Annotated in this window: 56 protein-coding genes, 3 tRNA genes, 1 pseudogene and 1 riboswitch (1 of these 61 running past the window's edge); of the genes and pseudogenes, 14 read left to right on the top strand and 46 right to left on the bottom strand. The window is 37.7% G+C overall.

The annotated features are described in order from the left end of the window. A protein-coding gene (locus ACO1DI_RS24740) for an FUSC family protein (protein ID WP_423145677.1) crosses the window boundary here: on the bottom strand, positions 1–320 show its 5' end (the start). It extends 1,858 nt beyond the left edge of the window; 320 of the gene's 2,178 nt are visible here — the first part of the coding sequence; the start codon lies at positions 318–320; its stop codon lies off the left edge, out of view. Between the two features lie 187 nt (positions 321–507). Continuing rightward, complete coding sequence (locus ACO1DI_RS24735; RefSeq protein WP_014460202.1) at positions 508–1,323, bottom strand: hypothetical protein; 816 nt, start codon at positions 1,321–1,323, stop codon at positions 508–510. Between the two features lie 178 nt (positions 1,324–1,501). Between ACO1DI_RS24735 and ACO1DI_RS24730 the strand changes: the two genes are divergently transcribed. Next, positions 1,502–2,440, top strand: coding sequence for a VanW family protein (locus ACO1DI_RS24730; protein WP_014460203.1), 939 nt, complete (start codon positions 1,502–1,504; stop codon positions 2,438–2,440). A 73-nt stretch (positions 2,441–2,513) separates the two neighbouring features. On the opposite strand, the gene ACO1DI_RS24725 is transcribed toward ACO1DI_RS24730, so the two are convergent. The 3 genes from ACO1DI_RS24725 to ACO1DI_RS24715 all read right to left on the bottom strand — a co-directional run bounded on the left by ACO1DI_RS24725 (position 2,514) and on the right by ACO1DI_RS24715 (position 3,644). Then, positions 2,514–2,636: a YjcZ family sporulation protein gene (locus ACO1DI_RS24725; RefSeq protein ID WP_013083059.1), complete on the bottom strand. Its 123-nt coding sequence runs from the start codon at positions 2,634–2,636 to the stop codon at positions 2,514–2,516. A gap of 188 nt (positions 2,637–2,824) precedes the next feature. Beyond that, positions 2,825–3,337, bottom strand: a complete 513-nt coding sequence (locus ACO1DI_RS24720; protein WP_423145676.1) for a GNAT family N-acetyltransferase — start codon at positions 3,335–3,337, stop codon at positions 2,825–2,827. A gap of 79 nt (positions 3,338–3,416) precedes the next feature. Then, positions 3,417–3,644, bottom strand: coding sequence for a hypothetical protein (locus ACO1DI_RS24715; RefSeq protein ID WP_115653823.1), 228 nt, complete (start codon positions 3,642–3,644; stop codon positions 3,417–3,419). Positions 3,645–3,790: 146 nt separating this feature from the next. On the opposite strand from ACO1DI_RS24715, the gene ACO1DI_RS24710 reads away from it, so the two are divergent. Genes ACO1DI_RS24710 through ACO1DI_RS24700 form a run of 3 tightly spaced genes read left to right on the top strand, consistent with a single transcriptional unit; the run spans position 3,791 to position 7,747 of the window. Beyond that, positions 3,791–5,413, top strand: a complete 1,623-nt coding sequence (locus ACO1DI_RS24710) for a spore germination protein (protein WP_014460207.1) — start codon at positions 3,791–3,793, stop codon at positions 5,411–5,413. Beyond that, on the top strand, positions 5,403–6,626 hold the full coding sequence (locus ACO1DI_RS24705; RefSeq protein WP_042992521.1) for a Ger(x)C family spore germination protein: 1,224 nt from the start codon (positions 5,403–5,405) through the stop codon (positions 6,624–6,626). Before ACO1DI_RS24710 ends, ACO1DI_RS24705 begins: the two co-directional genes overlap by 11 nt. Before the next feature lie 20 nt (positions 6,627–6,646). Further along, positions 6,647–7,747 (top strand): GerAB/ArcD/ProY family transporter, encoded by a 1,101-nt coding sequence (locus ACO1DI_RS24700; RefSeq protein ID WP_423145675.1) that lies wholly within the window; start codon positions 6,647–6,649, stop codon positions 7,745–7,747. A gap of 198 nt (positions 7,748–7,945) precedes the next feature. Here ACO1DI_RS24700 and ACO1DI_RS24695 read toward each other — a convergent pair whose 3' ends face one another. The 6 genes from ACO1DI_RS24695 to ACO1DI_RS24670 form a co-directional block, all read right to left on the bottom strand. Then, the gene (locus ACO1DI_RS24695; RefSeq protein ID WP_014460210.1) at positions 7,946–9,346 is read right to left on the bottom strand and encodes a Na+/H+ antiporter NhaC family protein; all 1,401 of its coding nucleotides are present in this window, start codon (positions 9,344–9,346) and stop codon (positions 7,946–7,948) included. A 215-nt stretch (positions 9,347–9,561) separates the two neighbouring features. Continuing rightward, positions 9,562–9,633: transfer RNA gene (locus tag ACO1DI_RS24690), tRNA-Gly, on the bottom strand. Between the two features lie 20 nt (positions 9,634–9,653). Further along, positions 9,654–9,735: transfer RNA gene (locus ACO1DI_RS24685), tRNA-Leu, on the bottom strand. Between the two features lie 26 nt (positions 9,736–9,761). After that, positions 9,762–9,835, bottom strand: a tRNA-Trp gene (locus ACO1DI_RS24680). Positions 9,836–10,055: 220 nt separating this feature from the next. Further along, on the bottom strand, positions 10,056–11,450 hold the full coding sequence (locus tag ACO1DI_RS24675; RefSeq protein ID WP_423145674.1) for a phospholipase D-like domain-containing protein: 1,395 nt from the start codon (positions 11,448–11,450) through the stop codon (positions 10,056–10,058). Positions 11,451–11,811: 361 nt separating this feature from the next. Further along, positions 11,812–12,081 carry a hypothetical protein gene (locus ACO1DI_RS24670; RefSeq protein ID WP_014460213.1) on the bottom strand — a complete coding sequence of 90 codons (270 nt, stop codon included), beginning with the start codon at positions 12,079–12,081 and terminating at the stop codon, positions 11,812–11,814. Positions 12,082–12,440: 359 nt separating this feature from the next. Between ACO1DI_RS24670 and ACO1DI_RS24665 the strand changes: the two genes are divergently transcribed. The 4 genes from ACO1DI_RS24665 (at position 12,441) to ACO1DI_RS24650 (ending at position 15,190) form a co-directional block, all read left to right on the top strand. Beyond that, positions 12,441–12,563: a hypothetical protein gene (locus tag ACO1DI_RS24665; protein ID WP_258873802.1), complete on the top strand. Its 123-nt coding sequence runs from the start codon at positions 12,441–12,443 to the stop codon at positions 12,561–12,563. A 22-nt stretch (positions 12,564–12,585) separates the two neighbouring features. After that, complete coding sequence (locus ACO1DI_RS24660) at positions 12,586–13,707, top strand: GerAB/ArcD/ProY family transporter (RefSeq protein ID WP_423145673.1); 1,122 nt, start codon at positions 12,586–12,588, stop codon at positions 13,705–13,707. Positions 13,708–13,803: 96 nt separating this feature from the next. Then, positions 13,804–14,037 carry a hypothetical protein gene (locus tag ACO1DI_RS24655; protein WP_014460215.1) on the top strand — a complete coding sequence of 78 codons (234 nt, stop codon included), beginning with the start codon at positions 13,804–13,806 and terminating at the stop codon, positions 14,035–14,037. Positions 14,038–14,062: 25 nt separating this feature from the next. Continuing rightward, positions 14,063–15,190 carry a GerAB/ArcD/ProY family transporter gene (locus ACO1DI_RS24650; RefSeq protein ID WP_182420629.1) on the top strand — a complete coding sequence of 376 codons (1,128 nt, stop codon included), beginning with the start codon at positions 14,063–14,065 and terminating at the stop codon, positions 15,188–15,190. A gap of 26 nt (positions 15,191–15,216) precedes the next feature. Here ACO1DI_RS24650 and ACO1DI_RS24645 read toward each other — a convergent pair whose 3' ends face one another. The 9 genes from ACO1DI_RS24645 to ACO1DI_RS24605 form a co-directional block, all read right to left on the bottom strand. Further along, the gene (locus ACO1DI_RS24645; protein WP_014460217.1) at positions 15,217–16,551 is read right to left on the bottom strand and encodes an FAD-dependent oxidoreductase; all 1,335 of its coding nucleotides are present in this window, start codon (positions 16,549–16,551) and stop codon (positions 15,217–15,219) included. 240 nt (positions 16,552–16,791) lie between these two features. Next, positions 16,792–17,229 (bottom strand): YrvL family regulatory protein, encoded by a 438-nt coding sequence (locus ACO1DI_RS24640; protein ID WP_226556250.1) that lies wholly within the window; start codon positions 17,227–17,229, stop codon positions 16,792–16,794. 83 nt (positions 17,230–17,312) lie between these two features. After that, positions 17,313–19,394: a DNA topoisomerase III gene (locus tag ACO1DI_RS24635; RefSeq protein ID WP_115653815.1), complete on the bottom strand. Its 2,082-nt coding sequence runs from the start codon at positions 19,392–19,394 to the stop codon at positions 17,313–17,315. Positions 19,395–19,521: 127 nt separating this feature from the next. After that, entirely contained in the window at positions 19,522–21,177 is a 1,656-nt protein-coding gene (locus ACO1DI_RS24630) for a DUF2339 domain-containing protein (RefSeq protein WP_423145672.1), read from the bottom strand. Between the two features lie 173 nt (positions 21,178–21,350). After that, complete coding sequence (locus tag ACO1DI_RS24625) at positions 21,351–21,587, bottom strand: hypothetical protein (protein WP_013056931.1); 237 nt, start codon at positions 21,585–21,587, stop codon at positions 21,351–21,353. A 101-nt stretch (positions 21,588–21,688) separates the two neighbouring features. Continuing rightward, on the bottom strand, positions 21,689–22,132 hold the full coding sequence (locus ACO1DI_RS24620; RefSeq protein WP_423145671.1) for a hypothetical protein: 444 nt from the start codon (positions 22,130–22,132) through the stop codon (positions 21,689–21,691). A gap of 153 nt (positions 22,133–22,285) precedes the next feature. Beyond that, positions 22,286–23,314, bottom strand: a complete 1,029-nt coding sequence (splB, locus tag ACO1DI_RS24615) for a spore photoproduct lyase (protein WP_025752275.1) — start codon at positions 23,312–23,314, stop codon at positions 22,286–22,288. A gap of 110 nt (positions 23,315–23,424) precedes the next feature. After that, positions 23,425–23,673, bottom strand: a complete 249-nt coding sequence (locus tag ACO1DI_RS24610) for a transcriptional regulator SplA domain-containing protein (RefSeq protein ID WP_042992131.1) — start codon at positions 23,671–23,673, stop codon at positions 23,425–23,427. Between the two features lie 85 nt (positions 23,674–23,758). Next, positions 23,759–24,718, bottom strand: a complete 960-nt coding sequence (locus ACO1DI_RS24605; RefSeq protein ID WP_182420632.1) for a LacI family DNA-binding transcriptional regulator — start codon at positions 24,716–24,718, stop codon at positions 23,759–23,761. 124 nt (positions 24,719–24,842) lie between these two features. On the opposite strand from ACO1DI_RS24605, the gene ACO1DI_RS24600 reads away from it, so the two are divergent. Further along, positions 24,843–24,971 carry a hypothetical protein gene (locus tag ACO1DI_RS24600; RefSeq protein WP_014460225.1) on the top strand — a complete coding sequence of 43 codons (129 nt, stop codon included), beginning with the start codon at positions 24,843–24,845 and terminating at the stop codon, positions 24,969–24,971. Between the two features lie 275 nt (positions 24,972–25,246). Here the strand turns inward: ACO1DI_RS24600 and ACO1DI_RS24595 are convergent, their stop codons facing one another. The 3 genes from ACO1DI_RS24595 to ACO1DI_RS24585 form a co-directional block, all read right to left on the bottom strand. Further along, positions 25,247–26,557 (bottom strand): Na+/H+ antiporter NhaC family protein, encoded by a 1,311-nt coding sequence (locus ACO1DI_RS24595; RefSeq protein ID WP_028413457.1) that lies wholly within the window; start codon positions 26,555–26,557, stop codon positions 25,247–25,249. 85 nt (positions 26,558–26,642) lie between these two features. Further along, positions 26,643–26,749, bottom strand: a riboswitch (SAM riboswitch). Positions 26,750–26,850: 101 nt separating this feature from the next. Beyond that, a complete protein-coding gene (locus ACO1DI_RS24590) occupies positions 26,851–27,618 on the bottom strand; it encodes an ABC transporter permease (protein WP_140450810.1) in 768 nt (255 codons plus the stop codon). Further along, positions 27,611–28,522, bottom strand: coding sequence for an ABC transporter ATP-binding protein (locus ACO1DI_RS24585; RefSeq protein ID WP_423145670.1), 912 nt, complete (start codon positions 28,520–28,522; stop codon positions 27,611–27,613). Before ACO1DI_RS24585 ends, ACO1DI_RS24590 begins: the two co-directional genes overlap by 8 nt. A gap of 170 nt (positions 28,523–28,692) precedes the next feature. On the opposite strand from ACO1DI_RS24585, the gene ACO1DI_RS24580 reads away from it, so the two are divergent. Next, a complete protein-coding gene (locus tag ACO1DI_RS24580; protein WP_025752263.1) occupies positions 28,693–29,133 on the top strand; it encodes a YtoQ family protein in 441 nt (146 codons plus the stop codon). Positions 29,134–29,288: 155 nt separating this feature from the next. Here ACO1DI_RS24580 and ACO1DI_RS24575 read toward each other — a convergent pair whose 3' ends face one another. Genes ACO1DI_RS24575 through ACO1DI_RS24565 form a run of 3 tightly spaced genes read right to left on the bottom strand, consistent with a single transcriptional unit; the run spans position 29,289 to position 33,195 of the window. After that, the gene (locus ACO1DI_RS24575) at positions 29,289–30,503 is read right to left on the bottom strand and encodes a Ger(x)C family spore germination protein (RefSeq protein WP_423145669.1); all 1,215 of its coding nucleotides are present in this window, start codon (positions 30,501–30,503) and stop codon (positions 29,289–29,291) included. After that, positions 30,487–31,614 carry a spore germination protein gene (locus tag ACO1DI_RS24570; protein WP_115653811.1) on the bottom strand — a complete coding sequence of 376 codons (1,128 nt, stop codon included), beginning with the start codon at positions 31,612–31,614 and terminating at the stop codon, positions 30,487–30,489. The genes ACO1DI_RS24575 and ACO1DI_RS24570 overlap by 17 nt, the downstream gene beginning before the upstream one ends. A gap of 3 nt (positions 31,615–31,617) precedes the next feature. After that, positions 31,618–33,195, bottom strand: a complete 1,578-nt coding sequence (locus tag ACO1DI_RS24565) for a spore germination protein (RefSeq protein WP_014460232.1) — start codon at positions 33,193–33,195, stop codon at positions 31,618–31,620. Between the two features lie 504 nt (positions 33,196–33,699). Here ACO1DI_RS24565 and ACO1DI_RS24560 point away from each other — a divergent pair. Then, positions 33,700–35,319: an ABC-F family ATP-binding cassette domain-containing protein gene (locus ACO1DI_RS24560; protein ID WP_013056918.1), complete on the top strand. Its 1,620-nt coding sequence runs from the start codon at positions 33,700–33,702 to the stop codon at positions 35,317–35,319. Between the two features lie 37 nt (positions 35,320–35,356). On the opposite strand, the gene ACO1DI_RS24555 is transcribed toward ACO1DI_RS24560, so the two are convergent. The 5 genes from ACO1DI_RS24555 to ACO1DI_RS24535 form a co-directional block, all read right to left on the bottom strand. Then, positions 35,357–36,241: a DMT family transporter gene (locus tag ACO1DI_RS24555; RefSeq protein WP_301858597.1), complete on the bottom strand. Its 885-nt coding sequence runs from the start codon at positions 36,239–36,241 to the stop codon at positions 35,357–35,359. Between the two features lie 64 nt (positions 36,242–36,305). Beyond that, positions 36,306–37,022, bottom strand: a complete 717-nt coding sequence (locus ACO1DI_RS24550) for a helix-turn-helix transcriptional regulator (RefSeq protein WP_014460235.1) — start codon at positions 37,020–37,022, stop codon at positions 36,306–36,308. A gap of 27 nt (positions 37,023–37,049) precedes the next feature. Next, the gene (locus ACO1DI_RS24545) at positions 37,050–37,679 is read right to left on the bottom strand and encodes an alpha/beta family hydrolase (RefSeq protein ID WP_301858600.1); all 630 of its coding nucleotides are present in this window, start codon (positions 37,677–37,679) and stop codon (positions 37,050–37,052) included. A gap of 60 nt (positions 37,680–37,739) precedes the next feature. After that, a complete protein-coding gene (locus ACO1DI_RS24540; protein ID WP_014460237.1) occupies positions 37,740–38,750 on the bottom strand; it encodes an LLM class flavin-dependent oxidoreductase in 1,011 nt (336 codons plus the stop codon). A 130-nt stretch (positions 38,751–38,880) separates the two neighbouring features. After that, a complete protein-coding gene (locus tag ACO1DI_RS24535; RefSeq protein WP_423145668.1) occupies positions 38,881–40,098 on the bottom strand; it encodes an MFS transporter in 1,218 nt (405 codons plus the stop codon). 141 nt (positions 40,099–40,239) lie between these two features. Here ACO1DI_RS24535 and ACO1DI_RS24530 point away from each other — a divergent pair, with 141 nt between their 5' ends. Next, positions 40,240–40,521 (top strand): acylphosphatase, encoded by a 282-nt coding sequence (locus ACO1DI_RS24530; RefSeq protein WP_042992138.1) that lies wholly within the window; start codon positions 40,240–40,242, stop codon positions 40,519–40,521. An 83-nt stretch (positions 40,522–40,604) separates the two neighbouring features. After that, positions 40,605–41,381, top strand: coding sequence for a 3-hydroxybutyrate dehydrogenase (locus ACO1DI_RS24525; RefSeq protein ID WP_013056911.1), 777 nt, complete (start codon positions 40,605–40,607; stop codon positions 41,379–41,381). A gap of 39 nt (positions 41,382–41,420) precedes the next feature. Here ACO1DI_RS24525 and ACO1DI_RS24520 read toward each other — a convergent pair whose 3' ends face one another. The 8 genes from ACO1DI_RS24520 to ACO1DI_RS24485 all read right to left on the bottom strand — a co-directional run bounded on the left by ACO1DI_RS24520 (position 41,421) and on the right by ACO1DI_RS24485 (position 50,251). Beyond that, positions 41,421–43,832 carry a S8 family serine peptidase gene (locus ACO1DI_RS24520; protein ID WP_423145667.1) on the bottom strand — a complete coding sequence of 804 codons (2,412 nt, stop codon included), beginning with the start codon at positions 43,830–43,832 and terminating at the stop codon, positions 41,421–41,423. 739 nt (positions 43,833–44,571) lie between these two features. Continuing rightward, the gene (locus ACO1DI_RS24515; protein WP_013056909.1) at positions 44,572–45,009 is read right to left on the bottom strand and encodes a S1 domain-containing RNA-binding protein; all 438 of its coding nucleotides are present in this window, start codon (positions 45,007–45,009) and stop codon (positions 44,572–44,574) included. Between the two features lie 181 nt (positions 45,010–45,190). Next, positions 45,191–46,012 carry an ammonia-dependent NAD(+) synthetase gene (gene nadE / locus ACO1DI_RS24510; RefSeq protein WP_014460241.1) on the bottom strand — a complete coding sequence of 274 codons (822 nt, stop codon included), beginning with the start codon at positions 46,010–46,012 and terminating at the stop codon, positions 45,191–45,193. 34 nt (positions 46,013–46,046) lie between these two features. Then, positions 46,047–46,727, bottom strand: a complete 681-nt coding sequence (gene nadD, locus ACO1DI_RS24505; RefSeq protein ID WP_423145666.1) for a nicotinate (nicotinamide) nucleotide adenylyltransferase — start codon at positions 46,725–46,727, stop codon at positions 46,047–46,049. A 15-nt stretch (positions 46,728–46,742) separates the two neighbouring features. Then, the gene (locus ACO1DI_RS24500) at positions 46,743–48,212 is read right to left on the bottom strand and encodes a nicotinate phosphoribosyltransferase (RefSeq protein ID WP_014460243.1); all 1,470 of its coding nucleotides are present in this window, start codon (positions 48,210–48,212) and stop codon (positions 46,743–46,745) included. Between the two features lie 23 nt (positions 48,213–48,235). Further along, entirely contained in the window at positions 48,236–48,784 is a 549-nt protein-coding gene (locus ACO1DI_RS24495; protein WP_014460244.1) for a cysteine hydrolase family protein, read from the bottom strand. 72 nt (positions 48,785–48,856) lie between these two features. Then, positions 48,857–49,633: an NUDIX domain-containing protein gene (locus tag ACO1DI_RS24490; protein WP_014460245.1), complete on the bottom strand. Its 777-nt coding sequence runs from the start codon at positions 49,631–49,633 to the stop codon at positions 48,857–48,859. Positions 49,634–49,855: 222 nt separating this feature from the next. After that, positions 49,856–50,251: a hypothetical protein gene (locus ACO1DI_RS24485; RefSeq protein WP_423145665.1), complete on the bottom strand. Its 396-nt coding sequence runs from the start codon at positions 50,249–50,251 to the stop codon at positions 49,856–49,858. Positions 50,252–50,582: 331 nt separating this feature from the next. On the opposite strand from ACO1DI_RS24485, the pseudogene ACO1DI_RS24480 reads away from it, so the two are divergent. Further along, a pseudogene (locus ACO1DI_RS24480) lies at positions 50,583–51,707 on the top strand (FAD-dependent monooxygenase). A 102-nt stretch (positions 51,708–51,809) separates the two neighbouring features. Here the strand turns inward: ACO1DI_RS24480 and ACO1DI_RS24475 are convergent. The 7 genes from ACO1DI_RS24475 to ACO1DI_RS24445 form a co-directional block, all read right to left on the bottom strand. Next, positions 51,810–52,736 carry a metallophosphoesterase gene (locus ACO1DI_RS24475; protein ID WP_423145679.1) on the bottom strand — a complete coding sequence of 309 codons (927 nt, stop codon included), beginning with the start codon at positions 52,734–52,736 and terminating at the stop codon, positions 51,810–51,812. An 87-nt stretch (positions 52,737–52,823) separates the two neighbouring features. Further along, positions 52,824–53,927, bottom strand: a complete 1,104-nt coding sequence (locus ACO1DI_RS24470) for a nucleotidyltransferase domain-containing protein (protein WP_080968661.1) — start codon at positions 53,925–53,927, stop codon at positions 52,824–52,826. Positions 53,928–53,945: 18 nt separating this feature from the next. After that, positions 53,946–55,757: an ABC transporter ATP-binding protein gene (locus tag ACO1DI_RS24465; protein WP_423145664.1), complete on the bottom strand. Its 1,812-nt coding sequence runs from the start codon at positions 55,755–55,757 to the stop codon at positions 53,946–53,948. A gap of 15 nt (positions 55,758–55,772) precedes the next feature. After that, entirely contained in the window at positions 55,773–56,231 is a 459-nt protein-coding gene (locus ACO1DI_RS24460) for a signal peptidase I (protein WP_048021487.1), read from the bottom strand. Further along, complete coding sequence (locus ACO1DI_RS24455; protein ID WP_115653802.1) at positions 56,221–56,490, bottom strand: PqqD family protein; 270 nt, start codon at positions 56,488–56,490, stop codon at positions 56,221–56,223. Before ACO1DI_RS24455 ends, ACO1DI_RS24460 begins: the two co-directional genes overlap by 11 nt. After that, entirely contained in the window at positions 56,487–57,272 is a 786-nt protein-coding gene (locus ACO1DI_RS24450) for a hypothetical protein (protein WP_245229147.1), read from the bottom strand. The genes ACO1DI_RS24455 and ACO1DI_RS24450 overlap by 4 nt, the downstream gene beginning before the upstream one ends. A 109-nt stretch (positions 57,273–57,381) precedes the next feature. Continuing rightward, on the bottom strand, positions 57,382–57,671 hold a 290-nt coding region (locus ACO1DI_RS24445), incomplete at its 5' end, for a hypothetical protein (RefSeq protein ID WP_423145663.1).

The raw sequence follows: 57,671 nt of genomic DNA, 5'->3' as shown, positions 1-57,671 counted from the left end.
AGAAAAACATTTTCTGCTTGTCCATATTGTGATAGAAATGAACCAATTCCAAGAGAAACGGCGCTAGAAAGTGCTACTAATCCTGTTGTCACTTTTTTTGCTTTTGTTGTTTCATCATTTACAACCAATATACCCATCAGGCCGATTACGCCCGATAAAATAGCAGCGGTAATTTGGGAGCTTCCCGCTGCTTTTAATACAATCAGCATAATAACGACCGCTGTAATGACACTGATCGTAGCTTTAGAAGCTGTTTTGAGCCTTTTTCGTCCAGGATCTGCAGCGACTAAGCGGCTACACCAATATGAAAAAATAAACACCCTCTCCTTTCGTGCTGTAAAGTTCTTTGTAGAAAGAGTAATATTATTACTTATACCCTTTTTAATTCTTTTCTATCGTATGTAAGTATGTTTTTCACTATAACATTGCAAACGGCTAAAGAACTAAACAAATGCTTAAAAACACATCTGTTTTCTGTCAGATGTGTTTTTAAAAAATAATGGCTCATTATAGTGTAAGTGAAGAAATTTCCCACCCGTTGGTTAACGGATTTCTTTTTAAAGTAAAGACCATCGTTGTCTTTTGAGCCCCTTTATCTTCGTAATAAATAAGACAATCTACGGCGATTTTCTCTTTTGTTTTATACTTTTTCGCATGAAATAAGTCCGTTTTATAATAAATGGTGGAGATCCTATGCAGTTTTGCCCATAGCTTATGCTCTTGCTTCACGCGCAAAACCGGCTGCATTAAGGCATCGTCATCTTGCTTTAATCCTGTTAAAAACATATTTACGACTTCTGCCGGCTCAGCTTTTAATGCATATTCATCAAGCTTTCCTCCTGCTTTTAATACCATTAACTGATGACCTGGATCTACATTTTGAGACTTGTGAGTCGTACTTCCTGCAAAATGAATGCAAAAATGACCAGGGAACCCATTGTCAAGCGCACCGGCTCCGTGAGGCATTCCGTTCATGGAAGCTGCAAGCATTTGGCCTTTAAACGGAATAAGAACAGCTCTTCGGTTCCAGCTCCATTTTCCATTATATAAGTGCTTCATTACTTTCGTATCTTGACGTGTAAGCGGCTGAACATCGGCATGGTGTGAGCCTGCTCTTCGCTGCACATAAAAGTAAAAACCGGTTTCTACATCAATAACTTTAAATTTTTTCCCCTTTGGCAGTAAACTTTCTACACGTTTCCATTTTAATACTTTTCCTGTGTCACTTACCGGAAAGTACGTAAGGTTTTCTTCTGCTTTCATCTTTTGGGGATGCACAAAAAAACTAATAAGCATAAAGACTAAAATCATTAATTTTGTCATTGTCTACCCTCATTACCTTGTAGTTTCTCTATGTAATATGCGAAAGTACACATACAATTATAAATAGAAATTTTTACACGCTCGACTCATGGAAAATAATACAAAAAAGAGCTTGTGAATCCTATACATTAAACGGTTCATTTTATTCATACTAACAGGTGAAAGCGAGGTATATGATATGAATTTCACTTGGATGGTTGGACTTTTAATGCTCATTCAACCTCTTTCTACACAAGACCACCTATCTATTACTCATGACGGTAAACCAATTGAACAGATTGAACGGGACAAAGTGGCCGTGCCTCTTCTTCCTGTACCTATGGTTGATCATGATCGATACAATCTTCTTCTAAAAGAATTGGATAAAAAAACATATAGAGAGCCCATAAATGCCCGCATTGATAAAAGCGGACAAATTGTTCCTGAGCAAGCGGGTGTCAAACTATATCATAAAGATTTTGTGGAGAAATTTTATACTTATTTTTTTAACGGCGGTACGTCAACATTAGAAGTTCCGACGCTGCCTGTTCCGCCCCGCGTGGATAAGGAGCTGCTTGCAACGATTAGAATTAAGCAAATCGGTCATTATCATACGGTATTTAACCCTCATAATAAAAATCGTTCTCACAATATTTCTCTTGCGGCTGAATCACTAGACAGCAGCGTCATATTTCCCGGAGAAGTTTTCTCTTTTAACCAAACCGTTGGAAAAAGAACGGCAGCAAAAGGGTATATGCGTGCGCCAATCATTGTAAAAGGAGAGTACTCTGAAGGAGTTGGAGGAGGAATTTGCCAAGTTTCTTCTACTTTATTTAATGCCGTCGATAACGCTGGCGTAACGATTACGCAGCGTTACTCACACAGCCGCAGTGTTTCCTACGTACCTCCTGGACGAGACGCTACCGTCAGCTGGTATGGACCTGACTTTCATTTTAAAAATACGTACAGCGACCCTTTATTGATTCGAGCGCAAGTACATGGCGGCGTCGTAAGCGTAGCTGTGTACTCTACTGATGCGATTGAATACAAGCCTCGCCGCGTGCCTTGGGCTTCTAATGAACCCTTGCCAAAAGAGAAAAAAATTGAATCGCATGTTGATACTGAGCCTGCTGATTAATCCTCTCTTCCAGCTTTTTATAATGAACACAAAAAAGCCTAAAGGGTATCCTTTAGGCTATTCAGTGATATAATTAGCAGCCGTAGTAGCCACCGTAACCACCGCTATAACAACTACATCCAATAATTACTAATAGAATAAATAATACAACTAATAAAGCGAAACCAGAACCGAATCCACATCCAGCATTAGACATACAAGCACTCCCTTTCAATGTGATTTTCTGTTGCTAAAACAAAGAAGGTTCAAACATGGGGTGTTTCTCATGGATAGCTTATTGTATGTCTGCCTAGACGTTTTGGTTTGCTGTTCTGCTCATTTTTTAAAAATTGGGCTTGTTTTCGTCTTTATAACTCGGAAAATGTAATTCCGTAAAAGTAAAGCTCATTTCCACTCTTCCTTTAAAATCGCGTAATAATATTCATCCCACCACCCTTTTTCAGTTGGAATACATTTTTTAAAATACCCTTCTCTTCTCATCCCGATCTTCTCCATAACACGATAAGAAGACGTATTCTCAGGTTGACAAGTAGCAATAATCCGATGCAGTTTCATTATGTTAAAGCCATAGTCCACTATTGCTTTTGCCGCTTCTGAAGCATATCCTTTCTGATGATAGAGAGAATTAAATACCCAGCCAATTTCATAAGTATGGTCCCCAAAATAGTCAAAAAAGATGATATGACCAATTAGGATTTTTTCGTTTTTTAATACAACTGGAAAATTTTTAACGTTTTCTTTCATATTTTCATTTACAAATTTCTTCGCATCATCCTTACTAAAAACACCTTCTGGTATGTACTTCATGACAGTAGCATCAGATGTATATGTGTAGACATCTTGCCAATCCTCATATTTAAATTTGCGTATTAGTAGCCTGCTAGTCTCAATGTTCATGTGGTTCTCTCCTATCTGAAAGCTATCTTTCTATACGCTTGTTTCGATAGTGAAGATATAAAAACCTCTTTGTACCAAGTTACTGTTGTTTTTGTTGACGCTTCTTTAAAACAAGGTAAAGTGACTCTGCGAAAAAGAAAAACAAAAGAGAAAAAAGGACAAATAATTCGGCCACTTCCATTACACGAAACGGGCTTAAAGCATTGTATAGTGCCTGCAGTACGTTCGTTCCTTGAAAAAGATCAATTCCTACAGAAAGAGCAATCACAGATCCAAATAGCAGCAGGCTAACTCCAATAATTTTCATTCCTTTCACTCCTTACCTAATCGTTACTTACCTCATAGGGTCGTCATTTTCATTTACCGTCATGCAAAAGATATTTTGTTAAAAATTACATAATTATACGGTTTTTGGTCAAATTAATAAAAACTATAGTAAGGGTGCTTTCATTTATGCCTTCGTTCTTTAAAAATCAAAAATCTAAAAATAAACTTCAACCTCAGGCAAATCAAACAAGCAGCGAACAAACAGTGTCTTCTCTTAAGAGTCTGCTGTCTGAGAACCTTACCCTCATTAAAGAGAAAACTGGAAACAGTTCAGATATTGTGATTCGTCATTTTAAAATAGGCGTGAATAACAGCTTGGCTGCTGCTATCGTCTACATAGAAGGGATTGTAGATAATCAAGCTATTCAAGATTACTTACTGCAGTCTCTTATGAAAGATAATCAAAAAAACGAACTAAACGATAAAAATGCATTAGAGTTAATTTCCGAAGACATCGTAACAATCGGCAACGTATCGTTTGCAGACAACTGGAATGATTTACTTTCTTCTTTGATGTCAGGAGACAGCCTTCTTATTGTCGATGGCATAAACCGCGTACTCAGCGTGAGTACACAAGGCGGTGAAAAGCGTGCCATTTCAGAATCTACTACCCAAATGGTAGTGCGGGGACCAAAAGGTGCCTTTACTGAGGCTATTGGCACAAACTTAGCCATGGTTCGCCGAATTATTAAAACACCTGACTTATGGCTAGAGTCGATGAAGATTGGCCGGGTAACTAAAACGGATGTCACTGTTATGTATATTCATGGCATCGCAAATGATAAAGTTGTAAAAGAAATTCGAAAGCGATTAAAAAACATTGATATTGATAGTATTTTGGAATCTGGTTATGTTGAACAGCTAATTGAAGATCAAACGGTCACTCCTTTTCCAACTATTTACAACACAGAAAGACCCGATGTCGTGGCAGGTAACCTTTTGGAAGGAAGAATTGCTATTTTTGTGGACGGAACTCCTTTTGTACTTATTGCTCCAGCGTTGTTCATTCAATTTTTCCAATCGGCTGAAGATTACTACGCACGCTTTGATATTGCGACGTCCATTCGTCTTTTGCGGGTGCTTATGTTTATGATTTCACTTATCGCTCCTGCTACATATGTAGCGGTTACGACATTTCATCAAGAGATGGTGCCTACAACGCTTATTGTAGCTCTTGCAGCACAGCGAGAATCCGTTCCATTTCCCGCGTTCGTGGAAGCTTTTTTTATGGAAGTCACCTTTGAAATTTTGCGTGAAGCAGGGATTCGTTTACCAAAAGCTATCGGCTCTGCTGTATCGATCGTCGGAGCCCTTGTTATTGGGCAAGCAGCAGTTCAAGCAGGGATCGTCTCACCAGCTATGGTTATTATTGTATCGATTACAGCCATTGCTAGCTTTGCCACACCGTCTTTCGATATGGCTATTTCAGCGCGTTTAATTCGCTTTTTATTCATACTGGGAGCGGCTACATTCGGTTTCTATGGCATTATCCTTATTCTTTTAATGGGGGTTGGACACCTATGCAGCTTACGTTCATTTGGTGTTCCTTACATGACGCCATTAGCACCCTTTATTCCTGCAAGCAATGAAGATACATTGCTGCGGTTACCTTGGTGGACGATGAGAAGAAGACCTAAATTAATTAGTGATAACAAAGTTCGTCAAAGCAAACATCAAAAGCCTGAGCCTCCTTCTTCAAGAGGTATGATTAACCAGGAAATGGAAGAAGATGATCAAAATGAAACGTAAAAGTTTATTTTTACTGGTAATGACCATAATGATGGTATTGCTTACTAGCTGCTGGAGTAAAAAAGAGTTAACGGATCTTGCATTTGTATCAGCAATGGGCATTGATAAAACGAAAGATGGGCGGTATGAGCTTACCTTTCAAATTATTAACCCGGGAAATGTAGCTGGCTTACAAGGGGGCGGCGGTACCCAAAGTCCGCCTGTTACGATCTATGCTGCTTCTGGCGATAATTTAGTTGAAGCAAGCAGACGCGCTTCGGCTAGAATTTCCCGAAGACTTTATTATGCCCATACCAACTTAGTCGTGATCGGAGAAAAACTAGCACGTGAAGAAGGAATTAACATTCTTATTGATTCTATTGATCGCGATCCTGAGTTTCGAATTACGACTTCCTTAGTGATCGCAAACCAGTCAAGTGCTGCTGATTTGGTAAAAGCACTAACACCTGTCGATAAAATTCCAGCAAACAAAATTATGAAAACGCTGGAGTTCACTCAAAGAAAATGGGGAGAAAATCTAAAGGTTTCCTTTCAAGAAGTGATGAGATCTCTCGAATCACCCGGAGGAGAAGCATTGGTCTCGGGTTTTCGTTTAGTTGGAAATCCTCAACAAGCAGAAAAATTAGCTAACCTCCAGCAAAGCGCACCAGAAGCTACCCTTCGTGCTTCTGGCATTGCTGTTTTTAAAAATGGAAAGTTAATCGACTGGTTGTACAATAGTCCAGCCAGAGGCAGCGTTTGGATTCTTGATAAAATACAAGGAACCGATATTAATATAGACTGGAAAGGAAAAAAAGAAGCGCTTGCCTATCAAACAGTTCGTCAAAAAACGGATGTATCTGTAAAAATGGTAAAAGGAAAACCCTATGCGTCCGTTCACACTCGCGTAGAAGGCGATCTTGGAGAAGTGGAAGTCCCTGTTGATACACGTCAACCTGCTGTAATCAAAAAAATGGAAAAAGCTGCAGGTAAAGAAATAAAAAAAGAATTACAAACGGCTATTAAACAAGCTCAGACAGACAAAGTTGACATCTTTGGATTTGGAGAAGCACTAGCACGCACGCGCCCCAATCAGTGGGAAAAACTCAAATCAGAATGGGATGACGTTTATTTTCCAAAATTAGATGTAGACGTTACGGTAGAAGCTTATATTCGCCGAACAGGTCTGCGCAATAAATCATTTCTTTCTAGCGTAAAAGAAAAACAGCACTAAGATAAGGAGGTACTGGGTATATGGAAAAAGCAAAAATTAGCGCCACTCAATTATTTATTCTCATGGTTTTATTTGAACTGGGAAGCGCTCTATTAGTCCCTCTTGCAATGGGAGCGAAGCAAGATGCGTGGCTAGCTATTTTAATTGGAATGCTGTGTAGCTTTCTTTTCTTTTTAGTCTATCATAAGCTCTATTCCTACTATCCGGACCTCCTGCCTACAGAATATATGCAGAAAATTTTAGGTAAGGTATTGGGAACACTTCTTGCATTTGTATACATTGTCTATTTTTTATACGATGCATCACGAGTTCTAAGAGATTTCGGAGAGATGCTTCTCACTTTTGCTTATCCCGATACGCCTTTATTTATTGCCAATGCCTTATCGATGCTGGTCATTATCTATATTACCCGAAAAGGAATTGAAGCAATAGCCCGGTCGGGAGAGCTTCTGTTTATTTTTATGTATTTTCTGGCTGTTGCAGGCTTCATCTTAATTATTAGCTCAGGGTTAATTGATTTCAAGAATTTACAGCCGGTATTAAAAGAAGGAGTACTCCCTGTTGCAAAAGTTGCTTTAACCGAAACGCTGTATTTTCCTTTCACAGAGGCTATTGTATTTACCATGCTTCTTCCTTATTTGAGCAATCCCAAAAAAGCGAGTGTCACCATGCTATGCGCAACGGGATTAAGCGGAATTAATCTAATTATTACAATGATCATTAACATTAGCGTGCTTGGAGTTGATCTGACGACAAGATCACAGTTCCCTCTTCTTAGTACTGTCCAAACGATCCAAGTAGCTGATTTTTTAGAGCGTCTAGATGTATTTTTTATGTTCGCGATGGTTATTGGGATTTATTTTAAAGTTAGCATCTTGTTTTATGCTTCTATAATAGGTACAGCTACTTTATTTAAAATTAAATCTCCTTCACGTCTAGCTTATCCTTTGGGCATCATTGTGTTATTTTTGTCGATTACAATCGCTAGCAATTTTCAAGAACACCTTTATGAAGGATTACACGTTGCGAGATATCTTTTACATATGCCGCTATTTTCTATCATACCCCTACTGCTTCTAATTATCGCATTTTTAAGGAATAGGAAGAAGCAGCACGGATAGTTGGATCTCTAGTAAATAGAAAGAATGGATTTAAAATGATTGAGGTGTTTTTTTTGTATATATGGTTTTATGACCACTTTGTTAATACTATCTTATTTCCGCTCACTTGCATCATGCTAGTCTGCCTTTCATTAGGACTGTATGCATACTTTAAATTAAAAAAATAAAAAATTGATAATAGACGGCTATTTTTCTCATTTAAAATAAGAAAGATACAACAAGGTAGAAAGCAACTGTTATTCCCGCTGCAATTAAAGCTGGCTTCAATTTATATTTGGCATATTCAATAACAGATAAATCTAATATTTTGGCGATGGTATTCGTATCGTCGCTTAAAGGTGAAGAAAACGCTCCAAATGAACCGCTCGCAAATACCGCACCGATAATCAACGGTAAAGAAAGATCTGCAGAACTTGCAAGCGATACGCCAAGCGGCATTAAAATCCCCCACGTTCCCCAAGCAGATCCGATAAAGTAAGAAATAGCGGCTCCAAAGATAAACATGAACGGAGTGACGAACATTTGAGGAATCCACTTAGAATGTGCCGTCACGAAATTTGAAAAACCTAAGTCTTCTGTAACAGCCGATAATCCCCATACTACCGATAACAGCAGAATAACGGACATCAAGTCATTGCCTCCTGTGATAAAACCATTAAGCAAATTCTGTAATGTAAAGCGCTGAAACAAGAAAAAAATAAGAGTAATTAACGTAGTCATAATTAAAGCTACTACCATCGCTTCTAGCACGTCTGCTTTAATGAATGCTTCAAAAAAGCTGTGGCTCTTATGATGTCCACTCCACCATGTTAACAGTAAGGTGAGTGAAATCACAACAAGTAAAGGTACTAACAAATTCCAAGGCTTAGAAGGCAAATCCTTCGATACACAAGGATGACAATCATGCCAATCTTTTTCGTCTTCTTCCTCCAGCTTCATAGGAGCGGTAGATGTTGAATGATGAAAAAAGCTCAAATAAATCCCTACTAAAATAATTACAATCGAAAAGAAATTATAAGGAATGCTTTGAATGAATAAAGAATAAGCGTCTTGTTTTATGCCTTGATGATCAATTGCCATTTGGATGATTGATACCATATATCCTACAAATGCAGTTGCTACGGGAATTAAGACGATAACAGGAGTAGCAGTTGTTTCAATAACAAACCCTAGCTCTGCTGTCGTCATTTTTACTTTCTTCAATAACGCTCTCATGATGGGCGCGATCGTCACAAAACGAAATGTGGGAGCACTAAATGTTCCAATGGTTGAAACATAGGTTAAAATAAGAGCTTTTTTTCTTGTATCAATTCTTTCTGCGGCTGTTTCCACAAAACCTTTAACTCCTCCAGCCATCTTAATCATTCCGATAAGCCCTGAAAACGCGTATAAAAAGACAACGATTTCTATATTACTTTTATTTCTAAGAGCTTGTACAACGTAGTGAAGTAACTTTTCAACACCTCCGACAATCGAATGATCAATCAAATAAGCGCCTACTAATAAGCCTAAAAACAACCCTGGCAGTACTTGCTTGGTGAAAATAGCTATGGGAATAACAATTAAAAACGGTATAACTGAAAACCAGCTAGATTCCATGGGACTCTCCCCTATCTTAAAAACCATATTAGATGTCTTTACGTATCGTTCATTAGCTTTTAATGTAACCCCAATAATATGTGTATATTCACGAAAACAACACGTATAAGCAGCACTGCTTTAATAAACTATTTCTAATTAAAAACAGCATGGTAAAAATCTTTATTTCTACAACAAAAAAAGCAGTTTGCACATGCAAACTGCTTTCGAAAAGAAGCGGAAGACGAGGTTCGAACTCGCGACCCCCACCTTGGCAAGGTGGTGTTCTACCACTGAACTACTTCCGCACAATATATAAAAGCAAAGATGCGGGTGAAGGGACTTGAACCCCCACGTCATAAGACACTAGATCCTAAGTCTAGCGCGTCTGCCAATTCCGCCACACCCGCGTGTGAATTAAAAGAAAACTCCAAAATGGCAGGGGCAGTAGGAATCGAACCCACACTGACGGTTTTGGAGACCGTAGTTCTACCTTTAAACTATGCCCCTAGAAATGATTTCTTCAAAAGAACCTCGTTTATTGACGACGCTATATTATAATAAAACATATATAAAGTTTCGTCAATAGGGCTTTTGATGAATCACGACTAGTACTAGCGGTTTCAAAAAAACTGTGAGGCATATCACAGCTTTTTACACATTCTCTTCACCAGCTGCAGTCCTCTTTAATCTCCGCTACTTGTTTTAGGGACTCTTCTGTAACACAGCATTATACAAAATGTCTCCAAAACCGCGTAAAGACCGAAAGAATATGGAGGAGTGCAGATTTTACAGGAGGCACGTTTTTTTGAGAATCCGCATTAAAATCCACAGGTTCTCCCTCATTCCCCACAAGCATACTGTGAGAAATTTTAGTTTCAATAGCTCCTGTTAACTCGGCTGCAAATTCTTCACTATCTACCATAACCATGGATTCAGTATTTAAAAATACAGAACGTGAATCTAAGTTAAAAGAACCAACTGCACTCAAACGCTGATCATAAACAACGGATTTTCCGTGAATTGAATAAGGCTTTTGATATTCATAAAGCTTTGAACCAGCTTTTATAACGCGATTCTTTACTCCCAAGTATGCAGAAAAAGCCATAGCATTTGGAGTGGATGTAATAGAATTCGTTAAAATAATTCTTTGCACTTTAGATTTTATTGACTTATCTATATACTGTTCCATCTCTTTTGTTGGCACGATATAAGGACTTTGAACAACAATGGATTTTTCAGCTTGCTGGGAAAGCTTAATAAACGTTTTCCATATAAAAGGGCTTTTATTCATTCGTTGAATAGGATTTGTAATAAAAGAAATCTTTCTTGTAGGCATCGTTGCCTCTCTCCATACAATATAAGGATGGACAAAAGGTTCGTTTGCTTTTTTGGCCTCTTCGTATTGATCTATCAACAATTTTTTTCCTGAAAGACCACGAAATTGTTTAGTTTTCTTGAGCTTTGGAAAAGCTTTGCGTGTATACGAATGATTCCATAATTTCTCTACATACTTCTCCATTGAAAGAATGACACTATTACTTTCTTGCTTTGTGTTATAAATCAGCACATCACGGTCATAGACAAAATTTTTATCTGGTTGACTGGCCAAGTATTTATCTCCAATATTTCGTCCTCCACTAATACCTAATTGACCATCCACTACTATTATTTTATCGTGAAGACGATTATGCCATGTCCAAGGTTTAAAAATAGTAAAGGGCTCATAGTACTTTAATTCAATATTATTGTGGAAAGCTAGAGCATAAAGAACGTTTTTTCGCTTACCTTTTAATCCATGAGAGATCCCGTCTAACAGGACTCGAATACGTATACCTCGATCCGCAGCTTCGAATAAAGCGCCCATAAGTAAATCCGAAGAACGACCTTTACCAATGGAAAAGTACGCAATATCGATTGTATGCCTCGCTTCTTGAATCATCTGCATCCGAACAAGCCCTGAAAAATAACCGTTTTCCAAAAGCATAACCCGGTCTGTGGACTCTTTCTTCCCGTAGAAACTTTCAGTATTCATTACTTTTAAGTCTTTTCCCTTGTGCAAAGGGAAGTAAAACAGCACCACTGCAGTTACGAATACATATATGAAGTACAATACGACAATCATTATTAGTATATTTATTAGCATGTTTCCTGTCACAATCCCTTTCCATTCTTATCGTTCTGTTTTTATTAGGATTCTTACTTTTTTAACTTCTATACCTTTTAAAATAAGAATGGAATGATGGATTATTTGTTACACTACTGTTGATTTCCATGCAAGACTTCACTTTCGCTCCTGCCGGGTCTCACCTATTCTGTTTTCCCTATAGGAGTCTTCGCCTTGCCCTCCAAACAACCGCTAGAAGCAATCATATACACGAAACCTACATTCACCCTACCAGTAAAAAAAAGCAGAAGTTCATTATCTTCTGCTTTTGCAATTTATCCCCTATTATGAACCTGCTCTAAGTAAAACAGCAGCTCTTTTATTGATTAAGGTCGTTTTCCATATCTTTTATATCTTGCTGAAACTCTGTTAAACGCTGACGCTGTGTTTCAGAAGCATTTTCAAGCGCATTCTCGATTTGCTGAGAGGCTTCGTTCACTTCACCTATGGCTTGCTTCGCTTCATGTCCATACGATGCATCATTTTTAGCTTCATTTGCCTGTTCATATGCATCTACTGCTTCTTTATGCCCCTGCTGTGCTGCTTGAAACGATTGTTGTTTATCTTTGTTATATGGGAATTTTTTCATCATAGTGCTCCTTTCCATTTGTTCACTCTATAGTGTGGCATTTTTCCACTTATTCATACGACGTTTCAATAGCTTGAAGCTGCGTAAATATTCTGCATAACGAATTCCTTTATTATTTAAGAGCATCCAATGATATCTTTTATCCCTTGAAATACTTTCTATATTTTACATAAATGTATAATCACTTTCTTTAGCGGACATCATACGAATAGCTTATTTGAACGTCAAAATATATTGGGGTTGACTGCATGCACTTGTTTCTTTCCTTTTTGATCATTTGTGCAGGGATTATATGGATGGAAATAAAAAGATTACCTCAACCCTCTCATAAAAAGGAACGGAAAATTTTTATTTTATTCATGACAATCAGTATGATGATCGCTCTTGCAAAAATCTTTCGACTGCCTCTACCGAACCCTTCTGATTGGGTAGAAGCAATGTTTCAACCTTTAAGTCACTTATTATTCCGTTGGATCACTTAATTAGTGTATATGGCAAAAGGATGTGCTCATTTTGCTTAATGAAATCAATATTTCGGCTACTCAATTTCGCAAGCTAGTAACTTTATATAGCATCGGAAGCACAATTATTGTTGTGCCTGCCGCTATTACGGCTGATGCTCATCAAGATGCCTGGATTACAGCACTTTTCGGTCTAGCATCAGGAATTGGCTTAGTTTTGCTTTTTACCTCACTAGGAAAAATGTTTCCAACGCTTACGCTGATGGAAATGAACGAAAAAATTTTAGGCAAACTGTTTGGAAAGATTGTTTCTGCTGTTTTTGTATTATCCAATTTATTTATCAGCAGTCAAGTTCTTTACTATGTAGGGAATTTTCTCACTACACAAATTCTTCCCTACACGCCGCTTACAGCCATCCACATTGCATTTATGGGTGTGGTTATCGTAGGAGTACGCCTAGGAATAGAAGTTATTGCACGAAGTGCCGAGATTTTATTTCCTTGGTTTGTCGGATTATTCGGACTTCTGATTTTGTCTATGATTCCGCAAATTAAAATAGAGCATATTCAGCCTGTGTTCGAAATACATCCAAAAGCTTTTATTCGTGCTGTTTTAACGTTTTTAAGCATGAGTTCTTTGACTTATACCATTCTGCTTATGATTTTTCCTTCCCATACACCAGACACGAAAAAGGCCACTCAATCTTTTTATATAGGGAATATAGCCGGTGGACTAGTGATGGTGACGTTAATCTTACTCGGAATTTTAGTACTTGGTCCTTATTACTCCCAAATCACCATGTTTCCAAGCTATGAATTAGGAAGAAGAATTGATGTAGGAAACTTTCTTCAAGGAATTGAAGTAGTCATTGCTATTTTGTGGTTTATTACTCTCTTTTTTAAGCTTTGCATTTACTTTTACGCTACTCTTTTGGGGTTTGCCAATGTATTTCACATAAAGGACTACAAGCTATTTTCTTTTCCAGTCGCACTCATCATGATTACACTTTCCCTTATTGTGTATCCGAGCGTTTCTTATCAAAAAGATTGGGATACAAAAACGTGGATTCCCTACAGCTTAGTTGTAGGCATCTTATATCCGCTTTTCCTTTTAATTGCAGGATTTATTCAAAACAAAAAGCAGCATTCTTCTAACAGCGACTAAAAAATCAAAAACCTTTAATAGAGAATGCACCTTCGGTATAAGTAATTATTTTTCTGGAAAATATAACATTAATTATTCATGTATAGGAGCTAGTCTATGCTAGGGGTATTGGGGTTACTTATTGTTTGCACGCTCGTCATTTGGTTTGAAGTACCTAACTTACGGCAAAAAAAAGCGAAGAAAGAATTATGGCTATTCTACACAGTTCTTGCAATTGGAATGTCCGTAAGCATCTGTAAAGCACTGGGTTTATATGTTCCAAATCCTTCTGATTTATCAGCTGCTATCTTCAGGCCAATCAGCATATTTTTACTTCATTTATTATCTTAATACGTAAGGCGAGGAAGTGAATACCGTGAAACCTGTAGTTAAAATTTCAACGATTCAATTTCGCATGCTCGTCATGCTTTATACAATTGGAAGCACAATTGTTATTGCTCCAGCGTCTATGACTATTGATTCTAAGCAAACTGCTTGGATTCCCGCTATCCTCGGAGTAGCATGCGGATTTGTATTAGTGAAAGTATATATTGCTCTCGGACTTTTATTTAAAGATAAAAATCTGGTAGAAATCAATGATGTAGTATTTGGAAAATATCTAGGAAAAGGTGTATCTTGTTTATTTGTCATATCTACTGTCATAACGTGCAGCCGTATTGTATACTACGTCGGGAGTTTTTTAAATACCCATATTATGATGGAAACGCCGCTGCTTGCTATTCACATTATTTTTATGCTTGTGGTTGTTTTCGGGGCAAGACTCGGGCTAGAAACAATTGCACGCTGCTGTGAAATCTTTTTCCCGTGGTTTGTTGGCCTTCTCGGGATTTTTATTTTTTCACTAACTCCTCAAATGAAACTTGAAAATCTTATGCCTTTAATGGACATTCACTTAAAGCCGCTGACTCATTCGGTTCTTATCTTTCTTAGCATTACTTATTTTACTTTTGCTCCTTTGATGATGATTTTCCCCCTTCATTTAAGAAAACCTGAAAAAGGAGCTAAAGCTTTAATGAGCGGCAGCCTGCTAGGTGGATTTATTATGGTAATTGTTATTCTCTCTTGTATAATCGTTATTGGTTCGTATCATTCTTCAACTACCATGTTTCCTGTATATGAAATGGCTAAGCGAATTGAGGTGGGAAATTTTTTGCAAGGAATCGAGGTAATTATTGCTATTATATGGTTTCTCACTCTTTTCTTTAAGGTTTCTCTTTATTTTCATGCTTCCATCGCTGGACTTTGTCATATTTTTAACATCAATGAAACTCGATTTCTAACGTTACCGATGGGATTAACTGTTACGACTTTTTCCATTATTGTGTACCCAACCATTACCTATCAAAAAACATGGTTAGCCGAAACGTGGATTCCCTATAGTTTTTTGCTAGGAGCTTTATATCCTTTTATTCTTCTTATCATAGGATGGATCCGCTTTAAACCTGCTAAAATAAAAATAAAAAAGATAATAAAATCCACATAAAAAAAAGCAGGTAGTCACCTGCTTTTTTATGCTTGAAGCGCTTGAAGCCCTGCTTGGTTTAAGAAATGCCAGGGCTTATTAAAGTGGGGTTGAAAGAAAAAGTCCATAAAGCCAAGCTCATCGATCGTCATTTCCTGCTGTACGCATACGGACAATGTATTGATTGCTTGAGTAGCATCAATTTTAGAAATAACCTGTGCTCCTACAATTCGTCTTGTTTCTTCTTCATATACTACTTTTAACGTAATATTTTCGTACGTTGGCATGAATTCAGGTCGGTTATTTTCTGATATTGTGATACTTTTCACATTCATATCAAAAAGAGAAGCCGCTGTTTCAGTTATGCCGGTAGATGCAACATTGTAATCATAAATATGCAAGCCTGATGTTCCTTGTGTTCCCATATACTTAATCGTCGGTTTAACAAGGTTTTGAGCAACTAATGTTCCCATTCTAACCGCATTTGTAGCAAGCGGAATATAGGCATGTTTCTTAATCGGATTATAGTAAATGGCACAACTATCTCCGGCCGCAAATATATCTTTTTTGCTTGTTTGCATATATTCATCGACCACAATTGCGCCGTTTGGAAGCATTTCTACCTGCCCTTTTACTAAGTCTGTGTTTGGACGGAAGCCAACACACAAAATCACAAGATCCGCTTCGTATTCACCTTCAGTTGTCACTACTTTTTCAACAGATCCATCGCTGCCTACAAATTTAGTAACCGCTTGGTTTAATGCTAATGTAACTCCGCGTTTTTTAAATTCCGTTTCCATCAAGCTTGTAAACTCTGGATCAAGATATTTATTTAAAATACGATCAGCACTATCAATAAATGTGACTTCTTTTCCATATACTTCAAATGCTTCTACTAATTCTGCACCGATATAACCAGCACCAATTACGGCGATTTTTTTTGCTTGTTTTGCTTTTTCAATAATGTGATTAGCATGCTGATAATTTTTACAAAGCACAACATTATTTAAATCGATGCCTTCAAGGTTTGGAATAATCGGCCATGATCCAGTTGTCATCACTAATTTATCAAATGTATCTTCAAATTCTTCGTTGGTTTCTAAATTTCGCACTGCTATTTTTTTGTCTTCTGTATCAATATTCGTAACTTCATGTTTCATTTTCATATTTACACCCATCTCTTGCAATTCAGACGGTGAAGAGTAAAATAAACCATTTGCATCTTTTACGACCCCGCCTACATAGAGCGCAATTCCACAAGACAAAAATGAAACATTATCATTTCGCTCATAAACTGTAATTTTAGCTTCTGGATAAAGTTCTGCCATATTTTTTACTGCTGCTGTTCCTGCATGTGTACACCCTACTACTGCAATTTTCATAGATGATATCCCCCTTAGGATTATAGAAAATATGATATTGCGAAGTTATTCACATATATTGTGAAATATTTCACATATCTTTTACAATTCTTATTATACAAACATGTTTGTCCTTTTTCAAGAGATATGTGAAAAAAATCACATACTTTTTTTAAAAAATATGTTACAGGGTTCTTTAAATAGCGTTGAAGCTTGATATGATGCGTTTTTTTGTTGATGCGCTGCTGATGAAAAACTTCATCATCTTGTTTTTTTACGTAGAAACTCACTATCCAATGCACTCTCCATCCAAAAAAATAAGACGGATAAAAGAGTCACCGCTAAAATAGATACACGGATTCCGCTCACAAGCAAGTCTGCTATATAAACTGATAGAAAAGTAAAAAATATATCCACAAAAGCTGCAGATGTTATAAATAGTACTCTGTTCATCCTAGCATTCTTCATTAAAAAAATAAGTGCCTTTGAAAAAAGCTCTGTGATAGAACCAAACACAAAAATAAAAAATAGAAATAAACATATGGCCCAGTAAGAGTCATATTCCACTTCCATCAATCTAAGGAAGCCTATAAAACCAAAAAAGTAGCTTCCCATTAAGATAGCTAAAGTGATTAGTACCATCGCTCCTGCTATAAAGAACGCAATTAAACGATCCATTCCCTTGTTTTTTCTTTTCATTGTTCCACGCCACCTTGCTTACTCATCACTTAATCCATATTATACTAAAAAAGTGCGATACCATGGTATCGCACTTTTCATCGTTACTTATCTTTTTTATCTTGAAGAGCTTGTTTTAAAGCATCCCCCAAGCTTGAACCAAATGCTCCGTCATCGTTATATTTGTTAAGAAGCTTTCGTTCTTCTCGTTTTGAAATCTTTTTCTTTTTGTCCTCAGCTTTTTCCACTACTTGACATGAACGGCATTGGAAGTACGTCCCGGCTTTTCCTGAATGAATTTCCATTCGTTTATGACACTGCGGACAGCGGCGGTTCGATAGTTTAGGGTCTTTTGCGCGTCTATAGCTGCACTCAAGGCTTGAACAAACGAGCACTCTGCCTTGCTTTGTTTTCTTTTCTTTTAAAAACGAACCGCATTCTGGACATTTAGAGCCCGTTAAATTATGGGGTTTGTACGTTTGATTACTTGTTTTTACTTGTTTAACCAGCTTTTCCGTTTGCTCACGAATATTTGTTAAAAACTCTTTTGCATTTCCTTTTCCTTTAGCAATTGCTTCTAACTCACGTTCCCACTTAGCCGTGAGTTCAGGCGACTTTAACTCATCCGCTACTAGGTCAATTAGCTGCTTTCCTTTTTTGGTTGCATGCAGACGATTGTTTTGGCGATCAATGGATTCGTTTTGCAGCAGCTTTTCAATAATATCTGCACGTGTTGCCGGCGTGCCTAAATTATGTTTTTCCATTTGTCCAAGAAGATCTGCTTCTGTATAGCGCTGCGGCGGCTCTGTAAATGCACTTTTCATCGTTACATCTTGAATGCTCAGCTTGCTGCCTTCTTTCATATCAGGTAGCTTCACCGTTGCTTCTGATTCTCCACCAGAAACTTTTTTAAAGCCTGCATTTACGACTTGCTTTCCGCTTGCTACTAACTGTTCCCCATTGACTTCAAGCTCGGCTTTGACCACTTCATACTCATATGCAGGATAAAATAACGAAATAAATCGCTTTGCAATTAAGTCATACAGCTTTCTTTCATCAGCTGATAAGTCCTGTAAAAACACAGGCTGATCTGTTACGATGATAGCATGGTGATCACTTACTTTCTCGTTATTCACCACTCGTTTTGGCAACTGTGCATTTCTTAAAATTGGGCGAACTTCTTCTTTATATACAGCAGAGATACTTTCCAAGCGCTCCTTCATAGTGGAAACCATATCTGTTGTTAAATAACGAGAATCTGTACGTGGATACGTGACTAACTTATGCTGTTCATATAACTTTTGAAGTACATTTAATGTCTTCTTAGCAGAGAAGTTAAAGCGTTTATTAGCATCTCGCTGCAGTTCGTTTAAGTCATAAGGAAGCGGCTGCGCTTCTTTATGCATTTTGCGCTTAATTGTTTTTACAACTGCCTCACCTGATAATTTTGAGTGCAGCTCTTTTGCGCGTTTTTCATCAAAAATGCGCTTTTCATTGCCTTTTTGCCAAGCTGCTTCAAAAGATGAAAACTGAGCTGTAAGCGTCCAATATTCACTAGGCTTAAATGTGTTAATTACTTGTTCACGCTCAATTATCATCGCAAGCGTCGGTGTTTGTACCCGCCCTGCCGATAACGGTTCTTCGTATTTAGTCGTTAACGCTCTCGTTACGTTTAAACCGATAAGCCAATCGGCTTCTGAACGGCAAACCGCTGAATCATACAAGCGATTAAATTCTTTTCCTGGTTTTAACTGTTTAAACCCGTCACGAATTGCTTTATCCGTTTGAGACGAAATCCAAAGGCGTTTAAACGGCTTGTTCCAGCGTACCTTTTCCATAATCCAACGTGCTACAAGCTCTCCTTCACGCCCTGCATCAGTCGCAATAATTAACTCTCCAATATCCTTTCTTTTTGCTAAATCAGATACTGTGCGAAACTGAGAGCTTACTTTACGAATTACTTTTAGTTTCATTTTCTCAGGCATGATTGGCAGATCTTCTAATCTCCATGTTTTATATTGGTTATCATAATCCTCTGGTGTTTGTAATTCAACTAAATGACCGAGTGCCCATGTTACGACGTACTTTGGCCCTTCAATATACCCTTTTTTTGTTTGTGTGCTGCCAAGTACACGTGCAAGATCACGTGCTACACTTGGCTTTTCTGCTAATACAAGTGATTTCATTTTATGTATACCTCCAATTCACTTGTTCCATTATACATGATTGGATACCTTTTGTACGACTTCAAGGCTAAGTTTACATAATCATATTATAATAAAGAAAGCTGAAGAATTTCTCTTCAGCTTTTAGCTACTTCTTTTTATAAAATAGGCGCGAAATAATTAAACCGATGGCTCCTAAGACGATAAATAGTAAGGCACGTATAGCCATTGGAATAAAAGGTAAATCATATAAAACAAGTTTGAAAAGTGTTAAAAATAACAGGCCGACACCGATATACGTGGCTGTTTTAAAGGTTCGAAGTAATCCTATTACGAATGCAGCAATGGCCAAACATAGCCAAACAGCCGTCATAATAAGCGTTTGCGTATTAGCGGAAAGATCATTGGTGCCAGCGTTTGTCACTTCCGTTGCAAAAATTAAAGAAAGAATAGAAAAAACGATACTTCCTCCAATTTTGAACGTATCGTGCTCATCTTTTTCTGTTTTTTGAATACTGATCCATACAAATACTAGAATAGAAGCTAACACAACAACCCAATTTAATGTCGGAAGAGACAGCACTTGTTCGATTGGTGTAACTAAGATATACGTGGCACTCAGTATATAAATCGTATAAGAAAACAGTTGATGAAGTAGATTTTTATACGTCATGGCGATATAGTAAACAGCAAGTCCTTGAATCACATATAAAATGACTCCTTCTCTTAAATCGACGAGCTGATGAATAAAAAACGCTACTGCAACAATTAAATAGGTAATAAAAAATTCAAATTTCTCTTTAGAACTTCTTACTGTGTAAACACCTAATGCGTAAATAATAACTAGCGCAAGCAGCACCATTGTGGTCGTGCCATCGTCAAAAACGGCAAGCAGCCAGCCGTACGTAACTGCTAAACTCGATAGAAGGGTAAACGCATATACTTGGAGTACGGATTGTGATAGAAAAAAACTAGAAATTAAGCATAAATGCTGAATCAGAATCGCCATACCTAATAACTCTTTTACACCATTATCACCAACAAACGAGTAATAAATGAGTAGCGTAAGATTTAATAGTACGGCGGAAAGAACATATAAAATTGAATATTTTTGTTTGATTGCCACATATAAAAAGGCAATATACAGAAGCGTTTCATAGCCAATGAAAACGAGCGCATTAGGCGAATTACTTTCAATAAGAAAAGGAACTAGTACGCCTCCAACCGCGCTAATAACCCCTAATGCCTGTGAACGATAAAAGACTGTCGCGATAATCCCTAAGATAATCCAGCTCGTATTTAGTATAAAAGCAAGCGTTGGTCCCGCTAAATGATATAGGCTATGCATCGCAAACGTCGTTAACATGAGAATAGGAATAGCTCCTCCTACAAGTACTTGCCCGAGCACCAACCTACCCTTTTTAATTTGGAAATGACCTGTCACAGCAAAACCTATTGAAACAACGAAACCGAGAACAACTTTTACTTTTTCATTCATTAATCCATAGTCAGAGGCTGCTTTAAATCCCCATAGCACGCCAATAATAAATACAAAAATAAAGATTCTCGGCAGCCATATTTGAAAAAGGACTTTTTCCCAATCAACAGGTTCTTCTATTACCTGTGAACTTTTAGCTGCTGTCTGAACAGGACGTTTAGCGGTCTCTTCGCGCCGCTGAGGAGGAGCGTGAACTGCTTTTGGCCTTGGAGAATTTGTTTTATATACGAGCGACTTTAGTCTGGCTACGTCTTCTTCTAAACTGCTTATTTTTCGTTCAAGTTCTTCTATTCTTTCTTTTTCCATATTTCCTCACCCTTTCTCTTTAAAGTATTTGTGATTTTTATATGTATATCTTACAACACTTAACTATTATACCATTAAAAGGAATAACACTTAGAAACATTCTATTTTTGGCAAAAAAAAATACAGCGCCCTTTTCAAAAGAAAAGTTCGTTGTATAGGATGTGCTGCATTTTTTATGTCACTTTCTCGCTGTATGTACTATGAAATCCCGCTTCGATGTGGGCTACTTGAAAACTATGGTGACCAATTAAATATTTAACAATATCCACACGGTCAATTTTACCGGGCTTATTGTTCATTGCTTCTCGCACCATAGATTGAAATGTTTCTTTGCAAAACTTCTTTTCATGAAGCAGAATCGTTTCACAATACTCTTCATGGTCTCCCTCTGAAATACGATAATAATGCATTTCTTTCACCCCTTTTTAATGTTATACCTATTACATACCCCAAATATTGCTATTTTAACAAATTAATTTTATTATTCTTTATTTTTCCATTTATATATGGTTTACAGCGCAACGTTTCGAAACTCTTCGTTATAAATGCTAATTTGAAGCCGCTGAGAAAAACGTTCTTGTTCGATATATGTTTCAGGCATTAGTACAACAGGATATACCTTAGGGTTTTCGCCACTTCCTAATATGTATACATACATCTTTCCTTCGCTTGTATATCGAACCTTCGTCGAAATACCTCCTTGCCCTTGAAGAGGCGCATAAACAGCTCTTACATTATCTCTTATTTCTTGTACAAATCCATGTAGTTCAATATCAGAATCATAGTAATGGTTTGCTTCATACAAGCCGTAAATACGAGACTTATCGATATCGCATAATATGTTCCAAAATTCAGATAAATCTTCTTGGAACAACACTTGAATAAAATTCCGTGCAGCTTCTTGCTGTTCTTTTGTTAATTCTTTTGTTAGCGCAAACTCTTCATTCTTTAACATCTCAGTCACCTCCCTTTTGTATGTAATACGACAAGAGATAAAAATAACCTCTTTTTTTCAGCTTATTAGCAAGCAATTTATTTTTTTACATTAAAAATTGAAAAGTTATTTTGACTAAGGTGTCAGAATAACTTTTCAATTACTGTAGAATAATTACGTAAAATATTCGATTTTTGCATTTGGAAAATACTGATCAATGTAATATTCTAATGTTTCTCTTAATTCTTGTTCTTCATCTTTTGCGTATACATACTTTCCAATTCCGTAACGCCCCCATTTGTAGCGGCGCTCCTCTTCATTCATCTCAAGCTTCGTTTTTGGATAATTTTTCTCAATTACCCGCTTGGCCGGCTTGGTAAAGCGATGCTGAATCATTTCAAACGTAATATCATCTCTTGACTCCTCAGGTATAGAGGCGTCAAGCTTTTCAAACAGCTGACGGTACCCCTCTTGCCAACCTTCATGAATGTAAATAGGGGCCACAATAAAACCAAGTGGATATCCGGCTTTTGCGACTTTATTAGCAGCTTCAATCCGGTAATCGAGAGGAGATGTACCAGGTTCAAAGTTTTTTATAACATAATCTGCATTTATGCTAAAGCGAAAGCGCGTGCGACCATTATGTTTAGCATCCAATAAATGATCCACGTGATGAAACTTAGTCACAAAGCGCAGTTGACCTAGTTCACTTTCTCCAAAATATTCAATCGCGCGCTTTAATGAATGTGTTAAATGGTCAATTCCTACGATGTCAGATGTACAAGCCGCTTCAAATCGCGTTATTTGAGGGGCTCTTTCCTGCATATATTGTTCTGCTTGACCTAATATTTCTTCAACATTCACGTACGTGCGAATATATGGTTTGCTTCCCATTGTTGTCTGCAAATAACAATAGTGACAGTGCCCCATACACCCTGTTGCAAACGGTATTGCATATTCAGCTGACGGTTTAGATGTATCAAATTTTAACGTTTTACGCACACCAACTACTAAAGTCGACTTGGCATTGCGGTATTTTTGTAAATCATTTTTTCCCGGTATATTACGCACTTGATTATGAGAAGTTGTTTGACGAATCTCAATTCCCATCTTCTCAAATTTTTCTTTTAATTGAACACCAAGCGGGTACTCCATTGCCCCTGGCTCAATGTATACTAATTGAGGTACAAAAGGTTTTATCATCATGTACACTTCCTTTTTTCTAATACTAATAGCGTTTGAAAAACAAAAAGACTCTATCCTTGGTAATTATTTTTTACACAAAAAAGCTCTCTGTTTAAGAGAGCCTTGCGTCAGTCATATTGTTCATAATCAAATATTTTGTTATACATTTTCTCTGCTTCGTCATACGTTGAATACACCGCATCATCTTCAGCTAACAAATGATAAGACTCATGTAAAAAAAGCGCTTTTTCGCCTTTGTTTTCAGGATGTTCAACAATTTCAGCTTGATTGATATTGGCAACATTTGCTGTATGAGGATTTCGATAAATAACAAATACTTGATCTCCCACTTGATATTCTTTTTTCTCCACGATCATCATCCTTTTCTTCTTACTTTACTCGTATGATGTCCGCTTTTGCTCATTTTATCCGGTAAAAACACCTCATAACGTCATCAAGAATTTATACGCTTTTACGCTCAATAAACCGAAAAGGAAGCTCAATTTTTTGAGGATCCTTGCTCCCGACTAGTTTAAAAAGCGTTTCGCCCATTTCTTTAAGAGGAAGTTCGATCGTTGTGATTTGTAAATAAGAAGAAAGCGGATGATTATCAAAACCAATGATAGCTAAATCGCCTGGAACTGACATACCAGCTTGTTCGCACTGAGCTTTTATACCAATAGCGACTTGATCGTTTGTTACTAAAAGCGCCTGAGGCCGATTTTTCATCTGCACTAGTTTTTCCACCACTTTTTCACCATCTGTCACGTTCAAACAGCCTTGAAAAACCCATTCCGGATGATAAGACTGATTTATTCTTTCTACATATTCTTTGTATGCTTGCTGCCGCTGCTGACTATTTGTACCCGTCATTCTTCCAATACAGTAGCCAATATCCTTATATCCTTTTTCTTTTAAATACAGGAGCGCATGCTTAAAAGCTGCATAATGATCAACGTATACGGAGCGAATAGAATGATTTTGTACGTTTTCGCACACGGCTATCGGCCCGTACTGCTGATAATATTCAATCGCGCTCCAGCTGCTTGCTCTAGAACAAATAATCACTCCATCAACTTGCTTTGTTTTTAGCATATGAAGCGCTTGTTCTTCTTTTTTTACATCATAGTTCGTCTGACAAATAACAAGCTGATACTGCTTTTCTAACGCTTGAGATGCCACCCCTTCTAAAAGCAGACTAAAATACGGATGATTAATAAAAGGCAGTACGACGGCAATCATATTTGTTTTCCCTTTTGATAAGTGAACGGCATTAATATTTTGTTCGTAATTAAGTTCTTGAATCACTTCTTCCACCAGTCGGCGCTTTTCTTCTTTTACATACGGATGATTATTTAACACCCGTGACACGGTCGAAACAGATACACCAGCTTTTTTTGCGATATCTCGGATATTTGTCATGTTTTCACCTTTTTCTCTTGCGCTGAAACGCGTTTCATACTTTATTCTCATTATAAAGTGAAGCAGCAATAAGCTAAACCCGTTACAATCATCTTTTTATTCATTTATACAAGGAGGTCATGTCATGGGTATTTTATTATTTATTTTATTATGCGGAATTGAAATCGGAGGAGCGGCTTATGCACTTAAACAAAATGAGACGATTTGGAAGGAATTAGGTGAAGAAAAACCGACTGATTTTTTCAAGCAGTAAAAAAAGAGGTTGAGACATAACGAAATGAATCCAATCTCAAGACGAACAACTAGTATACATGAGCTGAACCGCTTGTGACACTCCAGTTGATTTCCGTGCAAGACTTTGCTGTCCGCGGGAGTCTTCGCCTTGCCCTCTAATCAACTGCTAGAAGGACCTACACACATGAAACCTGCGTTTAACACAACAAAAAAAAACGAACCACTAATCAAACATCTTGATCAATGGTTCGTTTTTCACTTCATCTAAAATACTTTCGTTCCAGCCTCTTTAGATTAAGCAGCCTCTTTAGATGATTTTGATTTTTTATTTAAACGTGGAAAGCCAATTACAATCGCAATGATACCGCAAACCGCTGTTAACATTGGATAGAATGTAAATGGAATAATCTCAATCGGTGAAACTTTAGCAAATCCTGCTGCTAGAAGCATTTGTGCACCGTAAGGGATAAGCCCTTGAACGCTGCATGAAAACAAGTCGAGCAGACTGGCTGATTTACGATTATCAATTGAATACTTATCAGAGATTTCTTTCGCTAACGGACCTGCTGTAATAATTGAAATCGTGTTATTAGCCGTGGCTAAATTAGTTAAACTTACCAATCCAGCGATACTGAATTCTCCGCCTTTTTTTGTTTGAATGCGTCGTGTTAATAAGTTCAATAAGAACTGAATACCGCCGTTATAGCGAATGAGTTCAACCATTCCGCCAATTAAAAGAGATAAAATAATTAATTCCGACATTCCGCCAATACCTTCTGTCACAGTTTTAGCAAGAGAAGAAAGCGTGTAGCTTCCGTCAGCTAATCCAATCACGCCGGCTAATACAATTCCTCCGGTTAAAATGCTTAATACGTTTGCACCAAATATGGCAGCAACTAGTACGCCGACATAAGGCAAGATTTTAAACCAGCTAAAATCTTTAATTTCTACTGATGATGTATTGCCTAGCGTCATTACAAGTAATAAAACTACCGTAACAATCGCTGCAGGAAGTACGATAAAAAAGTTTACTTTTAATTTATCTGACATATTTGTTTTTTGCGTACGAACTGCTGCAATGGTCGTATCAGAGATTACGGATAAATTATCTCCAAACATTGCACCACCAACAACGGCAGCAATTGCCAATGTAATGGATACATGCGCCTGCTCACTGATTCCTACAGCGATAGGCCCTAATGCAGCGATTGTTCCCATTGACGTTCCCATCGAAATTGAAATGAATGCGCCAATAACAAAGATTCCGACTACCACTAAGCTTTGCGGAAGAACAGACAGAGCTAAGTTTACCGTTGAATCGACAGCTCCCATGCCTTTAGCGACTTGAGAAAAAGCACCTGCTAAAATAAAAATAAGTACCATAATAATGATATCAGGATGCCCTGCTCCTTTAGCAAATCGTTCCACTTTTACATTAAGTGAATCTTTGCGGTTCATAGCCAGCGCCACAATGGCTGCAATGATAATGGCTACTAATACAGGCAGCTTATAAAAATCTCCCGTTATGATTCCTGATCCGACAAACAGGACTAAAAAGACGCCCAGCGGTAACAGCGCCCAGCCGTTTCCTTTTTGTTGTTCCATTCTTAACACCTCTTGTTTACGTAATAAAAAAAGACCTCTTCTTATTGATAAGAAGAGGTCTCTTATTTGTATCATAAGATTACCCTTCTCATCTTCCAAACGAAACATCGTCTGCTGGATTTGGCACCGCACTGCGTACAGCCAGTTGCCGAGACATCATAGGGCCAGTCCCTCCGTCTCTCTTGATAAGAAGTTTGTAGTTGTTTTAAAAATAGTCTTTCACTACTGTAATCTCTTTTTATTTAATTGTCAAATGCTATTTTAGAAAAATATATAGTGTGAAAATTCCCACATCAATTAGCTACGTCTCGTTTTAAAAACGCCACCCAAGCTACGCCCATGAAGAAGACAAAGTGTGCAACTAAGATGAAGATTGAAAATGGAATTGTCATGCCGTCAAACATCGTCTTCATTCCGTCCATATACTGCACAAAGTTTGTGTTGGCGAACAGTAAAAATTTCCCCCACCATAAACCAAACTGTGATACTATCCCAGTTACTGCTTTCGCCCCGATACTTACGACAATAGCTAGACTTGAAGCAAGCGCACTGTTTCTAAATAAAGACGACAGCATGAATGCGAACGTCATCATCATAAACGTTTCCATATACGCACTGTCATACGTAAGCGTAATGTTTTTAAGCAGCTGTGCATCTCCTTCTAGACTGGTAAATCCAAAGAACAATGCTCCCCATACAAACGAAAAAAGTAAATAGCTCAGTAAGTAATACAAGCTAATTAAAATGAGCGTTATGTACTTGGACGTTAAAATCGTTGAGCGTCTAGCTGGACGAATTAAAAGAAGCTTAATGGTACCTGCTTCAAACTCTTTTGCAACCATTGACCCTCCAACAGCAAGCGCGAAAAATTGAACGAGAATCAGCATACCTGAACTAAATGACAGGAAGTTCAAAATGTTGTCTTCTGTTCCTGCACTGTTTGCTACTTTTTTCATTAAAAGAGCCATACAAAGAGTTAAAATGCCGATTGTAATAAACGTGATTTTTGTACTTCTTTTGTGAAACCATTTCATGTGTTCATTTTGAATTAGCTTAAGCATGGTGCTCTCCTTCCGTAACGGACATAAACGAATCTTCAAGCGTCTCATACACAGGGGTAATTCGGTAGACTAAAATATCGCTGTCCACTAATTTTTTATTCACAGCTGGAATTTGTTCTTTCATAATCACTACGTCAATACTATCGGATTTTATTGTTACTTGGAATTCTTGAGATAAAAGATCCGCTGCTTTTTGCGCGTCAGATACTTCAAATTCTACATACATCCCTTGATCTTGACGATTTGGAGATAGATCTTGAATAGCTTTTAACTCGCCGTTTTGAATAATACCAACGCGGTCACATAGTGCTTCTACCTCTTTTAATAAGTGGCTCGCGATTAAAATTGAAATTCCTTCTTCCCTGCAAAGCGTTTGTAAATATGTACGAAATTCTCTCATTCCCGCTGGGTCTAGACCGTTTGTTGGCTCGTCTAGTAAAAGCAATGCAGGTTTATGTAAAATAGCTTGAGCTACTCCTAAACGCTGTCTCATCCCAAGAGAATACGTCTTCACTTTTGCATGAATGCTGTTTTCAAGTTTTACTAGCGCAATGACTTCATCCAAGCGTTCTAATGTGATGCCTTCATGCATATTAGCAAAGTGTTTTAAATTTTGATAGCCCGTCAGATAATCATAGAACTCAGGGTTTTCAATAATCGCTCCAATTGATTTCATAGCTGATGTAAACTGTTCCTTTAAAGGAAAGCCGTTAACGGTAATCGTTCCCTCTGTTTCTTTAATGAGTCCTACGACGGTACGAATTAGCGTTGTCTTTCCAGAGCCATTCGGACCAAGCAACCCGAAAATCTCACCGCGCTCAACCGATAAGGATACATCATGCAAAATGGTTTTCTTCCCAATTACTTTACTGACATGATCTACTTGTAGCACTGTTTCTGTCATCATGTACATCCTTTCTTTAATTAGCAATACGCCTTCTATTGTTTCTCTTTTTTAACTATTTGTCTACTATAACCTTATTTTTGGAAAAGTAGCTCATTCAAATCATTCGTATTATCCGCTTACATTTGATAAAATAAAACAAACTTTAGTTAGAGGAGGACTTCTACATAATGAACTTAACCGTATACCTTGCCGGGCAAATTCACGATAACTGGCGAGACGAAATTAAAAACCAAGCGGAACAATTAAACCTTCCCCTTACCTTTGTCGGTCCGATGACAGACCATGACCGCTCCGACAACATTGGAGAAGAAATTTTAGGAAAACAGCCTAACGCTGTCTTAAAAGATGAAGCTGCTTCTCAAATTAATAATTTACGCACGCAGGTGCTCCTTAAAAAATCTGATGTGGTTATTGCTTTATTTGGCGAAAAATACAAGCAGTGGAACAGCGCAATGGATGCGGCAACAGCCATTGCATTAGATAAACCGCTAATTTTGGTTCGCCCAGAAAAATTGCATCACCCGCTTAAAGAACTATCAAACAAAGCGCAAGTTGTAGTCGAAACGCCAGAACAAGCTCTTCAAGCATTGGCTTATATTTTTGAATAACAAATAAGAGCTGTCGGTTCTGGACAGCTCTTATTTGTTATTTATCCCTCAAGTTCCTTACTAGGGGGAAATATTTTTTTTAGAAAGCTCTAAGATTATTCCTTTGAGTTTCTTTCATTTTCAGCATCAAAACAAGCAAAATTGTACTTAACTACTCATTTTTGTGATCCTGACGTTCCATAATCTTTAATCATTAATTTCACATCATAGTTAATTGGAACTTCACTAAACGTTTGATCCCAATTATCTTTAACTCTCATCCATACTCTGGGCCTTTTAATTCTCAATTGATTTCCGAACCCGGCCACATCGACTTTATATTCTTTTTGTATTTTTTCTACCGTGGTTCTTACTAGGTGCTCCACTTTTTTTTCTGAGTTTTTTTGCACCTTCTGTAAAAATTGATTTTTCAAAGGATCTCCTGAGGCTACCCAATTTTCAGATAGCCTTCCTTCTGATTCAATATGCACATTGAAGGAGATGTTATTTCCTTTCACATGAGGTTCAATACGACTTTTCATAGATTCTATTTCATATACAATCATCTGACCGGTCTTTTTATCAAAGCTTTTTACTAGCCCGCCTTTCCCTTTTCCTGTGATCCAAGTTAGACCATCTACCTCTTCTTCATTTAAAAAACCAATCATTTTATTTGTTTTCCCTTTAATAACGGCCGCACCAGCAAATTTGATTTCCCCATTTGCTGATAATACATTTTGCAATAAAAAACTAGTCCCTGATTGAATGTTGCTCTCTAATTTAATGAGCGACGTAGGAGGTAAAATTCTTGTCGTTCGATACGCATTTTCCACCATTCCAACCAAACGAAATGCTGGGATCTCTCCTGCTGTCTTCGATTCTAGCCCATTGCTAGCTCTCCCTTTACTAATAAGTACAAGACAGCTTGGTCTAATCTCATTATCACGAAGAAACTCATTCACTAATTTTCCTAAGCTATATGTTCGTGCAAGAGCCTCGCCAATAATAATTACTTTTAGATGCTGGCTGGCAATGGAAGTCTCTCTTCTCAATGATAATTCACGTGCCATTTGGTGAATAGAATCTCCCGTTTCAGCCATATTCACGTAAGCCTTCTGCTGAGAGCCTCCTTGGACAGTTGTTGAACTTGCCACTTGCGGGGTGATCAGTTGGTAGGTTGTCGTAATCAAGTTCTTTTTGGGATACTCTTCTTCTTGTTCATCGAATCCTTTTTCGGTCATGGATTTTTTAGCTTTATCAAGAGCCACACCTACTCCTAAACTTCGTTCTTCAATTTCATGACTACTCCAACAGCCCGCCATAGAAAAGAGCAAAAACACAGAAAGCAAAACCGATAAGAAGAACTGTACATGATTAGAGGCTCGTCTCATACTTTCTCCCCTTTATTTTTGAAATAACAAGAAGCAGCACCGGTAAAAAGCCAAATAAAATCAGGGCAGCGTTGCCAACCATATCTCCTAATTTAAATACATCATTGATATTTCGAGGGATCATGGAAATGAGATAAATAACTGGAAGTACACCATACATAAATGGATGGATATTTTTTTTAAAAAGCTGAGACAGTCCTAATGAAGCAGCGTAGTGGTTAACATTAAAAGAAGTAAACATTTGCATGATCCATACCACCAGCAATAAGGAATCAAAGCGTTCAAAGATTAACCCAGTGAATTCATAACTTCTTATCAAATCAAGCGTAGGCCATGTTCTCGTAGCCACTCCATCCACTGAGAACGCTCCGATAACCATCACGACGGTAATAACATAAAGAAACAAAGGAATTGCAGTACCAACTAATACAGCTTTTACTGCTTTGTTTGGTTCTTTCATAAATGCCAATATTAACAGCATGAATTCAGGCCCAGTAAATGCAAGAGCTGTTGTCCTTATCCCTTTTAGCACCGGCGTGATACCTGAACCTAGTACCGGGCGCAGATTATCTACTTCAAATATCTTGATACTCATAAAGGCAACAAGTAAAAAAAGAATAACCGTAATAGGTAATATAATCTCAAATATACGGGCAATTGGATTTATTCCCCCTCTTATCAGATAGAGACTTGCCCACATAAATGGCATGATAATAGCCCATTTGGGAGTTCCTTCTAACAATAGATATCCTGTTACCTCTGCCAATGAACGAGCATGAAACCCACCAAGCGTCAAAAAATAACCTATCATGAGGAAACTAAATAACTTGCCTATCCATTTCCCTACAATTTCTTGACTGTATTGATAAAAGGTTTTTTCGGGGAAGCGTTGACTTAATTTCACCATGATTACCCCTGCTATCATGGTGGTTATCCCCCCTAAAATAACAGTGAGCCAAACGTCTGGTGTTTTCACTTTTTCCGCAGCTGCCCGAGGCAATGTAAGAATCCCCGTTCCAAGGATAAAGTTGGTAATAATAATAGTTGTTTGAGGCGTCGTAATACGATCTTTTGAATTTATCATTTCTAACGGCCCTTTTCCTTTCATCATAAGCTACCCTTTTCGTAGAGGATCTTTGGTGTGCATCATCTTTGGACGTCGTTTCATCATCATCAGAGGCATACGTACTACCAAGTCTTTCCATTCACTTAAACGATAAGGAACAGCTGGACTCATATAAGGTACGCCGAAACTTTTTAGTTTCACTAAATGGCTCATCATAAAAAGGAAAAATAAGATGACGCCATATAATCCAAGTATGGCGGCACAAAGCATGGCTACAAAGCGAAGAATACGCAATGTGATTCCTACACTATATTGCGGAATAGAAAACGATGAAATGGCAGTTAAAGCCACTACAATCACCAAAATAGGGCTAACGATTCCTGCCTGCACCGCAGCTTCTCCAATGATTAACCCACCGACAATGCCCATTGCTGGACCAATTGGTTTCGGCAATCGGAGTCCGGCTTCTCTCAAAATTTCGATAGATAATTCCATAAATAAGGCTTCAATAAGGGCGGGAAACGGAACACCAGACCTTGATCCTATAATAGAAATAGCTAACTTAGTCGGAATTAATCCTGGATGAAACGAAATAAACGCAATATACAAAGCCGGTGTAAAAAGCGAAAGAACTACTGCGATATAACGAAGAAAACGAATAAATGTACCGGGAATCCACCTTTCGTAATAATCCTCCGGCGACTGTAACATCATGCTAAACGTAACGGGGGCAATCAAAGCAAAAGGCGTCCCGTCTAATAAAATGGCTACTCTCCCTTCCATCAAAGCAGCAATTACACGATCGGGACGCTCCGTATTCTGCACCTGAGGAAAGGGACTAAGGTAATTATCTTCAATGAGTTGTTCAACATATCCTGACTCCGGTACATTATCAAGATCAATTTTTTTAATTCGTTTTTCTACTTCTTCAACTAGTTCTGGATCAACAATCTCCTTTATGTAAGCAACAACTAAGTCTTTTTTGGAACGCTTTCCTACTTGAAATTTCACCAGCGACAAATTTTCAATGTCTCCGCTTCCTCTTAATAAAGAAGTATTATCACTTAAAGATTCAGTAAAGCCTACTCTTGGCCCTCTCACTAATGCTTCTGATACGGGCTCTTCAATCGTCCTTGTTTTTACTTTGCTTGTACCAAGAATTAAGGAAGATGATAACCCGTCAATTAAAAGAGCCGTAGATCCTGTTAAGACTTTTGATGTTACTTCTTTAATGGAATAAACCTCTTCTACATCACCGATTGATAATACTTGGCTTTTAATAAACTGTTTTGAAAGGTTTTCCTTTACGTAAAGCTGATCCTGTTGGTATTCTTTTGAAAAATCAGCCATCAATGATGACAAAATATGTTTTTCAATAAGATCTTTATCTGATAGCCCCTCTACAAAAATAATAGCTGCCTGAATGCCGGTGCGTCCTATAATAAACTCCCGAAAATGAACGTCGGAGTTATGACCAATTTCATTTTTAACTACTTTTAGAGTTAAAGCTAAATGATCCGTAACATGATTAGATGAATTTTGAGGTGTAAATTCCTGTTTGTTTTCCTTTTCATTCGCATGGTTTCCTATTTTTTTTATTGTTGATCTCCATTTTTTCACTTTCATCACTCTTCCTCTGAATTACGAATCCCGCTTAATAATTTGTAGATTATATACGGGATGAAAAAAACCAGAACTGCTTGTATAAAAACTGGCCCTTCTGGAAGATAGGAAACAACTAATTTCCACATGACAATCACCCTATTTATGTCTATATCAAACCAACTTTAGAAATAAGCATCTGTAAAATATCAGTGTTTACTTCATAGAAGTTCTTTTATTTACCAGGTAGTATTATTCTTCTTTTTGTTTCTTATACAAGGAATACAACATCCATCTTAAAAATGAAAAAAAGCTGATTACTGAAGGATTAGACATGCTGGTTTGCTGATCAAAGTTTTGGTGAATGCTAGAATAATCAAGTTTTACCGCTCAAAAAACCCCTTAAATGGTTGACGAGTGCTTAAAGTGTCGGTTACACTTTATGTTTGAAATATTGTATTCATATCGCTCTTATCTCAAAAGAATGGTATAATTTTATAGATATTGAATTTGGAGGACTGCTCATACATGATTACAGTTAGTAATGTAAGTTTACGATTTGGCGACCGAAAGTTATTTGAAGATGTGAATATTAAATTCACGCCTGGTAACTGTTATGGATTAATCGGCGCAAACGGTGCTGGAAAATCAACGTTTTTAAAAATTTTATCTGGTGAAATTGAATCTCAAACTGGTGATGTACATATGGGCCCTGGCGAACGCCTTGCTGTCTTAAAACAGAACCACTTCGAATATGAAGATCAAGAAGTTATGAAAACCGTTATTATGGGGCACGCTCGCCTTTACGAAGTAATGCAAGAAAAAGATGCTATTTATATGAAAGCAGACTTCACAGATGAAGACGGAATGAAAGCAGCTGAGCTTGAAGGTGAATTTGCTGAATTAAACGGTTGGGAAGCAGAATCAGAAGCAGCTATTCTTTTAAAAGGATTAGGTATTTCTGAAGATCTTCACGCCAAAAAAATGGCTGAACTAACAGGTAGTGAAAAAGTAAAAGTGCTTCTTGCACAAGCTTTATTCGGAAAACCTGATGTATTACTTCTAGATGAGCCTACGAATAACTTGGATATCCAAGCAATTCAATGGTTAGAAGAGTTCTTAATTAACTTTGAAAACACAGTTATTGTTGTATCACATGACCGTCACTTCTTAAACAAAGTATGTACGCACATTGCTGACCTTGACTTCAGTAAAATCCAAGTCTACGTTGGTAACTATGATTTCTGGTATGAATCAAGTCAATTAGCACAAAAAATGGCGTCAGATGCGAACAAGAAAAAAGAAGAAAAAATTAAAGAGCTTCAAGCCTTTATCGCTCGCTTTAGCGCAAATGCATCGAAATCAAAACAAGCAACGTCTCGTAAAAAATTGCTTGATAAAATTTCATTAGATGACATCCGTCCTTCTTCTCGTCGTTACCCATACGTGAACTTCACACCGGAACGTGAGATTGGAAATGACGTACTTCGCGTTGAAGGTCTAACAAAAACAATTGACGGCGTAAAAGTTCTTGATAACGTAAGCTTTATTATGAATAAAGATGACAAGATTGCCCTTGTAGGCCGCAACGAACTTGCAAATTCAACATTAATGAAGATTTTAATGGGTGAAATGGAAGCAGACAGCGGTACGTACAAATGGGGTGTGACAACGTCTCAAGCCTTTTTCCCAAAAGACAACTCCGAGTACTTTGAAAACGGAGATTTAAACTTAGTAGACTGGCTGCGTCAGTATTCACCTAATGACCAAAGCGAAAGCTTCTTACGCGGTTTCTTAGGCAGAATGCTATTCTCTGGTGAAGAAGTGTTGAAAAAAGCCAACGTTCTTTCCGGAGGAGAAAAAGTTCGCTGTATGCTTTCTAAAATGATGCTAAGCGGTTCAAACGTTCTTTTACTAGACGATCCTACGAATCACCTTGACTTAGAATCAATCACAGCACTAAACAATGGACTTATCAGCTACAAAGGTTCAATGATTTTCACATCTCATGACCATCAGTTCGTTGAAACGATTGCGAATCGTGTGATTGAAATTACGCCAAACGGAGTAGTTGACAAGCAAATGACGTACGATGAGTATTTAGAAGACAGCAACCTACAAAAACAAGTAGCAGGCATGTATGCTTAATAAAAAAACCCCCTTTCTTTAAAGAAAGGGGGTTTTTTTATATATGCACCTCTTGATTTAGCGATGATTTCGGAGAATACGTTAAAAACGCTAGGCTAGCAAACACTAGTGCTGCTCCGCATATGTTCACCAAAGTCAGAGATTCCCCCAGCAAAAATACGCCAAGTAAAAAAGCGGTAACGGGCTCTGCTAGCGATAACGTCACGGCGGTAGACGCATGCACCGACTTGAGCGCTGTAGAAAATAATACATAAGCAAGAGCCGTCGTAAGTATTCCTAAATGAAGAGCGATGCCTATCCCATTTAAAGAGGCTAGCCAGCTCATATCATACATAAACCAGCATGGTATCAGTAAAACGGCGGCGGCTGTGAATACAAGAGCAGCGCCCACTTGCGGATCAACATGCCCAACAATGCTTTTATTAACAGTCGTGTAGCAAGCAAAAGACGCCCCTGCTCCTATCGCCATACCTAAACCCATCACATCGATTTGACTATCTTTTTTTAACAACAAGCAGCAGCACCCTATAATACCAGTAACCGTAGCAAGCAGCCATTTTTTTGTAGGTTTCTTGCGGTATACTATGTAATCTAATACTCCTGACAAAAGTGGCGCACTGCCAATTGCCACCATTGTTCCTACTGCAACACCCGTTTTAATGACAGCTGAAAAAAATAAAGGCTGATAAGCGGCCATACTTGCTGCAGCAACCGTAAGAGGCAGAATAGGAAGGCGTCTTAGGTCCACTTTCTTTCTTTGAATAAAACAAGCTGCAAGAAGCGACAGCCCCCCTACAGCTAAACGTACGGCTCCAATCGCCACGGAATGCGCTCCAGCAGATGCTAAGGCTTGGGCGGTTCCTGTTGTTCCCCATAAAACAGCGGCACATAAAATAAGTATTTTTGATAATGAAGTATTCATCGTTTCATCTCCTTTCTTTTATCATAGCTAAAAGAAAGAAAAAAGTTTTTCCGCTTTTACGATCTTATTTGTCTGTTTTTAAGATACTTCGATAGTGAGTAGGTGAGATTCCTTCTTGTTTTGCAAACCATTTCGTGAACGAAGACAAGCTGTGATAGCCGACTTCATGTGCAATATACGTTACCGAGTAGCTCGTCTCTTTCAACAATTCTTTTGCTTTATTTAAACGTATACGTGCTACATAACTTTGAGGCGAATAACCCGTTTTTTGTTTAAACCAAGTAGAAAAATAGGCAGGATGATAATTTTCCAGCTTAGCAAGACTTTCTATGTTTAACTCTTGATTAAAGTTAGCATGAAGGTAATCAATGGATTTAAACGTTTGGTTTTTGGGTAAATAATGCTGAACGTAACGGACTAAATCTTCAAGCGCCCCCCTGTCAGTGCTTTTTTGAAGCCCCTCAAGTAAAAGGTAGCGAATTGCTTTCCACGTTGAATCCCATTGAATAAAAGCTGCTTCTTGAGAAAGATGCGCACTTTCTGTAAATTTCAACGGAATATCAACGACCAGACATTCATTTGTATTTTTAGCTTGATACGTATGAAGCTGACGAGGCGGAATGTAAAAGCATCCTTCTTGTAGCGTTAAGTGCTGCTCACTCGCTTGAATATTAAGAGCACCTGCTAGCGGAAACAAAAGCTGACTGTAGTTATGATCATGAGTATGAGGTGAATAGCTGTAGGCTCTTTTTTCGCAAATAATTTCACGTAGCGTATCCATTTTGTACTCCTTTCCTTACTCTCTATCTCACAGAATCTTTTCTATACCATCCAAAACGGTTTCAAGCGCCTTTAACGATTCCGCGGGAGTATACAAAACGTCCAATGAATGATCGGCATTTTCAATCACATCAATATTCATTGTCTTTGTTTTTAATTGATAAACTTCTTCAGTATAATAGTGATCACGAGTTCCTATTGCAATAAGACCTTTATGAGTGCTTTCTAGTAAACTTTCAAACAGTTCCGATCTGGTTAAAAGCGGCGTCAGTAAAAGCATCACTGCGTCTTTGTAGACTTCATCTTTCATAACTCGCTGAATCAGCGGAATGGTCCCAAGTGATTTTCCTGCAAATATGATATTTTTATAGTCATTGTGAGATAAAACATCTTGCAGCACGAGATCAATGTCTTTCATCATAACGTCTGCAATCTCATCTGTAGACTTCGTCATCAGCTCTTTTGAATATGTATAGTGAATCTGAATCACGTCAATTTTATGTTTTAGCATCAGCATCGTTATATAATACAATAACGGCTTTTCGTACGTATAGCCTAGCCCTGAAAACATGAAGCAAATGCGAGGCCCTCCTGTTTTAATATGTGTATAGGGAATCCTATGAGTTTGGCTGCTTACACTTTTCTGATCTACGTGCATGTCACTCCTCCTTTTTAAATATTCTAACATTTAATTCCGTAAAAAAACCCCATCTTTTTCTTAAAAAAATGAGGGTTGAGGGAATAGCTCTGCAAGCAGTTCATAAGACTTCTTTTTTGCTTCATGATCATGGATATTTGTAATAATTAAAAATTCGTCGTTATCGTATTTTTGCTGCAGCTGAGTTAGTCCTTTTTTTACTTCAGCAGGGTTTCCTACAATCATACGAGGACGATTGGTGCTTATTTTTTTGAGCTCTTCTTCTGAATAAGAACGATTGTGTACTTCTTTTATCGATGAAATTGTTGTATCGCCACCTTTTGCTACTTTCAACAGCCAATCATCCAGCGTTTTGGCGTGCTCCTCCGCTTCTTCTGTTGTTTCAGCACATACAACAAATACGCATACATTGGTGTTAGGCTTTGACTGATACGAAGAAGGGATAAATTCTTGTTTATAATGACGAATGGCTTCTTGTCCACCAACTGAATAAATAAAGTGTCCAAATGTAAAAGAGATGCCCAGCTCAGCAGCTGATCTTGCTCCTCTTTTATTAATGCCAAGATGCCACAGTTCTGGTTTTGTTTCACTTAACGGATAAGCTGTCACACCATAATACGGATGATCCGACGGCAAATTATGCTCAAGATGCCCTTTTAACGCTTGAATTTGACGCGGAAATTCATTGAGGCTTTTACGGACTCCATCTGTAAGCGCTAGCCGAGTCAGCGCATCTCCTCCCGGTGAACGTCCAAGACCTAAATCAATTCGGTTTGGAAACAGATTTTCAAGCAGCTGAACATCTTCTGCTACTTTATACGGACTGTATTGAGGAAGAAGGACTCCTCCAGATCCAATTCGGATTCGGCTCGTTTGAGATGCCAAGTGCGTCATTAAAAGTGTCGGAGATGACCCTGCCAAACCGTTCGTATTATGATGTTCCGCTACCCAAAAGCGATGGTAGCCTAACTCTTCCGTTAATTTAGCGAGCTCCACCGTGCGTTTTAACGCTTCCTTTGGTGTTGATCCGCTTGAAATAGGAGACTGATCCAATACGCTTAGCTTAATCATAGGTGATTCTTCCTTTCGATTTTCAATGTCTATTGTATCTATTTTAGGAGAAAAATATGAATTCGTCTTGAAATTTGCTTCACGCTCATAAAAAAAGCAAACGCTAAGGCGCGTTTGCTTTTTCTATTTCTTATTTTGCTTCGTGCATTTCTTTCACACGCTTATCGCTCGGCAACAGCCACGTTAACAGCCCTAGGATTGGTAGATAGCTGCAAAACAGCATAATAAACTGAAGGCTGAAGACATCGGCTAATTTACCGAATACAACAGCTCCTAAAGCTCCCATTCCAAAAGCAAGCCCTACAATTAAGCCGGAAACCAAGCCAATTTTCCCCGGCATCAGCTCCTGAGCATAGACTACCGTGACGCTGAAACTTGACTGAAGAATAAAGCCGATTAACACTAGAAGAGGTGCCGCAACTCCAAGAGAAACGTGAGGGAGTAATAAAGTAAAAGGTACTGATCCTAACATAGAAAACAATAAAATATTTCGTTTTCCGAAACGATCGGCAAGCGGACCTCCAAAGAATGTTCCAAACACCCCTGCAATCATAAATAAAAAAACGTAAAGCTGAGCGCTTTTGATAGGCAAATTAAATTTTTCAATGATATAAAACTGAAAGAAATTAAGAATGCCTGCTCCGTACCATGAACGTGCAAACACAAGAAAAATTAAAAGTCCAATCGCAAAGATAATTTGCTTGTTCATCGTAAATGAAGCATCTGACTGCTTTTTCTTCAAGCGTTGACGAGTAGCTAACTCTGATTTATACCATTTAGACACGCTGTACAAGACCACTACGCCGATACCTGCAATTAACGTAAACCAAATCGTTCCAAACTGACCGAGTCCAATAAAGATAAATGCTGTAAACAGCGGAGCCATCGACTGTCCGGTATTCCCGCCAACTTGATAAATAGACTGCGCCAGCCCCCGCTTTCCTCCCGCTGCCATATAAGCTACGCGAGAACCTTCAGGATGAAAAATAGCTGATCCGAATCCTACAAATAAGACAGATACAATCACCAAATAAAAATTCGGCGCTAAAGCGAGCCCAACCATACCAATCATGCTTAGACACATTGCAATTGGCAATAAAAATGGCGAGGGCCGCTTATCGGCAAATACACCAAACACCGGCTGCATAATCGATGACGTCATGTTCAAAGCAAAGGCAATCCAGCCGATTTGCGTATAGTTTAAATTCATCGATTTTTCAAGGACAGGAAAAAGTGCCGGTATAACGGACTGCATACAATCATTTAGAAAATGTCCTAAACTAATAGCAAATAAAATACGGTAAATCGTCGCCGGCTGCGCTTGCTGCGTTCTTGCTGCTGCTTGCATTCGTAACCCTTCTTTCTTAATTTAATCTACATTATAATTGTTAAAGTCTTACAATGTCTTTTTCTATTATACAGTGAAAATGAAGATTGTAGTTGTTTTCTTTTTTATAAAAAAGGGAAAATTGCCTGTGAGGTGAGAACAGTGAAAAAACATGTGCATATGATTGTAGACGGACGCGTTCAAGGGGTCGGATTTCGTCACTACACGCAGCTAAAAGCAATGGAATGCTCCATTAACGGATGGGTGCGAAATCGAGATGATCAAAAAGTAGAAATTGATGCTGAAGGTGAAGAAAAAAACATCGAAAAATTTATTGAAGAAATTAAAAAAGGTCCCTCGCCGTTCGCTTCTGTTAGCAATGTGGAAGTAAAGATAGTAAACACCCCTTCCCACACCCATTCTTTTCGAGTGAAGTACAGTTAAAAAACTCGCTAAATCAAGATAATTTTTGATAAAATGGAAAAGTAAGCGATTTTATATTTTCTACATATAAGGGGGAAAAAACGATGGTTGAAAACAAAATTGTGTTAATTACAGGTGCAGCTCAAGGTATTGGTTATCAAATTGGTGAGCGCTTTGCTGAAGACGGCGCAACTGTTGTCTTAACTGACTTGAATGAAGATGGCGTTAAGAAAGCAGCAGACAAGTTGAAGACAAAAGGCTACGAAGCATTAGGCATTAAAGCAGACGTGACAAATGAAAGTGATATTGAACAAATGATTGCTCAAACGGTTGAAACATACGGCCGCCTTGACGTGTTGATTAACAATGCTGGCATGCAATTTGTTTCCCCGCTCGAAGAATTTCCTACTGAAAAATTTGAACTTTTAACGAAAATTATGCTTGTTGCACCTTTTGTTGCGACTAAGCATGCGTTTCCTATTATGAAAAAGCAAAAATTCGGCCGCATTTTGAACATGTCCTCCATTAACGGATTGATTGGTTTCTCAGGAAAAGCGGCATACAACAGCGCTAAGCACGGCGTGATTGGCTTAACGAAAGTGGCTGCTCTTGAAGGTGCAGAGCACGGCATTACGGTAAATGCGATTTGCCCTGGTTATGTTGATACGCCGCTTGTTCAAAATCAATTAAAAGATTTGGCGCGTACGCGAAATGTAGCGCTTGAAAAAGTACTAGAAGAAGTCATTTATCCTCTTGTTCCTCAAAAACGCTTGCTTGCTGTCGATGAAATTGCAGATTATGCAATGTTTTTAGCAAGTGACTTAGCAAAAGGCGTAACCGGCCAAGCTGCTGTGATTGATGGTGGATATACGGCTCAATAAAAAAAGAGTGTCAGTTAGACTGGCACTCTTTTTTTTTATTTATTTAATTTCGAATTCTCCTAAAGAACCGGTCGTCTGACCTGCTTTTACTGCTTCTGCGTATAAATAATACGTTCCCGCTGGAAGAGCTTCGCCATTAATCTTTCCGTCCCACGTTGCGCTAGAGAATCCTTTTCCTACATTCGTATACGAACTTAACAATTCCCCTTTTTCTAACGTTGCATCGTAAATGTAATAGCTAAGCTTCTCTGCGCCTCCTGGTAAATAACTGCCGTATTCAAATGATTCATTTCCAAGTACATCTACATACGCAGAAGTAACGCGAGGATAATCTGGCTCTTTTACAAATAAGATGGTTGGAACATCGTACGTTTCTTTATTGTTACTTACGGTAATTGTCCCTTCGTAATAGCCAGGAGACAATTTCCCTGCATCTACTTTTACATTTAGGTTTACTTTTTGTGTCTTCCCTGCATTAATCACTAAATCGTTTGTTGATTTAACGTCAATTGCTTGATGACTTTTCTTAAATTTCACTTTAATCGAGTATTTTTGACTGCGATTTGATAGATTTTTAATCTTAAAGCTTTGTTTTTCTACTTGTTTCCCTTTATCTTTATAAAAAACACCGTACGAGTGACTTCCTGGTGTAATAAGTGTTTTTGCTTTAATTGCATCTACTACGCGCATGCTTCCTGCGCCTTGCGTATTATGAGGATAAATCAGCCCGTTGCGGTCACGAAGCAGTTCCGTTGTGTTCATTAAAGATGCTTTTACGTCTTCTACTTTATAATTTGGATGCGCCTGTAAAATTAACGCTGCTGCTCCTGCTACGTGCGGTGCCGCCATACTTGTTCCTTGTTTTGATCCATATCCATGAGGGTTGCTTGGATCATTGGTTGGCACTGTGCTGATGATATCGACTCCCGGTGCCGAAATGTCCGGCTTAATCATCCACGTATCTACAACCGGTCCGCGAGATGAAAAGTCAGCCATTGTTTCATCGACCGTCTGATTAAAGGTTGCATTAAAAGAGCCCGTGACGGATCCTTTTGCTAAAGAAGCTACCAAAGCTTGGCCGTCTGCTTTTGATAAACGAATACTTGGCAGAGATGTACCTGGAATATCAGGGATTGTTCCTTCTACGTTGTTGTAAATGACCGTTGCAGCAGCACCGGCTTTTTTCGCATTGTCAACTTTATCTACAAACGCAATGTCACCGCGAGAAATAACCGCTACTTTTCCTTTTACATCCTTTCCTTCAAAGTCTTCTGGTTTTCCGAGTCCGACAGGTACAAATTCATAATTTTTACCGCTTGCATCCAGTAATGCCTTGTCATTTGGAAAGCCCATTACTTCAGCAGAAGCATAGCTGGCGTTATCTACAGTTAATGTCGTTTTATACAAATTGTAAGGAAGCTGAGTCGCACCAACTGAAATAGCTTCACGAGACGTTCCCGGAGAGCCTACTGTCCAGTTAGCTGGTCCACTGTTTCCATTTGATGTAACAGCTACTACCCCTTCTTCCATTGCCCAATCTAACGCAATACTCGTTGCCAAGTCCGGATTATTAATCGTATCTCCAAGCGAGAGGTTCATTACATCCGCCCCGTCTTCTACCGCACGTTCAATACCGGCGATCACGTCTTCCGTTGTACCCGTTCCTCCTGGACCTAATACACGATAAGCAAGTAAATGAGCATCAGGAGCTACCCCTTTAATTTTCCCGTCCGCTGCAATTGTTCCCGCTACGTGCGTACCGTGCGTTGTCGCTTCGCCTTTTGGATCTCCAGCCGGCGTTTCTTGAGGGTCTTTGTCATCGTCGACAAAATCCCATCCTTTATATTTCTCAAACGCTGACTTTAAATCCGGGTGGTCGTAATCAACGCCTGTATCGATAACGGCTACGGTCATATTTTTACCTGTATATCCTGATTTCCACGCTTGATCTGCTCCCACATAGTAAATGCTTTTATCCATCTCAGAACCGTATTCTTCAGCGCTCACTTCTTTCGATTTCACTTCTGTTGTATGATATTCAACGCTTGGATAAATAGCTTTTACTCCAGGTAAACTTGCTACTTTTTCAAGGTCACTAGCGGGAAGTTCCGCTGAAAATCCGGAAAACACTTGGTCATATTCACGCTTTACTTTTGACGTTTTAGAAGCTTTTGAAAGCTCTTTTTTCACTTCGTCACGCGCTTTTTTAATCTTTCCTTTACTTTGCGCTACTCCTTTTTTCTTCGCTTCCGCTACAGACTCTTCATTTAACTCCACAATAACTTTTACTTTTTTAGCCGACTTTAAGTTATAGTCTCCTTGAATTTTAACTAGTGACGGTTCAAGAGCCGGCTTTGAATTCCCATTAGCAGATGCTCCCATTGCAAAAGAAGATAAAGCAACCGAAAATGCTACTGTACTCAATACAGCCCGAATTGATACTTTTTTCATCGTTTTGTCCTCTCCATTTCTCTCTATAATTCATGCAACTATGTATGTCTTCATCCCCAGAACATACGCATCTTTTACTTAGCTTGTAAGCTAAGAATTAGAATAGTATGGAAGTTCTATATATTACTATAAAATCCTTGAGTCTATTGAATCATTTTATATATTCCTGCAAACTGAGTACTAATACTCAAAAAATGAAGAATTTTGTCTGTTTATCGTCTTTTCATAACTTTTTTATTCCTAAAATTATGAAGGAATTAGATGGATATACAAGAATACTGACGAATTTCTGTTAATTTAGCTATTTCTATCAGGGACTCATTCCTACTTTCTCTTCAATTATTTATAAGGTTTTTTATTATTTTAAGAAAATTGTTCTTATGAGCGTTTTTTATTTTATAACTTATTATTTAGAACATAGTTTAATTTAATATAAAATATCACACTTAATTAAATGAAATTTTTAAAAATTACGAATAATAAAAGTAGTTCGTGCAGATACTAACGTCAACGCTCGCAAAAAGGGAGGCATGATTATGATAGATTTAAATTTCATCCTACTCATCCTTGATCTTCTCTCATCGCTTGTCACGATTGGCATCTACTTTACAACTAAGTAAGTGCTTAACCTTCTCTTTACTCTTCTAGCGTATGTACCCAAGCTATCACAAAAAAGAAGCAAGCCAATTTTTACTGGCTTGCTTCAGCTATATAATAAAGTAGTTAAAGTGGAAGGGATTTATCCGCGTCTTCCGCCTCTGCCACCTCGTTTTGATTCAGTGCTGCGTTTTAGTGTAGATAAATTATCTTCACTATCTTTTAAGAAACGCGCCATTTTTTGTTCGAAGTTTTCCTTTGGTTGGAAGTTGCTTTTAGAACGATTATCATTATTTCTTGCCTGACGTGGCGGGCGTTGTGAATAAGAAGATGAGGGTCTTTCCGGTTTATCTATCGCTTTTTTAATCGATAATCCAATTTTTCCGTCTTTCTCATTAACGACTTTCACTTCAATTTCTTGACCAACTTTAAGATGGTCATTAATGTCTTTTACATAGCTGTCAGCTACCTCACTAATATGTACAAGCCCAGTTTGACCTCCAGGTAATTCTACAAATGCTCCAAAATTAGTAATACCTGTTACTTTACCTTGTACCTTGCTACCTACTTCAACTGCCATAAAAAATGTTCCTCCTCAATAATATTAAAAGCACTTCATTATACCAAAGTGCGTAAGAATAACAAAGTGTGTATGTGAAAACAATTCGTTAAATTACACTTTTTCCGCCTCTTTTTTGTTTTATGAAAGAAATCAGTCAAAATAATGCCCATATTAGATATACCTAATATGGGCATTTCTCTCATTTCCACCATTCATCAAACATGCTAGCCGGTAATTGACGCTTATGTTCAGTAATACGATAGCGCTGTTCAATTTTTTCAGCGGCTTCTTGTGATACTTCTTTTCCTTCCAAATAATCGTCTAGTTCATCATAAGAAATTCCTAGTTCCGTTTCATCAGATTGACCAGGACTATTATCTAATAAGTCAGCGGTTGGTACTTTTTCGTACAATCGTTTATCTGCACCTAATTCTTTTAGCAATGCTTTTCCTTGACGTTTTGTTAATCCTGTTAGAGGCAGCACGTCTGCTCCGCCATCCCCGTATTTTGTAAAAAAGCCTGTTACTGCTTCTGCTGCATGATCGGTTCCGATAACTAAAAGGCCGTTTTCTCCTCCGATTGCATACTGTACAATCATACGCGTACGTGCTTTGACATTTCCTTTATGAAAATCAGACAGCGCTATATCTGTAGCACCTGTAAACGAACTTTCAAATGCTTCCACCGTGTTTTTAATATTAAATGTATATGTTTCATTAGGTTTAATAAATTCTAGTGACGCCTTCGCATCTGCTTCGTCATGCTGCGTACCATGAGGCAAGCGAACGGCTACAAATTTTGCTTCGTATTCTTCTTTTCGCAATTCGTCTACAGCAATCTGCGCTAATCGTCCAGCTAAGCTAGAGTCCTGCCCTCCGCTTATACCTAATACAAAACCTTTTGCATTTGCTGACTTTAGGTAGTTTTTCAGAAAATCAACGCGGGCACGGATTTCTTGTGCTGGATCAATTTCAGATTTCACATGTAGCTCTTTTCTTATTTTTTCTTGCATGTCTGACATGATACATGCTCTCCTTCCATTATATGTAGATTTCTTACTGATACAATCCATGTTTTTTACTATAAAAATAACAGAGATCAGGCATTAAATATCTTGGTTCTCCGCCCCGGGCAAATTCTTGACGAATATAAGTAGAGCTGATTTCCATCGCTAGCCCCTTATCAAGAAGCTGAAACCGCCCGTCGTCATAATTTCGAAGCAAAGGAGAATGACTAATAGCTTTCAACATGTCTATTCCCTCTCTTGCCATGATGATAAACTGGTTTTCACTTATAAGTTCATCTGCTTTCTTCCACTTGCCCTCACCAATATCTTGCAGTAAATCGGCTCCCATAATAAAAAATAAGTTAGCGTGTGGGAGCAATTTTTTAAAGTGATCCATAGTGTAGTATGTGTAATGATAGCCGGGCAATACGTCTAGCTCATACGTATCGAGCAAAAATTTCGGGTTGTCTTTAATTGCTAAGCTAACCATATTTACACGGTGCTCATCGGACGTTTGGAGCTTTTTATCTGTCCGTTTGTGCGATGAAGGCAAGAAGATAATAGCATCTAACTTCTTTCGATGCGCAACCGTTGATGCCGTCCAAAGATGAACGTTGGTAACCGGATCAAAAGAAGAACCATAAATCCCAATTTTCGCTCCTTTTTCTAAAAGCTTATCTATTTTCTTATCAGGGTTTAGCTGTTGAAAATAAGCAAGCGTATCTGACATGTCTCCAGCTCCCTACTATTTTTTATTTAGGGCTTCCGCTACTTTTTGTTTTACGTACGCAATTTGACGCGTTTTATTTTCCCAACACTTTTCGCTTAAATCTACTGGATATTCTTCTGGATTGCGCGTGCGCTTATATTCATCCCAAAGCAGCTCTAAATTATCTTTTACGTACTGCTGAATTTCCTGAAGTTCTTCTGTTTCATACACAAGCTTTCCGTTTACAAAGATATCATGATGGAGTTCTTTTGCCTCAAAATTTGTGACAAATTTACTGATAAATGTATGAACAGGATGGAACATTTTTAAACGTTCTTCGCTTTGAGGATCTTCTTCTTCCATCGTGATATAATCCCCTTCAGATTTTCCATTCAAATTATTGATAATACGATATACGCGCTTTAACCCTGGTGTACTCACTTTTTCAGGATTCGCGCTAATTTTAATCGTATCCATCATCTCGCCATTTTCTCCTTCAATAGAAACGAGTTTATACACTGCTCCAAGCGCCGGCTGATCATATGCAGTAATGAGCTTCGTACCAATTCCCCACATGTCTATCTGTGCACCTTGCGACTTTAAATGCATAATCGTATCTTCATCTAAATCGTTGGAAGCAACAATTTTTGTTTCTGTAAACCCTGCTTCATCCAACATTTGACGAGCTTTTTTAGACAAATAAGTTAAATCGCCGCTGTCTAAGCGAATCGCCGTAAAATTAATTTTATCACCTAATTCTTTTGCTACTTTAATCGCATTGGGAACTCCTGATTTTAACGTATCGTACGTATCAACTAGAAACACGCAGTTTTTGTGACGACGAGCGTATTTATGAAATGCAATATATTCGTCCTTATAAGCTTGCACCATGGCATGGGCATGCGTTCCTGCAACTGGAATTCCAAATTTCTTTCCTGCTCGCACGTTAGAAGTAGCACCAAATCCGCCAATATAGGCTGCTCTTGTTCCCCAAATAGCAGCATCCATTTCTTGAGCGCGTCGTGTTCCAAACTCCATTGCTACCTGATCTCCTACTACATGTTTGATTCGAGCTGCTTTCGTCGCAATCAGCGTTTGGTAATTCACAATATTTAAAATCGCTGTTTCTACGAGCTGAGCTTCAATTAAGGGTGCCTCCACACGTAAAATTGGTTCATTATGAAACACAAGCTCACCTTCACGCATACATCGAATTGTTCCCGTAAATGTAAGGTCTTTTAAGTAAGCTAAATAATCCTCTTTAAAACCTAATTCTTCGTGCAAGTAGGTTAAATCTGATTCGCTAAATTTAAATGCTTTAATATATTCAATAATTCTTTCTAATCCAGCAAAAACAGCATACCCATTCCCAAAAGGAAGTTTGCGGAAGAAAACTTCAAAAACAGCCTTTTTTTGATGAATGTTATCTTCCCAATACGTTTCTCCCATATTAATTTGATATAAATCGGTGTGTAGCATTACGCTGTCATCTGTAAACATATTCATTGATTTCCTCCACTTTTATGTCCTTAAATAATTTTTGCTCCTAGGCAAGATTTAAAGTGTTCAAGCGCCCACTCATGGCCTTTTTGATTAAAGCTCGCTACAGCTTTTTCATAAATATAAATAGCAAATCCTTTATTATAGGCATCTACTGCTGTATGAAGTACACAGATATCCGTACATACACCTGCTAAGTAGACATCGGTAATTTGTCTTTCTCGCAGTTTAATCTCCAGCTCCGTTCCAGCAAATGCGCTGTATCTCGTTTTATTCATCCATTCTACATTTGCCTTTGATTGATACACGTTATATAAATCATTTAACTTTCCGTATAGCTTTCTTCCTGCAGAACCTTCAATATTATGAGGCGGAAACAGCGCTGATTCTGGATGCAGGGAATCATTTTCTTTATGAAAATCAATGGCAAACACGACATACTCGTCTTGCTCAATAAATTGACGCGTAATATCGTTTATGGATGTTTCAATGTGTCGCCCTGGTTCTCCGCATGTCAAAGCTCCGTTTTCAGCTACAAAATCATTTGTATAATCGATGTTAATCAGTGCTTTTTTCATTATGTTTCCCCCTCATAAGTAAAAATTAACAGTTAACATATTGTTAATTATTTGAATTGAAAGTTTTTTCTTTTAATAGCGTGCTGTATAGATTGGCTTCATCACATTCATCTCGACAAACCGGTAGAGCTTTGTTGGCTTTTTAGACGTTCTCGTCGTTGTTTTTCCGTCTACTTCTTCAATAAATGGCAGCATTCTTATTTTTCGTGCAAACGCCTGATCACTTTTAATTGCCGCATCATCCGTTACGGTAAGCAGAACAGCCTGCAGTTCAGAGTATGTAAACTGAGAAGGCAGAAACTTCTGAGCAATGGTCGTTTGCAATAAATCTTTCTTAATTTCCTTGATTGCATCTCGAATGATGATTTCATGATCAAAAGCTAAAGGCAATGAAAAGATTTCATCTATTTTAAATAATTCAACTCGAGCAGCATCATCATTCGCTTTTCGTTTTATTAGACTATCTTCTGGAACAATTGCATAATGTGCGTTTGTGATGACCCATCCCCTATCATCTCTGCCGGGCTCATCATAGACACCATAGTGTTTTAAATGAATATCGTTCACGCCCGTTTCTTCTTCCAGCTCTCTTTTAGCCGCTTCAAAAGCTGATTCATCAGGATGGACAAATCCGCCGGGAAGCGCCCACTTTCCTGCTTCGCTGTTCTTTTCTCCCTCTGCGTTTAGCATTGCTCGCTGGATAAGCATTAATTTCAAATTCATTTTAGGTGGTTTGTATGGTTCTTTTTCTTCCGTCACAATCGTAAATACAGCAATATCTGACGTATAGCCATAGGGTTTAGGGTATTCTTTTTTCGTTTGATTCGTCACTGCTTTTTTGTTCGACATTCAGCATTTCTCCTGATCACTCTTTTTACAATTAACAATATGATTAATGTTAATTATATTTGTTTTATGGAAAATGTCAATACTTTTCCCACTAATTATAAAGAGAAGGTAATTTATGTTGTAAATAACGTTATGTTTCGTATTTTTTAGAGTTTATATGCATAAAAAGCCGAGTGAAGAAGTTCCCATTCGCCTCTTCCCTCAGCTTTTTTTCCCTTTTAATTAGCGTGCTGCTAAACCAATCATCATTTTACCGTCTTTAAAATATTCAATGACATAGTCAACAGACGGACAGTAAATAAACGCTTCTTCTGTAAGATCAGCTGTTTGTTTAAAAAACGTTAAAGCCTGAGCTAAATCGACGCTTACGGCTTTAGTTGCTCGTTTCCAAAATAAAACAACCTGATGTTCTTTTATATTCATCTCTTGAAGCCATTTTTTGATTTCTTCAATATGCCGGGCCGACTTTTTAATTAATACTTTTCTCCAATTAATTTGCATGATTGTTAAAAAAGGAAAGGTGTTTGAAAGTTTTTCGAAGTAAATGCTTGTCTGCTTTTTCGTTAGCAAATCTGCACTGTTACCCAATGTTTGAATATAATGTTCTACTTTTGTCATAATCATCCTCCAGTCGAAATTGGAGTTTGCTAGAATTTTCAGAGACGTTCTCTACTCTTCTTGCTAAAAATCCTGCAGCTTTCCAACCGTACTTTTTCTCAACAATTTTGAAATTTCACCTTTTTATACAAATTATTCAAAATAATTTGTGTATTTTAGTTTACCATAAAACTTAATCTTTGACTTTGATTATGTAAAAGCTTATTTGTGTTTTGACCAAAGAGCGAATTCCATAGAAGAAAAGCTATAAAAAAGTTGACATTAACATTTATAAAAGTTAATATACTTACTAAAAGTAACTTAATTGCATATAACAAATAAGGTGAAGAAAATGAACTATCAAACAGATGTGTGTATAATAGGAGCCGGACCAGGCGGTGCTCTACTGGCCTATCTACTGGCTAAACAAAATATATCAACTATACTGATAGAGAGATCTGATAAACTTGGAAAAGAATTTCGAGGCGAACATTTAAATGAAAATGGAGAAATGATTCTTAAGAAACATCATATATTTGAAGAAATTGAAAGCTTAGGCCTCCTTCGAATGTCTAGGGTCGAATACTGGAAGGATGGACATGTATTCAAAACGATAGAATCTGAACTTGGACATGCAGGAATTCATGTTCCACAGCAGCATCTTCTTCAGTCTATAAATAGGCAAGCAAGCCTCTATCCCTCCTACAAACTTATGCTGGGCACAAAAGTAACGGAACTCATGCAGAATGAAAAAGGACAGTATACTGGAATAAAAGCTGAGCAAAAAGGCCGGGGTGAAATAATAGTTGAAAGTAAAATCATTATTGGAGCAGATGGTTGATATTCAACTGTTCGCAAACTTGCGCACATAAAAAACAATATTCATAATCCTGGATACGATTTGCTTTGGGCGAAAATTCCTGCACCTGAGAAATGGAAACCTACTATTCGCTTTACGGTAGTGAACAATCAGCAAATGGCACTGTTTACGCAGACGGGCGGCTTTATTCAAATAGGCTGGAATATTAAAAAAGGGTCCTATACTTCCCTAAAGAAGCAGTCTGTACAGCCTTTTCTTGATCAGCTAATCCTGGCATTTCCTCAATTAAAAGAAAGTATTGAGCAGAACCTTCATTCATGGAAAAATTTCATTTTATTGTCTGTTTATAGCTCTCACTGTGATACTTGGGTAAAAGACGGATTAGCTATCATTGGCGACGCCGCCCATACCATGACTCCAACGGGCGCATATGGTATGAATGCCGCTATAATGGATGCTGATGTTCTTTCTCAGATTTTACCTAAATTACTTTCTCACGGTTCCTTAGAAGCTGGACAATTAAAAAAATTTGAAAATGCACGAAGAAAAATAGTAGAAGATTTGCAGGATCAACAAGCGATGACCGAAGCTTCTTTTATAGAAAATTTTTCAGCTATCTTAAAGATTCAAGAAGAAAGGCTTCCTCTTTTTCAATAAACTAACAAGAAGCTACCTCCTTGTCGAGCGTAGCTTTATTGTTAATAAACCTCATAATTTATAAGCAGACTGTTCAAATTCAGCCCAACACTTTTATTTTTCTCATTCAGTTTTCCTACTTTTAAATGTTAGTACGTTGATTTCAGGCGAGTCAAAGAACCGAAAATTCAAAAATGGGATGGGGCCATTGCTTCCTAAACCTGCACTAACGTATTGCTTAATGTGCTTGTATTCCCACAGGCCTTTAACTCGGTCTTGAGGAGGAAACAGACCACTCTTTTCATACCAAGCTTCCGGAACAAAAAGTGCACCGAAAAAAGGAATACGAAACTGCCCTCCATGATAATGGCCGGCCATAATTAAATCATAATACCTAAATGTAACGCTGGGATCTCTAAGAAGAGCATCGATGTGAGAATCAACTACTGGAAAGTGATTCAACCCAATAACAAGATCTGAGGTTTCTTTTTCTGGATAGCCCTTATTGTTTGATAAGTGACTTCCGCTGGTTTTTGACTTATTCTCTGTTTTTAACGACCAATCAAAGTTAACAAACTGAACATGGGCGTTTCCTCTCTTTACTGTATACGTGGAATCAAGCAGCCTCACACCTTTACTTTCCATATCTTTAACAAATTTACCTTTTTCAAGATTACTTGAAGATGTACGGTAGCTTTTGGGGTCTGTATTTCCATGTACAAATAAAGCATGTTGTTTATTTTCAATACCTTCTATTAACGTATAAAACGGCACCACATTTTCACTATTATTTTTCATCATGTCACCTGTAAAAACAATAGCATCATAATGAATCGAATTAATAGTATTTATGAGTCTTTCTTGATTTTCTCCAAATTCTTTTTCATGCAAATCTGTAATTTGAACAATAGAAAAGCCTTCAAGCTCTTTAGGTAAGTGCTTAATTATGATGTCTTGCTTAGCTACAGTAATTCGTTGATTATCCCAAACTGTATATCCAATTAATACAACAATTAAAAAGAAAGAGGCTGCTATCACTTTTCCTTTCATCTTTCTCACTAGCATCCCCTCCAAGGCATTAAGATTAAAAACTAGCACAGGCTTCCTCGTGAGTCAAAATCTCCATAAATGCGAATCTTAAGACCATAGAACTTTTACCACACTATTACATCTCTGTTTATATAGCATAAGTAAACTATAAAAATACGAATGTTGTTTTGACGTCTCTTTTAACTGAGAAGTTACTTCAAACCTATTCGGTAATAACCAGCTGCGCATTTCACTTAAACTATGCCAAACAGAATCATAGCTAAAAAATTGATAGTCCATAAAGGTAAAATATTTTTTTATTCCTTTCTTTTCTTGTTCCAATGTTGAAGACGCAAAACCCTTAAATTGATTTTCAATAGAACTTAATTCTTTTATTTGTTCCAATATGCTGTACTGGCTATACACGATGGACAATGTTCGAATCATCCTCTTATATGTTTGATGACGCTTTGCATCCTTAAAGAGAGTTTCATAGCTTATCTTATCCTTTACAACATCAATCATTTGAATAATATCTAAAAAATGCTTAGGCGAATCTAAGTTGTGCCTCCAACCGTGAAGACATATCATATAAAACGTATGATAGTGGGATAAAGCATTTACAAACTGAAAACCTTCTAACCTTACTGCTTCACCCCAAAACTCTTGGATGTTAAAATTAGCCGTTTTTTCTTTTAATATATCCCAATGAATTTCAACTGTTAGCGGTATAGCCGATCCAGGAATTTCTCTACTAAAACTAACGTGAAAGTGAGAAGGAATAAATTCTTCTTCAATTTTAAAATCCATAGATTTTACTACTTCTATTGCTTTATTGATGTCTTTTCTTTTAACTAAAATATCGATATCTGAAGTCCCTCTAGCACCTATGTGACCAAAATATTTTTCAGCAAAGTAGACTCCTTTAAGAGGTATCACTTCTATCTGTTCTTCTTCAAATTTTCGAATAATATGATCCGTTTGATTTTTAATAAATAAATTTTGATATAGTGTTTCTTGATATTTTTGCTTGAGTCTTGTTTGAAAAAATAAAGGAGTATTTCCTAGCTCTCCTTTTTCTTTCAATAAGGAGTAAACTTGTGGGGAAATGAAATACAATTCAATCTCTTTTATTACTTCATAATAAAATTCATCATCACTTGGTAGATTAGCGTTCGAATCGTAAAGGTGTGTTATAAGTTTATCAAGCAAAGCACTTCTTCCTTCCTATTATTTAGCTTTCAGCATGATTGGATTCTGTTGACTGATTTCTTGTGCGTTATTTAATCTGCGGTACATTCCACTTTGTCTGATTAACTCTTCGTGGGTGCCCTTTTGAACAACTTCTCCTTGATCCATTACCACAATGAGGTCTGCATGTTGAATAGTAGACAATTGATGGGCAATCATGATAGTTGTACGATTTATCATTAAACGGGCCAATGCTTCTTTTACCAAATGTTCTGTTTCACTGTCTAGTGCTGAAGTTGCTTCGTCTAATAGAAGAATAGGCGCATCTTTTAAAATGGCTCTTGCGATGGCTAATCGCTGTCTTTGACCTCCTGACAGCTTAGCTCCTCGTTCCCCCACTTCTGTTTCATAGCCGTTACGCAGCGTCATAATATGATCATGAATATTTGCATGAACAGCGGCATTAATCATTTCTTCTTCCGTAGCCAAAGGTCTCGCTATCATTAGATTATCTTTTATCGTACCGCTAAAAAGAAATGTCTCTTGAGGAACGTATGCAATTGAACTTCTTAGTTCTGAAATGGTTAACTCATCAATTGAACGTCCATCGATTGAAATAGTGCCAAAATGAGGTTCATAAAAATGTTGAATCAAATTAAAAAGCGTTGATTTTCCGGCACCACTTGGACCAACTAGCGCTACTGCTTTACCAGCAGGAATGTATAAGTTGAAATCCTTGAATACAATCGCGCTCTCATCATAGCTAAATGTAAGATTTCTAACCTGTATATCCTTTTGAACAAGCGTTGCGGAAGTATAGTGAGGCAGCGCCTTCGCTTGAGTTGGATAATTAAGTAGTTTAGTAATTCTTTCTAACGCTGACACAGACCGCTGATAGCCAGCCCACTGTCCAGCTAGTCCTGTCAAGGGAGAAATCAACTGGTTCACAAGGTTAATAAACGTTAATAATGCACCAATCGTAATAATCTTGTCTGTTACAAAAAAAGCACCTATAATTAAGCTAATAAGAAACGCAATGGCTCCAATTGCTTCGCTTCCAGCGTAAAACCAGCCTCTTAACTTTGCCTCTCTCATTTCCAATGAATAAAGCTGCTCGTTCTTTTGTCTATAATCTCTATAAAACAGTTTTTCCAATGTAAAAGATCGAATTACAGTAAATCCGTGAAACGTATCATTCAGTTTTTTAATAATATTGCTAATTAATTCATTCATGATACGGCTATTATTTCGAAGTAAAATCCCAAATATAGCTCCGCCAGCAATCGCAATAGGAGATACGAGCACAATTGATAACGATAATTTCCAATTAATTTGAACTAAATAAATAAAGGCAGCGATAGAAATAATCGGAAATCTAACTAAATTAATTAAACCTCGCCCAATTACACCTTCAACATTATGTATATCGTTAGTGAAATGAGACAACAATTCACCAGAATGTAAATTTGAAACGTCTCGTTCTCGTAAAAGTAAAATATGTTTATATAAATCCAAGTTCAAGTCTCGCTTGACGGCATTGACCGCAATTGTTTCAAGATATGTATCAATAAAATTAGCTGTAATACTTGTTACTGACAACCCTACACCGATAGCTACTAGCCACTTAAGCCTTTCAAAATTACCATGAACAGCAGCATCGGTAATGTTTCCGATAAACCATGCAGATACTAAAGTAAGGGTAATTTCAACAAATAACAAAATAAACAGTCCAATATAAGCACCTTTATGCTTCATTACGTATGGCCAGAGCCACTGAACCATACTTTTTGTCTCTTTGATAGAAATATATTCGCGGATGTCGAATTGCTTTATCTTTTTTAAACTAATCATAACGACATCCTCCTTTCAATCTGCTTTTTTCCATTCTTGATAGTTTATATACTTTCGTAACAGCACTGACAGGAGAGGAAAAGCAAGAATGAGCTTTCCCCATAAAACAGCAATTACATTTTTTTCTTGAATCGCCACTGATTTTTTTTGAATAACAACAAGTTTTCCGATAATCTTTTCTCGGGTAACCAGATCATCCACCCCGTAGTTCGTATCACCTTTAAAAATATAATATTCTTCTTCTTGAACGTAGGAACAGTTTAAAAGGCGATGAGCAATGAGTTTATTAGCTGGACTTTCAAATAAAACAATGTCTCCTCTTTTTAGCGGAGAATGCTTTATTGAAGTAAACTGGCAAATATCTCCTTGTTTAATAAGAGGATACATACTTGTTCCTTCAGCAGGAAGTTCAAGCAATCCATTCCGATCAATCAAAGCTTTTAATAGATGCCCCTGCTTATTATTAGCTTGCATACTTTTCAACAAGGCCGCAATCAATTAACTTATTTAAAAAATGCTGTATATCTCCTTCAACCATTTCAGCTTCTGTATTGTAATAAGCTGCAACAGCTTTAATAATTTCCGCAAGCGTTTTTTTGTTTTCTATTACCTTCCAACAGTAGCCTCCTACTTCGTTTAAAGTAGTCACTGTATAGGCATGCGAATTTAAAATCACCCACTCTGAGTCTACTTCCATTACTTCATAACCGCCCTTTTGAATATAACTTGTCACGATGACATCAACTCCCAAAATGTATTGTTTTTTTGAAAATGAAGCTCATACACAGGCACTTGTTTAACTAACAATTGTAACAGGCCCATGATTGTTTTCGTTTCTTCAGGTTTATAAGACCAGTAAAACACTTTATCTATCAGCTTCATCAACGCTTCTATTCTCCTTACCTCTATCCGTTGATTAGATATTGACTGATGCAGTAGCTGAATACTTTCTAAAGGTGTGTTTTTTTCACTTCCCTTGGCTTTTAACTCACTTCTAAACGGTGAGTTAAAAACTGTTACACTCTCGTCTGTAATTCTTAAAATTGTAGCTTCATCAGAAAGAAGTTCCCTTGGCATTGATAACTTTGCTGCAGTCGACTTTCCGGCTCCTGAGTGCCCTGTAAAAATATGCGCCTTGCCGCTGTTAATAACGCACGATGAATGGAGAAGAATCCCCCAGTTATGATGAACAATGAACGAACTGTATAAGTTCATAAGAGCATGTTTTAAAGCCAATTCATCGTGGATAGCTACGTCAGCCAGTTTATACTCTGAATCTACTTCAATTAAATAGTCTGCTCTTTTAAAAGTAATTGTATTGAGTTTTTCTTCTATAGCGACTTCATAATCTTGAAACGAAACACCATAGCCATTTGTGATTGTGACCGTCATGTCCGGCTGATTTTTCGCTATACTAACACATAAAAAATATTGTTTGATTATTTTCCATACGTCATCAAATTCTGTTTTAATATCAATATAGTGATCCCCTATTTTTGTATGCAGCGTCTTCATTATTCGTCTCCTCAATCAATTTCTCTTAAAACAGCAGTCAATGGAACACCATTGACTTTCTGCTTTATATATTGCTGTATTAAGTAAATAAAATAGCTGAAAAAATATTTTATTTATTTTTCCCTTTTCCTTTTCCTGGGGCACCTGCACCACCTGGAGTAGGATTGGGATTTGTAGACGGCCAGTTAGAACCATTGTTTCCTTTTCCAGGATGATCTAAGTTTCCTTTTCCAGGATTCCAGCTTTGAGCAGTTTCAAAACGGATTAAGCTATGATTTAACACTTCTTGAAGCGGCGCACGAAAAGCGCGAAAGCGTTTCACGATAAATGCGAAAACGCAGTCCCTCAGCTTCGTAAGGTGCCAATATCGGCTGCAATAGACCGGAACGAAGGCTACAC

The organism is Priestia sp. 40 (assembly GCF_049368575.1).
Taxonomy (GTDB): Bacteria; Bacillota; Bacilli; order Bacillales; family Bacillaceae_H; genus Priestia; species Priestia zanthoxyli.
Note: the sequence above shows the minus strand (reverse complement) of the source record. Positions and strands in the feature narration are given on the sequence as shown.

Excerpts from the sequence above, each read along its gene's own strand:
- ACO1DI_RS24735 (WP_014460202.1), bottom strand. The coding sequence starts at position 1,323 with ATGACAAAATTAATGATTTTAGTCTTTATGCTTATTAGTTTTTTTGTG.
- ACO1DI_RS24730 (WP_014460203.1), top strand. The coding sequence starts at position 1,502 with ATGAATTTCACTTGGATGGTTGGACTTTTAATGCTCATTCAACCTCTT.
- ACO1DI_RS24725 (WP_013083059.1), bottom strand. The coding sequence starts at position 2,636 with ATGTCTAATGCTGGATGTGGATTCGGTTCTGGTTTCGCTTTATTAGTT.
- ACO1DI_RS24720 (WP_423145676.1), bottom strand. The coding sequence starts at position 3,337 with ATGAACATTGAGACTAGCAGGCTACTAATACGCAAATTTAAATATGAG.
- ACO1DI_RS24715 (WP_115653823.1), bottom strand. The coding sequence starts at position 3,644 with ATGAAAATTATTGGAGTTAGCCTGCTGCTATTTGGATCTGTGATTGCT.
- ACO1DI_RS24710 (WP_014460207.1), top strand. The coding sequence starts at position 3,791 with ATGCCTTCGTTCTTTAAAAATCAAAAATCTAAAAATAAACTTCAACCT.
- ACO1DI_RS24705 (WP_042992521.1), top strand. The coding sequence starts at position 5,403 with ATGAAACGTAAAAGTTTATTTTTACTGGTAATGACCATAATGATGGTA.
- ACO1DI_RS24700 (WP_423145675.1), top strand. The coding sequence starts at position 6,647 with ATGGAAAAAGCAAAAATTAGCGCCACTCAATTATTTATTCTCATGGTT.
- ACO1DI_RS24695 (WP_014460210.1), bottom strand. The coding sequence starts at position 9,346 with ATGGAATCTAGCTGGTTTTCAGTTATACCGTTTTTAATTGTTATTCCC.
- ACO1DI_RS24675 (WP_423145674.1), bottom strand. The coding sequence starts at position 11,450 with ATGATTGTCGTATTGTACTTCATATATGTATTCGTAACTGCAGTGGTG.
- ACO1DI_RS24670 (WP_014460213.1), bottom strand. The coding sequence starts at position 12,081 with ATGAAAAAATTCCCATATAACAAAGATAAACAACAATCGTTTCAAGCA.
- ACO1DI_RS24665 (WP_258873802.1), top strand. The coding sequence starts at position 12,441 with ATGACAATCAGTATGATGATCGCTCTTGCAAAAATCTTTCGACTGCCT.
- ACO1DI_RS24655 (WP_014460215.1), top strand. The coding sequence starts at position 13,804 with ATGCTAGGGGTATTGGGGTTACTTATTGTTTGCACGCTCGTCATTTGG.
- ACO1DI_RS24645 (WP_014460217.1), bottom strand. The coding sequence starts at position 16,551 with ATGAAAATTGCAGTAGTAGGGTGTACACATGCAGGAACAGCAGCAGTA.
- ACO1DI_RS24640 (WP_226556250.1), bottom strand. The coding sequence starts at position 17,229 with ATGAAAAGAAAAAACAAGGGAATGGATCGTTTAATTGCGTTCTTTATA.
- ACO1DI_RS24635 (WP_115653815.1), bottom strand. The coding sequence starts at position 19,394 with ATGAAATCACTTGTATTAGCAGAAAAGCCAAGTGTAGCACGTGATCTT.
- ACO1DI_RS24630 (WP_423145672.1), bottom strand. The coding sequence starts at position 21,177 with ATGGAAAAAGAAAGAATAGAAGAACTTGAACGAAAAATAAGCAGTTTA.
- ACO1DI_RS24625 (WP_013056931.1), bottom strand. The coding sequence starts at position 21,587 with ATGCATTATTATCGTATTTCAGAGGGAGACCATGAAGAGTATTGTGAA.
- ACO1DI_RS24620 (WP_423145671.1), bottom strand. The coding sequence starts at position 22,132 with ATGTTAAAGAATGAAGAGTTTGCGCTAACAAAAGAATTAACAAAAGAA.
- splB (WP_025752275.1), bottom strand. The coding sequence starts at position 23,314 with ATGATAAAACCTTTTGTACCTCAATTAGTATACATTGAGCCAGGGGCA.
- ACO1DI_RS24610 (WP_042992131.1), bottom strand. The coding sequence starts at position 23,673 with ATGATCGTGGAGAAAAAAGAATATCAAGTGGGAGATCAAGTATTTGTT.
- ACO1DI_RS24605 (WP_182420632.1), bottom strand. The coding sequence starts at position 24,718 with ATGACAAATATCCGAGATATCGCAAAAAAAGCTGGTGTATCTGTTTCG.
- ACO1DI_RS24600 (WP_014460225.1), top strand. The coding sequence starts at position 24,843 with ATGGGTATTTTATTATTTATTTTATTATGCGGAATTGAAATCGGAGGA.
- ACO1DI_RS24595 (WP_028413457.1), bottom strand. The coding sequence starts at position 26,557 with ATGGAACAACAAAAAGGAAACGGCTGGGCGCTGTTACCGCTGGGCGTC.
- ACO1DI_RS24590 (WP_140450810.1), bottom strand. The coding sequence starts at position 27,618 with ATGCTTAAGCTAATTCAAAATGAACACATGAAATGGTTTCACAAAAGA.
- ACO1DI_RS24585 (WP_423145670.1), bottom strand. The coding sequence starts at position 28,522 with ATGACAGAAACAGTGCTACAAGTAGATCATGTCAGTAAAGTAATTGGG.
- ACO1DI_RS24580 (WP_025752263.1), top strand. The coding sequence starts at position 28,693 with ATGAACTTAACCGTATACCTTGCCGGGCAAATTCACGATAACTGGCGA.
- ACO1DI_RS24575 (WP_423145669.1), bottom strand. The coding sequence starts at position 30,503 with ATGAGACGAGCCTCTAATCATGTACAGTTCTTCTTATCGGTTTTGCTT.
- ACO1DI_RS24570 (WP_115653811.1), bottom strand. The coding sequence starts at position 31,614 with ATGATGAAAGGAAAAGGGCCGTTAGAAATGATAAATTCAAAAGATCGT.
- ACO1DI_RS24565 (WP_014460232.1), bottom strand. The coding sequence starts at position 33,195 with ATGAAAGTGAAAAAATGGAGATCAACAATAAAAAAAATAGGAAACCAT.
- ACO1DI_RS24560 (WP_013056918.1), top strand. The coding sequence starts at position 33,700 with ATGATTACAGTTAGTAATGTAAGTTTACGATTTGGCGACCGAAAGTTA.
- ACO1DI_RS24555 (WP_301858597.1), bottom strand. The coding sequence starts at position 36,241 with ATGAATACTTCATTATCAAAAATACTTATTTTATGTGCCGCTGTTTTA.
- ACO1DI_RS24550 (WP_014460235.1), bottom strand. The coding sequence starts at position 37,022 with ATGGATACGCTACGTGAAATTATTTGCGAAAAAAGAGCCTACAGCTAT.
- ACO1DI_RS24545 (WP_301858600.1), bottom strand. The coding sequence starts at position 37,679 with ATGCACGTAGATCAGAAAAGTGTAAGCAGCCAAACTCATAGGATTCCC.
- ACO1DI_RS24540 (WP_014460237.1), bottom strand. The coding sequence starts at position 38,750 with ATGATTAAGCTAAGCGTATTGGATCAGTCTCCTATTTCAAGCGGATCA.
- ACO1DI_RS24535 (WP_423145668.1), bottom strand. The coding sequence starts at position 40,098 with ATGCAAGCAGCAGCAAGAACGCAGCAAGCGCAGCCGGCGACGATTTAC.
- ACO1DI_RS24525 (WP_013056911.1), top strand. The coding sequence starts at position 40,605 with ATGGTTGAAAACAAAATTGTGTTAATTACAGGTGCAGCTCAAGGTATT.
- ACO1DI_RS24520 (WP_423145667.1), bottom strand. The coding sequence starts at position 43,832 with ATGAAAAAAGTATCAATTCGGGCTGTATTGAGTACAGTAGCATTTTCG.
- ACO1DI_RS24515 (WP_013056909.1), bottom strand. The coding sequence starts at position 45,009 with ATGGCAGTTGAAGTAGGTAGCAAGGTACAAGGTAAAGTAACAGGTATT.
- nadE (WP_014460241.1), bottom strand. The coding sequence starts at position 46,012 with ATGTCAGACATGCAAGAAAAAATAAGAAAAGAGCTACATGTGAAATCT.
- nadD (WP_423145666.1), bottom strand. The coding sequence starts at position 46,727 with ATGTCAGATACGCTTGCTTATTTTCAACAGCTAAACCCTGATAAGAAA.
- ACO1DI_RS24500 (WP_014460243.1), bottom strand. The coding sequence starts at position 48,212 with ATGAATATGTTTACAGATGACAGCGTAATGCTACACACCGATTTATAT.
- ACO1DI_RS24495 (WP_014460244.1), bottom strand. The coding sequence starts at position 48,784 with ATGAAAAAAGCACTGATTAACATCGATTATACAAATGATTTTGTAGCT.
- ACO1DI_RS24490 (WP_014460245.1), bottom strand. The coding sequence starts at position 49,633 with ATGTCGAACAAAAAAGCAGTGACGAATCAAACGAAAAAAGAATACCCT.
- ACO1DI_RS24485 (WP_423145665.1), bottom strand. The coding sequence starts at position 50,251 with ATGACAAAAGTAGAACATTATATTCAAACATTGGGTAACAGTGCAGAT.
- ACO1DI_RS24475 (WP_423145679.1), bottom strand. The coding sequence starts at position 52,736 with ATGAAAGGAAAAGTGATAGCAGCCTCTTTCTTTTTAATTGTTGTATTA.
- ACO1DI_RS24465 (WP_423145664.1), bottom strand. The coding sequence starts at position 55,757 with ATGATTAGTTTAAAAAAGATAAAGCAATTCGACATCCGCGAATATATT.
- ACO1DI_RS24460 (WP_048021487.1), bottom strand. The coding sequence starts at position 56,231 with ATGCAAGCTAATAATAAGCAGGGGCATCTATTAAAAGCTTTGATTGAT.
- ACO1DI_RS24450 (WP_245229147.1), bottom strand. The coding sequence starts at position 57,272 with ATGAAGACGCTGCATACAAAAATAGGGGATCACTATATTGATATTAAA.